The organism is Microcoleus asticus IPMA8 (assembly GCF_013179805.1).
GTDB lineage: Bacteria > Cyanobacteriota > Cyanobacteriia > Cyanobacteriales > Microcoleaceae > Microcoleus > Microcoleus asticus.
Map to the genome: position 1 here is coordinate 1 of NZ_SRRZ01000016.1, position 57,671 is coordinate 57,671.

The 57,671-nt window shown below is 47.0% G+C and carries 54 protein-coding genes (1 of these 54 running past the window's edge); 32 read left to right on the forward strand and 22 right to left on the reverse strand.

Annotation, left to right across the window (positions count from 1 at the left end; genetic code table 11):
* Nucleotides 1–150 precede the first annotated feature (150 nt).
* From E5S67_RS06130 to E5S67_RS06150, 5 genes are all read left to right on the forward strand, one after another.
* Nucleotides 151–480: a (R)-mandelonitrile lyase gene (locus E5S67_RS06130; protein WP_422614720.1), complete on the forward strand. Its 330-nt coding sequence runs from the start codon at nt 151–153 to the stop codon at nt 478–480.
* Entirely contained in the window at nt 480–1,010 is a 531-nt protein-coding gene (locus tag E5S67_RS06135) for a cyclophilin-like fold protein (RefSeq protein ID WP_172186187.1), read from the forward strand. Before E5S67_RS06130 ends, E5S67_RS06135 begins: the two co-directional genes overlap by 1 nt.
* A gap of 56 nt (nt 1,011–1,066) precedes the next feature.
* Entirely contained in the window at nt 1,067–1,843 is a 777-nt protein-coding gene (locus E5S67_RS06140; protein WP_172186188.1) for an SDR family oxidoreductase, read from the forward strand.
* 194 nt (nt 1,844–2,037) lie between these two features.
* Nucleotides 2,038–3,096: an NAD(P)-dependent alcohol dehydrogenase gene (locus tag E5S67_RS06145; RefSeq protein ID WP_172186189.1), complete on the forward strand. Its 1,059-nt coding sequence runs from the start codon at nt 2,038–2,040 to the stop codon at nt 3,094–3,096.
* Between the two features lie 27 nt (nt 3,097–3,123).
* A complete protein-coding gene (locus tag E5S67_RS06150; protein ID WP_172186190.1) occupies nt 3,124–4,131 on the forward strand; it encodes an aldo/keto reductase in 1,008 nt (335 codons plus the stop codon).
* A 250-nt stretch (nt 4,132–4,381) separates the two neighbouring features.
* Here E5S67_RS06150 and E5S67_RS06155 read toward each other — a convergent pair whose 3' ends face one another.
* From E5S67_RS06155 to gyrA, 3 genes are all read right to left on the reverse strand, one after another.
* Nucleotides 4,382–5,674 carry a ribonuclease D gene (locus tag E5S67_RS06155; protein ID WP_172186191.1) on the reverse strand — a complete coding sequence of 431 codons (1,293 nt, stop codon included), beginning with the start codon at nt 5,672–5,674 and terminating at the stop codon, nt 4,382–4,384.
* 219 nt (nt 5,675–5,893) lie between these two features.
* The gene (locus E5S67_RS06160) at nt 5,894–6,550 is read right to left on the reverse strand and encodes a Uma2 family endonuclease (protein ID WP_339382754.1); all 657 of its coding nucleotides are present in this window, start codon (nt 6,548–6,550) and stop codon (nt 5,894–5,896) included.
* A gap of 166 nt (nt 6,551–6,716) precedes the next feature.
* Nucleotides 6,717–9,428, reverse strand: a complete 2,712-nt coding sequence (gene gyrA, locus E5S67_RS06165) for a DNA gyrase subunit A (protein ID WP_172186192.1) — start codon at nt 9,426–9,428, stop codon at nt 6,717–6,719.
* 396 nt (nt 9,429–9,824) lie between these two features.
* Between gyrA and E5S67_RS06170 the strand changes: the two genes are divergently transcribed.
* From E5S67_RS06170 to E5S67_RS06195, 6 genes are all read left to right on the forward strand, one after another.
* Complete coding sequence (locus E5S67_RS06170; RefSeq protein WP_172186193.1) at nt 9,825–10,748, forward strand: histone deacetylase family protein; 924 nt, start codon at nt 9,825–9,827, stop codon at nt 10,746–10,748.
* Nucleotides 10,749–11,091: 343 nt separating this feature from the next.
* A complete protein-coding gene (locus tag E5S67_RS06175; protein ID WP_015175516.1) occupies nt 11,092–11,280 on the forward strand; it encodes a hypothetical protein in 189 nt (62 codons plus the stop codon).
* Nucleotides 11,281–11,774: 494 nt separating this feature from the next.
* Nucleotides 11,775–12,797, forward strand: coding sequence for an ABC transporter ATP-binding protein (locus tag E5S67_RS06180; protein ID WP_172186252.1), 1,023 nt, complete (start codon nt 11,775–11,777; stop codon nt 12,795–12,797).
* Between the two features lie 243 nt (nt 12,798–13,040).
* On the forward strand, nt 13,041–13,253 hold the full coding sequence (locus E5S67_RS06185; protein ID WP_172186194.1) for a hypothetical protein: 213 nt from the start codon (nt 13,041–13,043) through the stop codon (nt 13,251–13,253).
* A gap of 435 nt (nt 13,254–13,688) precedes the next feature.
* Nucleotides 13,689–14,579, forward strand: coding sequence for an ABC transporter permease (locus E5S67_RS06190; protein WP_172186195.1), 891 nt, complete (start codon nt 13,689–13,691; stop codon nt 14,577–14,579).
* Nucleotides 14,580–14,746: 167 nt separating this feature from the next.
* Nucleotides 14,747–15,130, forward strand: coding sequence for a hypothetical protein (locus tag E5S67_RS06195; RefSeq protein ID WP_172186196.1), 384 nt, complete (start codon nt 14,747–14,749; stop codon nt 15,128–15,130).
* Nucleotides 15,131–15,248: 118 nt separating this feature from the next.
* On the opposite strand, the gene E5S67_RS06200 is transcribed toward E5S67_RS06195, so the two are convergent.
* On the reverse strand, nt 15,249–16,424 hold the full coding sequence (locus E5S67_RS06200) for an FAD-binding oxidoreductase (protein ID WP_422614719.1): 1,176 nt from the start codon (nt 16,422–16,424) through the stop codon (nt 15,249–15,251).
* Between the two features lie 151 nt (nt 16,425–16,575).
* Complete coding sequence (locus E5S67_RS06205; RefSeq protein WP_172186197.1) at nt 16,576–17,325, reverse strand: methyltransferase domain-containing protein; 750 nt, start codon at nt 17,323–17,325, stop codon at nt 16,576–16,578.
* A 291-nt stretch (nt 17,326–17,616) separates the two neighbouring features.
* Here E5S67_RS06205 and E5S67_RS06210 point away from each other — a divergent pair, with 291 nt between their 5' ends.
* The 6 genes from E5S67_RS06210 to E5S67_RS06235 all read left to right on the forward strand — a co-directional run bounded on the left by E5S67_RS06210 (nt 17,617) and on the right by E5S67_RS06235 (nt 25,162).
* Entirely contained in the window at nt 17,617–19,086 is a 1,470-nt protein-coding gene (locus E5S67_RS06210; RefSeq protein ID WP_172186198.1) for an adenylate/guanylate cyclase domain-containing protein, read from the forward strand.
* A 384-nt stretch (nt 19,087–19,470) separates the two neighbouring features.
* Nucleotides 19,471–20,883 (forward strand): adenylate/guanylate cyclase domain-containing protein, encoded by a 1,413-nt coding sequence (locus E5S67_RS06215; protein WP_172186199.1) that lies wholly within the window; start codon nt 19,471–19,473, stop codon nt 20,881–20,883.
* A gap of 217 nt (nt 20,884–21,100) precedes the next feature.
* Nucleotides 21,101–22,405: an adenosylmethionine--8-amino-7-oxononanoate transaminase gene (bioA, locus tag E5S67_RS06220; protein WP_172186200.1), complete on the forward strand. Its 1,305-nt coding sequence runs from the start codon at nt 21,101–21,103 to the stop codon at nt 22,403–22,405.
* 17 nt (nt 22,406–22,422) lie between these two features.
* On the forward strand, nt 22,423–23,466 hold the full coding sequence (gene bioB, locus E5S67_RS06225; protein WP_172186201.1) for a biotin synthase BioB: 1,044 nt from the start codon (nt 22,423–22,425) through the stop codon (nt 23,464–23,466).
* A gap of 235 nt (nt 23,467–23,701) precedes the next feature.
* Complete coding sequence (locus E5S67_RS06230) at nt 23,702–24,313, forward strand: methyltransferase domain-containing protein (RefSeq protein WP_172186202.1); 612 nt, start codon at nt 23,702–23,704, stop codon at nt 24,311–24,313.
* Nucleotides 24,314–24,487: 174 nt separating this feature from the next.
* Entirely contained in the window at nt 24,488–25,162 is a 675-nt protein-coding gene (locus tag E5S67_RS06235; protein ID WP_172186203.1) for an SDR family oxidoreductase, read from the forward strand.
* Between the two features lie 141 nt (nt 25,163–25,303).
* On the opposite strand, the gene E5S67_RS06240 is transcribed toward E5S67_RS06235, so the two are convergent.
* The gene (locus E5S67_RS06240; protein WP_172186204.1) at nt 25,304–25,783 is read right to left on the reverse strand and encodes a hypothetical protein; all 480 of its coding nucleotides are present in this window, start codon (nt 25,781–25,783) and stop codon (nt 25,304–25,306) included.
* 82 nt (nt 25,784–25,865) lie between these two features.
* On the opposite strand from E5S67_RS06240, the gene petN reads away from it, so the two are divergent.
* The 4 genes from petN (at nt 25,866) to E5S67_RS06260 (ending at nt 27,160) form a co-directional block, all read left to right on the forward strand.
* Nucleotides 25,866–25,955 (forward strand): cytochrome b6-f complex subunit PetN, encoded by a 90-nt coding sequence (gene petN / locus E5S67_RS06245; RefSeq protein ID WP_071883976.1) that lies wholly within the window; start codon nt 25,866–25,868, stop codon nt 25,953–25,955.
* A gap of 92 nt (nt 25,956–26,047) precedes the next feature.
* Nucleotides 26,048–26,647 carry a DJ-1/PfpI family protein gene (locus E5S67_RS06250; RefSeq protein WP_172186205.1) on the forward strand — a complete coding sequence of 200 codons (600 nt, stop codon included), beginning with the start codon at nt 26,048–26,050 and terminating at the stop codon, nt 26,645–26,647.
* Nucleotides 26,644–26,886, forward strand: coding sequence for a DUF167 domain-containing protein (locus tag E5S67_RS06255; protein WP_172186206.1), 243 nt, complete (start codon nt 26,644–26,646; stop codon nt 26,884–26,886). Before E5S67_RS06250 ends, E5S67_RS06255 begins: the two co-directional genes overlap by 4 nt.
* A gap of 85 nt (nt 26,887–26,971) precedes the next feature.
* Entirely contained in the window at nt 26,972–27,160 is a 189-nt protein-coding gene (locus tag E5S67_RS06260; RefSeq protein ID WP_172186207.1) for a CsbD family protein, read from the forward strand.
* A gap of 290 nt (nt 27,161–27,450) precedes the next feature.
* Here the strand turns inward: E5S67_RS06260 and E5S67_RS06265 are convergent, their stop codons facing one another.
* Both E5S67_RS06265 and E5S67_RS06270 read right to left on the reverse strand, forming a co-directional pair.
* A complete protein-coding gene (locus E5S67_RS06265) occupies nt 27,451–29,409 on the reverse strand; it encodes a beta strand repeat-containing protein (protein ID WP_172186208.1) in 1,959 nt (652 codons plus the stop codon).
* A gap of 464 nt (nt 29,410–29,873) precedes the next feature.
* On the reverse strand, nt 29,874–31,007 hold the full coding sequence (locus E5S67_RS06270) for a cob(I)yrinic acid a,c-diamide adenosyltransferase (RefSeq protein WP_172186209.1): 1,134 nt from the start codon (nt 31,005–31,007) through the stop codon (nt 29,874–29,876).
* A gap of 227 nt (nt 31,008–31,234) precedes the next feature.
* On the opposite strand from E5S67_RS06270, the gene fraC reads away from it, so the two are divergent.
* The 5 genes from fraC to larE all read left to right on the forward strand — a co-directional run bounded on the left by fraC (nt 31,235) and on the right by larE (nt 35,695).
* Nucleotides 31,235–31,753, forward strand: coding sequence for a filament integrity protein FraC (gene fraC, locus E5S67_RS06275; RefSeq protein WP_172186210.1), 519 nt, complete (start codon nt 31,235–31,237; stop codon nt 31,751–31,753).
* Between the two features lie 5 nt (nt 31,754–31,758).
* Nucleotides 31,759–32,757, forward strand: a complete 999-nt coding sequence (locus tag E5S67_RS06280) for a DUF5357 family protein (protein ID WP_172186211.1) — start codon at nt 31,759–31,761, stop codon at nt 32,755–32,757.
* 250 nt (nt 32,758–33,007) lie between these two features.
* Complete coding sequence (locus E5S67_RS06285; RefSeq protein ID WP_172186212.1) at nt 33,008–33,781, forward strand: ABC transporter permease; 774 nt, start codon at nt 33,008–33,010, stop codon at nt 33,779–33,781.
* A 170-nt stretch (nt 33,782–33,951) separates the two neighbouring features.
* Nucleotides 33,952–34,731: a Uma2 family endonuclease gene (locus tag E5S67_RS06290; RefSeq protein WP_172186213.1), complete on the forward strand. Its 780-nt coding sequence runs from the start codon at nt 33,952–33,954 to the stop codon at nt 34,729–34,731.
* Nucleotides 34,732–34,867: 136 nt separating this feature from the next.
* Nucleotides 34,868–35,695 (forward strand): ATP-dependent sacrificial sulfur transferase LarE, encoded by an 828-nt coding sequence (gene larE / locus E5S67_RS06295; protein WP_172186214.1) that lies wholly within the window; start codon nt 34,868–34,870, stop codon nt 35,693–35,695.
* Here the strand turns inward: larE and E5S67_RS06300 are convergent, their stop codons facing one another.
* Both E5S67_RS06300 and E5S67_RS06305 read right to left on the reverse strand, forming a co-directional pair.
* A complete protein-coding gene (locus E5S67_RS06300) occupies nt 35,696–36,154 on the reverse strand; it encodes a hypothetical protein (RefSeq protein WP_172186215.1) in 459 nt (152 codons plus the stop codon).
* Between the two features lie 5 nt (nt 36,155–36,159).
* Nucleotides 36,160–36,483, reverse strand: coding sequence for a polymorphic toxin type 24 domain-containing protein (locus E5S67_RS06305; RefSeq protein WP_172186216.1), 324 nt, complete (start codon nt 36,481–36,483; stop codon nt 36,160–36,162).
* Nucleotides 36,484–36,638: 155 nt separating this feature from the next.
* Here E5S67_RS06305 and E5S67_RS06310 point away from each other — a divergent pair, with 155 nt between their 5' ends.
* Nucleotides 36,639–37,373 carry an SGNH/GDSL hydrolase family protein gene (locus E5S67_RS06310; RefSeq protein ID WP_172186217.1) on the forward strand — a complete coding sequence of 245 codons (735 nt, stop codon included), beginning with the start codon at nt 36,639–36,641 and terminating at the stop codon, nt 37,371–37,373.
* Nucleotides 37,374–37,507: 134 nt separating this feature from the next.
* On the opposite strand, the gene E5S67_RS06315 is transcribed toward E5S67_RS06310, so the two are convergent.
* Nucleotides 37,508–39,376, reverse strand: coding sequence for a polysaccharide biosynthesis/export family protein (locus E5S67_RS06315; protein WP_172186218.1), 1,869 nt, complete (start codon nt 39,374–39,376; stop codon nt 37,508–37,510).
* 334 nt (nt 39,377–39,710) lie between these two features.
* Between E5S67_RS06315 and E5S67_RS06320 the strand changes: the two genes are divergently transcribed.
* On the forward strand, nt 39,711–40,406 hold the full coding sequence (locus tag E5S67_RS06320) for an SAM-dependent methyltransferase (RefSeq protein ID WP_172186219.1): 696 nt from the start codon (nt 39,711–39,713) through the stop codon (nt 40,404–40,406).
* 17 nt (nt 40,407–40,423) lie between these two features.
* Here the strand turns inward: E5S67_RS06320 and E5S67_RS06325 are convergent, their stop codons facing one another.
* Nucleotides 40,424–40,777, reverse strand: coding sequence for a DUF4864 domain-containing protein (locus E5S67_RS06325; RefSeq protein WP_172186220.1), 354 nt, complete (start codon nt 40,775–40,777; stop codon nt 40,424–40,426).
* 181 nt (nt 40,778–40,958) lie between these two features.
* Between E5S67_RS06325 and E5S67_RS06330 the strand changes: the two genes are divergently transcribed.
* From E5S67_RS06330 to E5S67_RS06340, 3 genes are all read left to right on the forward strand, one after another.
* Nucleotides 40,959–42,089 (forward strand): endonuclease NucS domain-containing protein, encoded by a 1,131-nt coding sequence (locus E5S67_RS06330; RefSeq protein WP_172186221.1) that lies wholly within the window; start codon nt 40,959–40,961, stop codon nt 42,087–42,089.
* A 176-nt stretch (nt 42,090–42,265) separates the two neighbouring features.
* On the forward strand, nt 42,266–42,904 hold the full coding sequence (locus E5S67_RS06335) for a histidine phosphatase family protein (RefSeq protein WP_172186222.1): 639 nt from the start codon (nt 42,266–42,268) through the stop codon (nt 42,902–42,904).
* Between the two features lie 145 nt (nt 42,905–43,049).
* Entirely contained in the window at nt 43,050–43,817 is a 768-nt protein-coding gene (locus E5S67_RS06340) for a YebC/PmpR family DNA-binding transcriptional regulator (RefSeq protein ID WP_172186223.1), read from the forward strand.
* Between the two features lie 9 nt (nt 43,818–43,826).
* On the opposite strand, the gene E5S67_RS06345 is transcribed toward E5S67_RS06340, so the two are convergent.
* The 8 genes from E5S67_RS06345 to E5S67_RS06380 form a co-directional block, all read right to left on the reverse strand.
* Nucleotides 43,827–44,429, reverse strand: coding sequence for a Uma2 family endonuclease (locus E5S67_RS06345; protein ID WP_172186224.1), 603 nt, complete (start codon nt 44,427–44,429; stop codon nt 43,827–43,829).
* 120 nt (nt 44,430–44,549) lie between these two features.
* A complete protein-coding gene (locus tag E5S67_RS06350; protein WP_172186225.1) occupies nt 44,550–46,424 on the reverse strand; it encodes an adenylate/guanylate cyclase domain-containing protein in 1,875 nt (624 codons plus the stop codon).
* Between the two features lie 159 nt (nt 46,425–46,583).
* Nucleotides 46,584–49,892 carry a PAS domain-containing sensor histidine kinase gene (locus E5S67_RS06355; protein WP_172186226.1) on the reverse strand — a complete coding sequence of 1,103 codons (3,309 nt, stop codon included), beginning with the start codon at nt 49,890–49,892 and terminating at the stop codon, nt 46,584–46,586.
* A 376-nt stretch (nt 49,893–50,268) separates the two neighbouring features.
* The gene (locus E5S67_RS06360; protein ID WP_172186227.1) at nt 50,269–53,388 is read right to left on the reverse strand and encodes an AAA family ATPase; all 3,120 of its coding nucleotides are present in this window, start codon (nt 53,386–53,388) and stop codon (nt 50,269–50,271) included.
* Nucleotides 53,389–53,452: 64 nt separating this feature from the next.
* Nucleotides 53,453–53,794 (reverse strand): type II toxin-antitoxin system PemK/MazF family toxin, encoded by a 342-nt coding sequence (locus E5S67_RS06365; protein ID WP_172186228.1) that lies wholly within the window; start codon nt 53,792–53,794, stop codon nt 53,453–53,455.
* The gene (locus tag E5S67_RS06370; protein WP_339382756.1) at nt 53,787–54,122 is read right to left on the reverse strand and encodes a hypothetical protein; all 336 of its coding nucleotides are present in this window, start codon (nt 54,120–54,122) and stop codon (nt 53,787–53,789) included. Before E5S67_RS06370 ends, E5S67_RS06365 begins: the two co-directional genes overlap by 8 nt.
* A 273-nt stretch (nt 54,123–54,395) precedes the next feature.
* A complete protein-coding gene (locus tag E5S67_RS06375) occupies nt 54,396–55,508 on the reverse strand; it encodes a hypothetical protein (protein ID WP_172186229.1) in 1,113 nt (370 codons plus the stop codon).
* Between the two features lie 240 nt (nt 55,509–55,748).
* On the reverse strand, nt 55,749–56,015 hold the full coding sequence (locus tag E5S67_RS06380; protein WP_172186230.1) for a hypothetical protein: 267 nt from the start codon (nt 56,013–56,015) through the stop codon (nt 55,749–55,751).
* 148 nt (nt 56,016–56,163) lie between these two features.
* Here E5S67_RS06380 and E5S67_RS06385 point away from each other — a divergent pair, with 148 nt between their 5' ends.
* Nucleotides 56,164–56,709 carry a cyclic nucleotide-binding domain-containing protein gene (locus tag E5S67_RS06385; RefSeq protein WP_172186231.1) on the forward strand — a complete coding sequence of 182 codons (546 nt, stop codon included), beginning with the start codon at nt 56,164–56,166 and terminating at the stop codon, nt 56,707–56,709.
* A gap of 252 nt (nt 56,710–56,961) precedes the next feature.
* Here the strand turns inward: E5S67_RS06385 and E5S67_RS06390 are convergent, their stop codons facing one another.
* The gene (locus E5S67_RS06390; protein WP_172186232.1) at nt 56,962–57,375 is read right to left on the reverse strand and encodes a hypothetical protein; all 414 of its coding nucleotides are present in this window, start codon (nt 57,373–57,375) and stop codon (nt 56,962–56,964) included.
* Nucleotides 57,376–57,511: 136 nt separating this feature from the next.
* A protein-coding gene (locus E5S67_RS06395; protein ID WP_172186233.1) for an FAD-binding domain-containing protein crosses the window boundary here: on the reverse strand, nt 57,512–57,671 show its 3' end. 713 nt of this gene lie beyond the right edge of the window; the window shows 160 of its 873 coding nt (coding positions 714–873); its start codon lies off the right edge, out of view; its stop codon occupies nt 57,512–57,514.

A 57,671-nucleotide genomic window follows, 5' to 3' on the forward strand; every position in this document is an offset into this window, starting at 1 on the left:
GCATCGATATCGCTTTTAATGAAAGATTCTAATTGGGCTATTTCTTTTTCTCTATCTTTTTGTTGCAGTTGTAAGTTATTCATTTTTTATTGTCACAATCAAGTATTGCATATAATTGTATCATAGTCTTGATAATGATTTAGGATTGCTATAGACCCCCTGTTCGAGGCTCACGAACCAGCACGCACGTCTGGTGCCAGCGTCACGTTCGAGCCTGGTGCTCGGACAGCATGGCACACCCACCCGTTGGGACAGACCCTAATTGTCACGGCTGGCTGCGGTCTTGCACAGCGCTGGGGCGGCTCGATCGAGCAAATTCGTCCGGGGGATGCGATCTGGTTCGAGCCGGGTGAAAAACATTGGCATGGTGCCACGGCAACCACGGCAATGACGCACATCGCCATTCAGGAATGGCTCGACGGCAAACCCGTGGACTGGCTGGAACAGGTCAGCGACGAGCAGTACGAAGGAAGAGCTTAATGCTTTTGAAATGGTTTCCCGTCAAGGGGAAAAACTGCCAGAAGAGAATGCTGATTTTGGTTCTCGCCCTAACGATGTCCCTGAGTTACTCAGCCTGCCGTGCCGACAACAGGATGCCTAGCAGTGCCTCGTCGAAAATGCCGACTGAAATATCAACCCAGCAGGCAAACAGTATGAAGATAAACATCAAGGTCGGAGACAAAGCCGTTACAGCCACGTTGATCGACAGTAAAACCACTCGGGATTTTGTTTCCCTGCTGCCATTAACGCTGACGATGAACGATTTGTTTGGAAGAGAAAAGTTTGCCCGCCTGCCGAGAGCAATTTCGGAGGAGGGTGAGCGAACCAAAACGTATGAAGTTGGAGACATCATTTACTGGTCTCCCGGTCCTGATGTGGCTATTTATTATCGCCACGACGAACAACCAATCCCTGACCCCGGCATCATCGCGATCGGCAAGATCGATGCTGGCGTAGAAGCATTCAATGTACCTGGCTCTGTAAAAGCAACACTGGAGCCGATCGAGTAAGAAAAGGAAGTTCCAATAAAGACTTCCCTAATGGGCAACACGCAAAGGAGTAAAAAATGGCAACGAACGAGAATGGCAGCTACACAGGAAAGGTTGCATTTGTGACCGGAGGAGCGAGCGGCATCGGTCGAGCTGCGGCGCTGGCGTTTGCCCGTGAAGGTGCCAGCGTGGTGGTCGCTGACATCTCAGAACAGGGCAATCAAGAAACAGCTCACACGATCGAAGAACTCGGCGGTCGGGCGATCGCCGTCAGGTGCGATGTGACGCGAACCGAGGACGTGAAGGCGGCTCTGGACAAGACCGTTGAGGCTTTCGGGCGGCTGGACTTCGCCTTCAACAATGCGGGCATCGAGCCGAGGAAGGTAGCTCCGACCGCGGAGTACGACGAGGAGGAGTGGAACCGGATTATCGACATCAACCTCCGCGGCGTTTTCCTGTGCATGAAGCACGAGATTCCGCTGATCCTCAAGCAGGGAGGCGGCGCGATCGTCAACACGTCCTCGGGCGCAGGAATCATCGGCATCAAGGGCAGCCCCGCGTACACCGCCGCGAAACATGGCGTGATCGGACTGACCAAGGCAGCGGCCCTCGACTACGCCGCGCAGAACATCCGCGTCAACGCCGTCTGTCCCGGCTACATCGACACCCCGATGATCGCTCGCTCCATCGGCGCCACGGACGAAGGGCGCGCCAAGGTGATTGCCGAGGAGCCGGTCGGACGGATGGGCAAGCCCGAGGAGATCGCCGCGGCTGTCCTCTGGCTGTGCTCGGACGCGGCTGCCTTCGTCGTTGGACACGCCATGGTCATCGACGGCGGCCAAACAGTGCAGTGAGGTTCGCCGCCAACACGATCGAACCCTAAACGCACGACAACAAAGCATTGTCGCCCTCGCCACCTTCACCGCCAACGGCGATGACTCATATCGCCACTAAGGAACAGCTCGACGGCAAGACCGTGGACTGGATGGAAAAGGTCAGCGACGAACAATACCAGGCACCAAAAGTAAACAAATAGGAGCATCAATTCATGTACAACACGAAAGCTTATTCCGCAGCCAGTGCAACATCACCGCTCGCTTCCGACACGATCGCACGGCGCGATCCAACCGAACACGACGTACAGATCGAAATTCTCTTCTGCGGCATCTGTCACTCCGATGTCCATTCAGTGCGTAATGAGTGGAGCGACTTCATGTCTACTACCTACCCGATCGTTCCCGGTCATGAGATGGTGGGACGTATCACCCAGGTTGGCTCGGCAGTGACAAAGTACAAGCCTGGTGATCTGGCAGGAGTCGGCTGCATGGTTGATTCTGATGGAACCTGTCCCCAGTGCAAAGCTAACCTTGAACAGTTCTGCCCTTCCCTGACCCTCACCTACAACTCCCCAGACAAGCACTTGGGAGGCGTGACCTATGGGGGCTACTCCGATAGCATTGTCGTCGATGAACGCTTCGTTCTGCGCGTTCCAGATAACCTCGATCTCGCCGGGGTTGCGCCGCTCCTCTGCGCCGGTATCACCACCTACTCGCCCCTGCGCCACTGGGGCGTCACTAAGGACAAGAAGGTCGGCGTAGTCGGTCTTGGCGGCCTGGGTCACATGGGTGTGAAGTTCGCCCGTGCGTTCGGTGCCCACGTCGTCGTCTTCACCACCTCGCCCGGTAAGACGGAAGATGCGCTCCGCCTCGGTGCCCACGAAGTCGTGGTCTCCCGCAATGCCGACGAAATGCAAAAGCACGCTGGCAGCTTCGATTTCATCCTCGACACCGTTTCCGCCAAGCACGATATTAACGTCTATCTCAACCTGCTCCGCCTTGACGGCAACATCACCCTGGTTGGCGCACCGGAGAATCCCCTGGAGGTCGCGGCATTCAGCCTGATCATGGGCCGCCGCAGTCTCTCCGGCTCTAACATCGGCGGCATCGCCGAAACCCAGGAGATGCTCGACTTCTGCAGCGAACATAACATCACTGCCAATGTCGAAGTCATCCCCATCCAAAAAGTCAACGAAGCTTACGAAAGACTCCTCAAGTCCGATGTGAAATACCGCTTCTGTATCGATATGGCATCCCTTAAATCTGAATAACCGAGGTGGAACCTCGAAGGAGCAATCATGCAAACGCGCAAACTTGGCAACAGCAACCTAGAAGTTTCGGCGATCGGGCTCGGCTGCATGGGAATGAGCTTTGGCTACGGTTCGCCCAAAGACAAACAGGAGATGACTGCTCTTCTGGGGGCTGCCGTCGATCGCGGAATAACATTCTTTGACACCGCCGAAGTCTACGGTCCGTACTTAAACGAAGAGCTTGTGGGTGAAGCCCTCGGTCCCTTCCGCGGCCAAGTCGTCATTGCCACCAAATTTGGGTTCGACATCAGTCCGAATTCCGATCCCCGTGGCATGAAGGGTTCACCCGGACTCAACAGCCAACCGGAGCATATCAAGGAAGCCGTGGAGGGTTCGCTCAAGCGGCTGAAGGTGGAGGCGATCGACCTCCTCTATCAGCACCGGGTCGATCCGAACGTGCCAATTGAAGACGTGGCAGGAACGGTGAAGGAACTGATTCAGGAAGGTAAGGTGAAGCACTTCGGACTTTCTGAAGCGGGAGTGCAAACGATTCGGCGCGCCCATGCCGCCCAGCCAGTCACGGCACTCCAGAGCGAATACTCGCTTTGGTGGAGAAAGCCTGAAGCGGAAGTGATACCGACCCTTGAGGAACTCGGCATCGGACTTGTCCCGTACAGCCCGCTGGGCAAAGGCTTCCTCACGGGCAAGATCGACGAAAACACGACCTTTGACAGCTCCGACTTCCGCAGCACTCTGCCTCGCTTCACACCTGAGGCTCTCAAGGCGAATCAAGCCCTCATCGATCTGCTTGGCAGTATTGCAGAACAAAAGCAGGCAACGCCCGCTCAAATCGCACTTACCTGGCTGTTGGCTCAGAAGCCGTGGATTGTTCCAATTCCAGGCACCACGAAACTGCATCGCTTGGAGGAGAACATCGGGGCAGTCTCCGTCGAACTCACGCCTGCGGATCTGCGTGACATCGATGATGCCGCCGCCAAAATCACAGTACAAGGGGCGAGATACCCCGAAAAGTTAGAGCTTTTGACGGGTCGCTGAGTCCAGTTTTAGTCTCTGGGTCTGGCATAACCGCCCCTTAAACCAGACCCAACTCATCATGACAGGTTGCGATCGGATGGCACAGATCAACCCCGAACCATAACAGAGTTACTGACTGCCGATCGAAAATTGTGGGTGGAAACCCCGTGCTTTGAGCATCGGCTTTACATTTTTGTTCCTAGACCTTTTTGTCACCCTCCCAGCCCCCAGAAAACACAGAAAAATGAGAGGAAACGTGATATTTTAGTAGTTAAAACGGAATTTCTTCATCTTCATCTTCCACAGTCTTAGCCGTCATCCGCCAACTGGTAATATACTCAATTTGCACATCAATTTTGTTAATAGCTTCCCCTAACCGCTTTTGGATGTATTGAGTCAGCGTCACCATAAAATCTAACTCAACTCCCACAGATAGCGCAAGTTTTGCCAATCTAGCAAAATCTACCTTCAAAATCGAGGAACTGGATAACTTAAAATCGGGAGTATTTATCTTATTTTGCACCAACATTGCTTTTTTAATGCGCTCTTTCAGATGCTCAACTTCTGAATCCAGCAACTTCCATTCAGGCAAAATTTCTTGATACCTTTTCCCCAATGCTGTTAAATCCTCACTCTCCGGTTCCGGCGCAATTTTCTTAGTAGATTTTCGCCGCTGCTGTAGGTTGGAATTCAACCGCCAACTAGCAATCTCCTCAACTTCCAAAGATGGAGCGGCGATGAGTTCGCCTAACTGTTTTTGAATTTCTTTCGTCAGCGTTACCGGAAAATTTAACTCAATTCCCTCTGTTTGCGTCAGTTTGGCCAGCGTGAGAAAATCTACTTTCATCGTTATCGAACTGGAAAGCTCAAAATAAGAACTGTCTTTGAGCTTTTGGGCCAGCATCCCTGCTTTAATCCGTTCCTTAACTTCAGCGATTTCTGAATCTAGCGGCTTCCACTGAGATTCTATTTCCTGATATTTTTCGCCCAATGCTGCCAAGTTTTCCGTTGCAGGTTCGGGGTAACATTGGGCAAGGATTTCTAGCAGACGGCGATGCACTCCAGCTAAATAAACCGCGTCCATCTTGGCATATTCTAGCTGCTTCTGGGTCAGCGGACGCTTTGCCCAATCGCCGCTTTGTTCTGTTTTATCTACATAAGCAATGCCACAAAGTGTTTCTATTAAAGTTTTGAGTTGTCGATTAGGTAATGGCAGAATGTAAGTGGGAATCTTTCTCGCCATTTTCAATGTGCAAGTGACATTTTGAGCGTCGTCATTGCCTAGAAATCGGATGTCATAGCTGGCGTTGTGCAAGACTTTTTCAATATTTGGATTGACCATGATTTGGTTGATGAAATGTTTTGCCAATTCAGATTTATCCAAGACATCTAGTAGAAAAGTGGCATCTCCAGTCGAATCTGTGGAGTCAGCTAACACCTGAATCAGAGATAATCTGGGGTTGGATTTATAGTCTGCGATTTCTGTATCCACCCACAGGATTTTAGCTTGGGAAAATTTAGCGATGAGTGCTTTGATGTCGTTTGCTGCTGTTAAATAAGGCATTTTTACCGACTTTTGCTATTAACTTTTTGATTCTCTTATGCTATAGCAATTATCGGATCGATTGTCAACGATTCAAGCGCCGGACATGGCATTGCCGTGTCCTGGACACACGCAGATCTCAGAAACCCGGTTTCTTCCTATATTTCTCGTTCCTGTTCGCAAAACTCGTAGAAACCGGGTTTCTAGCCTCCAGTTAAAAAAAGAATGCAGTCGATCGCACTATTGAGGATTCCCGCGAACTTCCTCTAAAAACCAGTTCCCTACTTCTGTATTGTCTGTCTGGCGACTGCGGCGCAAACCTTCCTCTAATAAAGCAATTTTTAGCCCGGGCAAAACTTGAGATTCCGTCAGCCGTTCGCTTCCCCGGTTATCAATTATTTTGAAAGCAATAACTTGCGCTTTTTGTACGTCTACTACCCAATATTCAGACACTTCTAATTCTTCATAAATCATTCTTTTTGTACCCAAATCGTCAACGAGAGAACTGTCGGCAATTTCAATCGCTAAATCTGGGGAAACTAGGCTATCTAAATTCACTACAGAACTGCCGCGAGGTGCCGTTTGCACCCGGTTTCCGATGTAGTAAGAAGCATCAGGTTGAGCGCCTCTGACACCCGTTTTGGCGTAGCTACAGTTGACCAGCAGTCTCATTTTTATACCTTTAGCAATGCCAAATAAATTGATTAAGATGACGATAATTCCGTTGTCATCAGCATGATCTGGCCCTACTGCTGCCATTTCAATCCTCAACTGTCCGTTGTAATAGTAGCATTTTGCTCGATCGTACTCCGGCTGTTTAATAATTTCTATATATTCATCCCAAGTCGCTGTAACCCAGGTATCAGTTAGTAGTTTGGTTTGGAGTTGACTCATCATTACCTCACCGGAAAAAAGCTTTGACTTTTGAGGAAAAACTTCTGAGTAGGGGCGATCGCATTTTTACCATTCAGCAGTAACGTACCCACGGATCACCCTACAAACGATCGCATTTTTACCATTCAGCAGTAAGGTACGCAACGCGCACCTTACAAACTATTAACGACTATTCTGCCACTTCCTCAGATTCAGATTCTTCTGCCGATTCTTCACCAGCCGGCGGCACTAAAGCCACAGCTACGATCGAATCATCCTCATCTAACCGCTGCACCCGCACACCCGTTGCTGTGCGCGATTGAGTAGAAATTGCACTCACAGCCTGACGGATAATAATACCTCGGTTGGTAATGATCATCAACTCGTCATCTTCGTTGACAATTCGCAGCGCAGCTACCTGATCCTTACCCTTTTTCGACTTGAATTTAGTAGCCGTCAATCCCTTGCCCGCCCGTCTTTGCAGTCGGAATTGAGAAACTGGAACCCGCTTGCCGTAGCCGTTGGTGGTGATTACCAACACCGAAGGAACTTCGCTGCTAACAGTCGGAATTTCTTCGGCATCTTCGCCTTCAATTTCCTCGGCTTGCAGTTCTAATTCTTCGTCTTCCAATTCCGCATCTTCAGTTTCCAGTTCAGCAACTTCTGCTACTTCAAATTCCGAGTCTTCAGTTTCTAAGAGAGCAATTTCTGCCCCTTCAAATTCCGAGTCTTCAGTTTCCAATTCAGCAATTTCGGCAACTATTGAACTGGGCAAAATGTCCATGCTGATCAACTCATCGCCCGATCGCAATTTCATTGATTTTACACCCCGCGTCGCGCGGCCGACTGGGCGCAACTGTTCGTGATTGGTGCGGAAATGAATTGCCATGCCTTGGCGCGTACCGATGATGATGCTGTCGCCAACTTTTGCTCTCCGCACCCAGCGCAGTTGGTCGCCTTCTTCTAGAGAAATGGCGATTAATCCATTAGTGCGGATATTGCCAAAAGCTGAAAGTGCGGTTTTCTTAATGTAGCCGCCGCGAGTCAACATTACCAAGTATTCTTCGCTGGTGAATTCTGTGACTGACACCATAGAAGTGATTTTTTCTTCTATAGGAATCGGCAGCAGTTGCACCACGGGAGTGCCGCGGGCAGTCCGGGAACAGATGGGAATTTGATAAGCTTTGACAGAGTAAACTACGCCCCTGTCGCTGAAGAACAAAACGCTGTCATGATCGCAGCAGGAAAGGAAATGTTCTACTCCGTCGTCTTCTTTCATTTTCGCGCCTGCTTTGCCGCGAGTAGCGCGACTTTGGGCCTCGAAAGTGCTGACAGGCATCCGCTTGATGTAGCCTTGCTCTGTGATTAGAAGAATTGCTTGTTCGTTGGCAATTAAATCTCTTTCATCGATTTCTCCTTCGGCGTGTTCGATGACGCTGCGTCTAGGAGTGGCGATTTTGGTTTGGATTTCGACTGCTTCAAATTCGGCGATTTCTAAGATGCGTTCCCGCCGCGCTAAGATATCTTCCAAATCTTCGATTTTAGCTCGCAGTTCTTCGTGTTCTTGCTGAATTTTTTGCGCTTCTAATGCTGTCAAACGCCGGAGCTGCATTTGCAGAATTGCGTCGGATTGCTGTTCGGAAAGACCGTAATTATCCATCAATTCCTGTTTGGCTGCTGCGGTGTCGGCAGCGGCGCGAATTAGGTGAATAATTGCATCTAAGTTTTCTAAGGCAATTAATAAGCCTTGCAGAAGGTGGTCGCGTTCTTCTGCTTTGCGGAGTTCGTATTGAGTCCGGCGAGTAATTGTCTCAATGCGGAAGTCTAAGAAGACATTGAGGAATTGAGAGAGCGTAAGTAGTTGGGGTTCCCCATTTACTAGCGCTAACATATTGGCTCCAAAGTTGGCTTGGAGGGGTGTTTGTTTGTAGAGGTTGTTGAGGACGACGCGGGGATAGGCGTCGCGCTTTAGTTCGATCACGATGCGCATTCCGTCTCTGTCGCTTTCGTCGCGAATGTCGGAAATTCCATCTAATCTTTTGTCGTTAACAAGTTCGGCAATTTTCTCAATTAGCGCTGCCTTGTTTGTTTGGTAAGGCAATTCGGTGATAATAATTGCTTCTTTGTCGGGGCGACCGGGATGTTCGATGGTTTCAATGCCGGCGACTCCGCGCATTGTAATCGAACCGCGCCCGGTGGTGTAAGCATCGCGAATGCCGCCTCTGCCCAGAATTTGCCCTCCGGTGGGAAAGTCCGGGCCGGGGATGTACTGCATCAATTCCAGGTCGGTAATTGCTGGATTGTGAATTAGTGCTACTAAACCGTCAATTATTTCGCCTAAATTGTGCGGCGGAATGTTGGTTGCCATCCCTACAGCAATCCCGGAGGAACCGTTGAGCAAAATTTGGGGGATGCGTGCCGGGAGTACGAGGGGTTCTTGCTGTGAACCGTCGAAGTTGTCGCCGAAATCAACTGTTTCCGAGTCGATGTCGCGCAGCATGGAGTCGCTCGTCAGAGCTGTGAGGCGACACTCGGTGTACCGCATGGCAGCGGGCGGGTCGTTGTCAACGGAGCCGAAGTTGCCGTGGCCGTTGATCAGGCGTTCCCGCATGGAAAAATCCTGAGCCATCCGCACCAGGGCGTCATAAACCGCTGTATCTCCGTGCGGGTGATACTTGCCCAGCACCTCCCCCACGACGCGGGCGCATTTGCGGAAAGGTCGATCGGGAGTCAAGCCCAATTCGTTCATGGCGTAGAGAATGCGTCGGTGAACGGGCTTGAGACCGTCCCTGGCATCTGGTAGCGCCCGACCGACTATTACGCTCATGGCGTATTCCAAGTACGATCGGGACATCTCATTACCCAGATCCGTCGGGATTATCCGCGACTCAGAGGTGCTCATAGGTTGAAAAACTCCGTTATAAATTTAAATTTGACCGCTATAAATCTCAAAAATGCGATAAAATCGGTTTGGATTCAGTAGAGCTGCCAAATATTGCAAATTACTCCTAAAATTATATCACAATTTGCCTTTGACTTTATGGGAAACTTGCCAGAAAAATTAAGGGACGAAACAAGGACAATTGATAATTTGTCAGTTGGTGATTTGGTCAGCGGTTGGCAAAAGCTAGAAAGGTTTTTTTAGGCTGAAGGCTTTCATGGTTTCGTGAGTTTTTTTGACTGCCATATAAGAAATTAAAATGGTTACTCGATCGAAATTTTAATTTCACAAAACCGAAGGCATTATTAAAGCCAACTAAAAATCTAAAATCTAAAATCTAAAATCTAAAATCAGCCGATGCTACCCGTCATCTACTCCGAAGATTTCTTGCTGCACAAGACTGGAATGCTTCACCCCGAGCGACCAGAACGTTTAACGGCGATCGCCAACGCTCTGAAAGCTGCTCCCTGGGCGGATCAAATTCAGTGGCAACTGCCCACCCCAGTGGCGCAGCGCGAACAAGCACTGTTCTGGGCTCTCAAAAAAGTTCACGCGCAAAGATACATCAAAGAAGTCGAACATTTGGCTCATCGGGGAGGCGGCTACCTCGACGGCGATACGCCGATTTCTGCTGAAAGTTACGACGTAGCGCTGCTAGCGGTGAGTGCTTGGCTCGATGGGGTCGATCGAGTGGTGGCTGCGGGGGAACCGGCTTTTGTGCTGGCCAGGCCGCCGGGACACCACGCCGAAAACGCCCGCGCGATGGGTTTTTGCTTGTTTTCCAATGCTGCGATCGCCGCTCACTACGCCTTGGAACAGCCGGGAATCAAGCGCGTCGCCGTCCTCGACTGGGACGTGCACCACGGCAACGGCACTCAATCCTTGGTGGAAAACTGCCGGCAAATTGCCTACTGTTCCCTGCACCAATCTCCGTGCTATCCGGGAACGGGAGATGCCGAGGAGCGCGGCGCCTACGACAACGTGCTGAACATTCCCCTGTATCCGGGCGGCGGCATAGCTGAATACCTGGGCGCCTTTGAATCTCTTGTCGTACCTTTTTTGTCAAAATTTGAACCGGATTTGTTGATTGTCAGCGCCGGTTACGACGCTACTGCGTCCGATCCGCTGGCGAGCATGACTCTGGCTCCGTCAGATTACGGTACTTTCACCGGATACTGCCTGCAAATCACCCGCCGCATCGCCTTTGGTTTGGAGGGGGGTTACGCGCTCAAAGATTTGGCCGAGTCAGTTGTGGCGACTATTGACCGATGCCTAAATTAGTTGGAAAATTGGCATAGGGGAAAATGAGGTTGAGAAGCAATGAGGACGGGAGGGAAAGTTTTTGAAGGCGATAAGCGAAGCTTAGATTTGGCGATCGCGCTTGATGGCCTTTTTCCCTTTTCCTTCTGACTTCTTCCCTCTTCCTTCTGAGTTAAGTGACAAGGATCACAAATTTAAGAGATCCAAGTCACTGGCTATCAAAGTCTCCGTCACAGATTTTTCGCCCAAAAATCACACCGTGTCAATGTTTTCGATCGCCTTTGGAATCGCTCGCAGAGAGCATAATAAGATTACAATCAGCCTGTAAAAATTTTATTTGTCTCAATCAACTAGGAGGTTTATCATGTCAGTCTCCCAAATGACACTCGAAGAGTTATTTGGTCAGGTCATGTTCTCCAGCGTCGTGACTCGCCACGACCGGAGACAGCTCAGATCTGCACTCTTAGAAAGAACGCTGAATGAAGATGAGTATGCCATCATCAACCGACTGCTGTACAACGTGCGCCGCGGTTGGGTAAAAATTGTCGATTAAAGACGCCTCCGCCAACTTTCTTTAGGGGTGTTAAAAGTAGAACTTGCCACGTCGGGAAGTTTTCGCTGTTTAATATTGGGCTCGAAAGTTGGATGTGTTGGATAACGGTGTTAATTTTCAAAATCGCGCTACACATCAGCCTAGAGGTAGAGATAATTATAAAAAAACAGGTTTCGGGTGCATCTCTACTTGTTAAACAATTGTGAGTTTTGAGTTACTAACTGAGAAGTTATAATTAACTCAAAACTCATAATTTTGAGATTAAAGATTAGAGATTAGAGATTGGGAAATACTGATGAATATCAGGGTTAAGAATCTTTATAAAGTTGATATTTTTTAAACGGGTATTAAGAATCAAAACTATAACCAGTTTCCGGTTGAGGAGGATTGTGCGATCGTTACAAGCACAGCCAGTCGCATTGGTCGATCGACGATTCCGGCAATTTGAGCCCGGAAGTGTCAAAATATTAACAACCAGTTCATCCCCAAAATATATGGCTCCCGCCGTTTTAATTGAAAATCTTCAGAAACGCTACGGCACTGTAGAAGCCGTTAAAGATGTTTCCTTCAAGGTAGAACCGGGGGAAATATTTGGTTTGCTAGGCCCCAACGGTGCAGGCAAAACCACAACCCTGCGGGTACTTTGTACTTTGAGTGCGCCCGATAGCGGACGCATTGAAGTGTCTGGCATTTCTGCTGTCAGTCAGCCGAGAATTGCCAGACAAAAACTCGGCTACGTGGCCCAAGAAGTGGCTCTCGATAAGGTGCTGACTGGGCGGGAACTCCTGCAACTGCAAGCAGCGCTTTACCATTTGCCGCGCCCTAGGATTAAAGGGCGGATTGACGAAATGGTGAAACTCCTCGGTTTGGAGGAGTGGGAAAATAAAAAGACTGGCACTTATTCCGGCGGTATCCGCAAACGCCTCGACTTAGCTGCTGGATTGCTGCACCAGCCGGATGTTTTGGTGTTAGACGAACCGACTGTCGGGCTGGATATTGAAAGCCGGGTGGTAGTGTGGGATTTCCTGCGCCGGTTGCGGGAGGAAGGTACGACGGTTTTGATTACCAGCCATTATCTCGAAGAAGTTGACGCTTTGGCCGATCGCGTGGCGATTATTGACAAGGGTACAGTGATTGCTGAGGGCACGCCGGAGGAGTTGAAAAATCGGGTTGGGGGCGATCGGGTGACTCTGCGAATTCGGGAGTTTTCGCCGATGGAAGAAGCCGAAAAAGCTAAAACTCTGATGCAATCTTTGCCTTTTGTGCAGGAAGTAATTGTCAACGAGGCCCAAGGAAATTCTCTCAATTTAGTAGTAACACCGCAAAGCGATGCGCTGGTGACTATTCAGCAAGCTTTAAAAGATGCGGGATTGCCTACTTTTGGGATTGCTCAATCTCGGCCGAGTTTGGATGATGTGTATTTGGCTGCGACTGGTAAGACGCTGTTGGATGCGGAGTTGGCTGCTGCTAGCAACCGCGATTTGAAGGCGGAGCAAAAACAGGCGATGCGGTCTTAAATTATACCAACTGGTGGAAAGAGGCATCTGTAGGGACACGGCAGTGCCGTGTCCTTGTAATACGGTAAATTTTTATTATCACAGCAGCCCTTCACGAAGATCGCAACACTCTCATTCAGGACGACAATTATAGGACTTACGCAAAGCCTCTATATATACCGTTTTGTAGCGGCAATCCCTCGTGGTCGCCCCCGTCTGTGGTGATATTGCATCCAGGACTGTTTTATATAACATACTGCCCAAATGGCAGAAGAGTTTATTTTTCAATTATTATCGAGTTTCCTAGTTGTGACTCTCTTTCAGAATTTTTTTCACAACGAACTTCCCGGACAAGTTCACAAATTTCATCGATTGTCATCGGATGGGGATCGGGTGCTTATGAGTCTCTACGTCGCCGCAACTCCTCCCAATCAAAACCTGCTTTTAGCTTCTGAAAAACAGTGCTATCTGCTGTAACAGCAACTGTATATCTATCCACTGGCTTCAGTTAACTTTCAATCTCAGCCGGAATTTATAACTTACTGTTGGAATTCAAATAAACAGTAAGTAATATTAAATTTGCCAATGAATTATTGCAGGTGTTTAAAAATTATATTTTCCACAGTTTTCGGCAAAGAGTCCATGATTTTTACCAAAGTAGTGATCGCACTTGATGACATCAATTTATCCTCAAATATTGTTAAGAGTTCCCAAACTAAATTAATATGTAGCGTTTACTCATTTTACTACGATTTTCTCCTTTCATTCCAGCTACTCGATGAACAGCAATAGCAGCAGCTACCCCGCCCTCTCAACTCCAAATAGCCTATAATCAAAGCATCCTGCCAAAATCGCTTTCAACATATTTCCTGTAAACATAATCACAACAGTCAAAATCAACAACAAGCAATTATGAGCGGTACTGTTACATCCCCCAACAACCTCAACCAGCAGCGGCCAATCTCCACGGCATCCGCTGACACTTCCAGTTCCCTGCTGGGCGACTTCATCCAAGAAACACTCGCCTTAACCAAGCGCCTGTTTATTCAATTGCAGCGCCGCCCCTCGACGCTAGTTGCAGGCATTATTCAGCCGCTGATGTGGTTGGTTTTGTTCGGAGCTCTGTTTGAAAATGCACCCGCCGGCTTGTTCGGCGAAAGCCAGAATTACGGACAATTTCTCGGCGCTGGTGTAATCGTTTTTACAGCTTTTGCTGGGGCGCTTAATGCTGGTTTGCCGATTATGTTCGATCGCGAGTTCGGATTTCTCAACCGCTTGTTAGTCGCGCCGCTGGCTTCCAGATTTTCGATCGTCCTAGCTTCCGCTATTTTTATCGTCACCCTCAGCTTTATCCAAACCGGCACAATCGTTACAGCGGGCGCGTTTTTGGGCGCGGGATTCCCCGGAATTGCCGGACTAGGGGCGATCGCCATAATTGTCCTACTATTAGTTTTGGGCGTCACCGGCTTGAGTCTGGGTTTAGCCTTCGCTCTTCCCGGTCACGTAGAATTAATAGCGGTAATTTTTGTTACTAACTTGCCGCTGTTATTTGCCAGCACAGCCCTGGCGCCGCTGTCATTTATGCCAGACTGGCTGCAAGTTGTGGTGACTCTCAATCCTCTGAGTTACGCGATCGAACCCATCCGCTATTTGTACCTGCACAGCGATTGGTCGCTAGCCAGTGTCGTGATGTACGCTCCTTGGGGTAATGTTACCTTTGGAGGAGCGCTGTTAGTATTGCTAGCCTTTGATTTGGTGGCGCTGCTGAGCATTCAACCGCTGCTGCGACGCAGGTTTGCTTAGTTAGGGCGATCGCGGCAAATCTGCGGGCGATCGTTTAACCTGCACCGTCAATGGTAGGGACGCGGCAATGCCGTGTCCTTAGCCCCAGGCAAGCAATATAATATTTAGTCGCAAGTCAGAATATTGTTTAGATAGAATTGTTTTTTTGAAAGTTCAACTAATAAATTATGAACACCAAAACTTCCAAATCCGGCAAATTGATGATGGGGATTGCTGCAAGCGCGATCGCGTCCTGTGCTCTGTTCTCCCCTCAAGCAAGCTTCGCTCAAGCCAGCGGTTTAAATAATGCCCAACCGCTGCAAGACTTTCAAACTCAAGACAATACCGACCCATTTTCCGGCAGCAGCAGCGGCAGCGCAATATTTGATTTAATTCACAGATCCCAATTGGGAGGCGGCCGCAGCATGGAAGAATTTAATACCGAACAGCGCCAAAATTTGAACGATGCGGCCGCAGAATTTCGGAACAAACAGCGCCAACTACTGGAAAAGCAAGCTGTACCTTCTGAAGGAGCGATCGCACCAGCAGAAATTACCGCCCCTGTCCCTTAAATTTATCACTGCTGTTTGCTCATTTCTGAGTCCGCGTGGGCGAAGCCAGCGCTTAGGCGGACGAAAGTTTGTCTAGCAGCGATTTCAAGATCCGAATCTTATCTAAAAACCATCGCCCTTAATCCCGTTCCAACCACACCCGCATTTTACCCGGATTCAGCAAACCGTAAGGATCGACCAACTCTTTAAACTGCAACTGTTCCATATTAATACTTTTCATCCCTCCATCTTCCAATATATAAGTGTGAGGATTAGCAATTAGCGCGCCTTGGTGTTCGTGATAGCGAATAATTTCATTGAGCCGTGATTCCGTACTGTAGCGAACTATTTGCAAAGCTGCGGCGATCGCCCTGCCGTTCATCCGCAAAAACTCCAAGTGCATCATCACCTCATCCCCATAATAATTGTATAGTTCCTCAATCAATTTCAAACCTCGATCTGCGGGAAAAAGCGTCTGCAAATAAGTCAGAGACGGGTCAGCGCTGCGAGCGTGCAGAGTTGTATGATTCCAAGTAAATTCAGCAATTGCTGCACCTTTGCTCGCTGCTTGCGCGTTTTTTTGATAGCAAATTGTGCCGCCATATTCGCCCACCAAATCTTGCAGCGGTTCCAGACAAGATTCAGCTACCATTAACAAAGCGCAGTGCTTACCTTCAGGAATCTCCTCGCGGAAAGCAGCAAAATAAGCAGGAATCGGCCAAGCACAAACACAAATTAGTTTTTTGATAATTCCGTCAGCATCGCCCAAAGCTTGACCGAAGTTGGCCGATGTCATAAAATCGTCAAAAGCGACGATGATTTCCGCCCAAGCATAAGCAGGGGCGAGGGGAATTTCTAACTCAGTAATAATCCCATTTGTGCCGTAAGCGTGATTGACTTTTTGCACTTCATCGCCGCGCAATTCGATGACGCGGGGCTTGTCTTCCATTGTAACGACTCGAACGCCATGAAGATTTCCCCGATCGCGCAATTGCCCGTAAGTTATCGAACCAATTCCCCCGCTACCGCCGCCGATAAATCCCCAATCGTTGCGGTGCGATAGGTTGAGGGAACCATCCGCAATTCCCAAGCGGTTTCTCGCGCTTGTTTGTCGAAAACCGACATTTTTATCCCCGGTTCTACGCAAGCTAAACCCGGTTTTATCCAGCGGATAATGTTCATTTTGCTGGTCTCTAAAATGACGCCGCCGTTGAGATAGCTTGACAACTTGCGCGCGATCGCTAATTATTTCGATTCCCCATAGTTCCGAATAAAAAGCATCCCAGTCAATACTTTGAATCGCAGTTGCAGTCATTTTGTTTCCTAAATCCTGACAGTATTATATATTTTTTTAAGCAGAACTTAGTAACCTAAAACACTAACTGCAATCTTTCTTTAAGCAGTAAGGTGCGCCGGGCCGTGCACCCTACATATAAAAGTTCTGCCTGCCTCTAAGACTGCTTTTTTCAATTAACAAATCCCCCAAACACCGCCATACCGTAGTATTTCCAAGGAACTGCAACAGTCTCAAATCCCGATGATGCCAACATCTCTAAATGTGCCGAAAGTGTAGCTAGGCGATCGGGATTAGAATAGCCGTAAGAGACACTCTTCCCCACATTTGCGCGAATTTGTGCTAAGGTTTCCCCCTGATTTAGCGCCCAATCTTCTCGCGCCGCTTGATAAATATCTTTCATTGCTGCTGATTCTGCTAAAAGAGGATCGGCATTCCAAAAACAGCCACCAGCATTTAAACTTTCGCGAATGCGTTGAAACAATTTCAACTTCATCTCGTCCTCAAGATGGTGTATTGCCAGAGATGAAATGCAAGCATTGAATTTATCGCCCAAGCCGGATAAATTGGGATTGTTCGCCCATTCTCCAAAGTCCATTTCTATGCCAGTCCACCGGGCTGCGTATCCTGCCGACTCTATTTTGGCGCGGGCAAAATCAAGCATTCGCGGGGAGTAATCGACAGCAACTATTTCCGCAGACGGGTAGCGTTGGAGAACTTTTAAACTGAGTTCCCCCGTACCGCAGCCGAGTTCTAAAATGCGGTGGTTTGCACTAGCAATGCAGGCTGTTAATACATCCAGCATTTCGTCATATTTAGGTAAAAGTCGCCGAATGCCGGTATCAAAATCGGTAGTATTGACGAAAACTTCTCCCGGAAAAATTTCGTTGTTTGTAGGTGAGACAGTAGAGTCAGAATTCACGATCGCCAACCATAGACTACAATTGCTATCCTAACCGAGATAAAGCAATAAGTGCGTGAAGTAAGGACACGGCATTGCCGTGTTTTTACCTGATATGTCAACTGAAAACCGTTATAAAGTTATGCGTACTTTTACGGAGAAACCCAACACTCGCTGTAAATAACAATAAACAATCCCTTGCACTACGCCGTCTGGGTTTAGCCCGACGCCGACCAAGCGACCTGAAAAAGCAGTGTTATGTTAGTAGTGCGTAAAATCACTTAAAGATTCAACCTCACATTTGAGGATACCATGCGCCAGTTAATTTCTCGCAGTCGGGCTGCCATCAGCCAATTAATTTACAAGCGAATTCTCCTTGCGGTGACAATTTTATTTTGTGTAGGTGTAGGAGTAGCGATGGCACATATGTCTCGTCTTTCCTCCACCCTAATTGAATCGCAAGCCCTCCAAAATGCCACCCTCTATGCCCAAGCTATTAAAGAAGCCCGCACCCTTTACAGTTCGGATGTTGTCAATCCTCTTAACACCGCTAAAACAATTAACTTTACCCACGACTACAACCCGACAAAAGTAACAGTTCCCGTACCTGCCACCTTCTTAATAGAACTCGGCAACAATATCACCAAAAAAAATCCCGAAGTATCAGTTCGTCTCTACAGCGACTACCCGTTTCCCTGGCGGCGAAAAGAAGGCGGAGCTCGAGACGATTTTGAACGGCAAGCTATTACCTATTTGATGAAAAATCCGACAGAAAAATTTTTCCGACGTGAGGATTTTCGCAGCAAGCCAGCATTTCGATATGCCGAGGCAGATATTCTAACTCCTAGCTGCGTTAGCTGTCATAACACTAACTCCTTCAGTCCCAAAAAAGACTGGAAAGTGGGAGATGTACGGGGGATATTAGAAATTACTCAACCTCTCGATACCATCACGAAAAATACTCGCAGCGAACTGAAATACCTGTTTTTACTGTTAGCAGGACTTTCAGTTTTAGGAGTGACAGGATTAACTTTATCTATCAGCAGGTTGCGCCAAAATGCTAAACAATTAGAACAGCGCGTCAGGGAACGCACGGCACAATTGCAAGAAACTAATGTAGAATTGGTAAAAGAACAGGAAAAGTGCGATCGCCTGCTGCTCAATATTTTACCCGAATCCATTGCTGCTAAGCTAAAAGATGGTCAAAGCAGTATTGCTGACGGCTTCGCAGAAGTCACGATTTTGTTTGCGGATATCGTAGGCTTTACCGTGCTGTCAGCACAAATATCTCCCGAAGAATTGCTCGATTTTCTCAACGAAATTTTTTCAGCCTTCGATGGTTTGACGGAAAAGTACGGCTTGGAAAAAATCAAAACAATTGGAGATGCTTACATGGTAGTCGGAGGTTTGCCCAACCCCAGCACCAACCACGCCGAAAGCATTGCGGAAATGGCTTTAGATATGCAGGAGGAATTAGCAAAATTTAATGCCAAACATTATGCAGGAATTAACATTCGCATCGGCATCAATACCGGGCCTGCAATTGCGGGGGTTATTGGTACTAAAAAATTTATTTACGACCTCTGGGGCGATGCCGTTAATACAGCAGCCCGCATGGAATCCCACGGGATGGCCGGCGCGATTCAAGTCACACAATCAACTTACGATATCTTGCAAAATAAGTATCTGTTTGAAGACAGAGGAATTATCCAGGTCAAAGGCAAGGGCGATATGAATACTTATCTGCTTCTAGGCAGGTTAGTCAGCGCAGTTTCGGTTTAATTTGTTTATTATATTATTAAGGGGTCTGCTAGTTAGTCCGAAGTCAGTCAATTTTAGATTTTAGATTTTAGATTTTAGATTTACTGCACAGGTGAATCTGGGAGCTTGAACTTTGGTCTAAAATTTTTATATATCCACGAGTTAAGTCGGGGGCTGGTATCCGTTTTTGGGTGGGTCATCAGTCATTCGTTGTTAATCGTCAGCCAAGAACTAACAGTTAATAGCTGCTGGCTGTTGACTGCTGACAATTACAGGAATTACACAGAGGATGTGAGGAACCCGGTTTCGGCGCAGTTGATTTGTTGACAAACCCAAAATTTATTACGGAAAACCGGGTTTATTTTCCTATGTCCTAAATTAGCCCATTGCCAAATAGTAAATTTTATGTCATTGCGGATTTTATCTTTCTTGGGTTTTTTCCAATCTCGCTTGTCTAGGCAAATAGCTTTGTGGATATTTGCTAGCATTCTTGTCATAGAGGGAATTATTTTAGTTCCCTCTTATTTTCGGCGAGAAAATGAACTTTTAAGTCAATTAGAACAGGTATCTCGGGCGACTGTTGATTCCCTAGAGTTTTTGCTCCAACAAGATATTTCCGATCGCACTTTCTTGCAAGAAGAAGTAAAAAATATTATTAAGGATTCTCAAGTAGTGTTAGGACTGTCTATTTACCAAGCTAACGGTCAGCTAATATATACACTTGGCGAACGCCCAGAAATCACTTTAAAGCAACTAAAAAATGCTCGTATAGTTCACCATCACAATTTCGATGGCAAGCGCTACGATATTGCTTGGACGGAGCGACATTTGGGAGGCGATTACATCTTAATTGTTCGCCACGATGCTTCCACCGTTCAACCGGAACTCTACGCATTTATCGGGCGAATTGCGGTTCTAGTCATCATTATATCAGCCTTTGTCACTTCGGTGACTATGTTCTTTTTAGGGGTGACAGTAATTGCACCTCTCTTGAGATTGCGCGATGACTTGATCGCTGCCGGAGACGCTTTGAGCAAAGATCGAGAAAAACCTGATTTCTACTCTCTCTCTGTCAAGCGCGATGACGAGTTGGGAGAACTCATGGTCGCATTCAATCAAATGTTTCACCGAGTATACAAGGAAATCGCACAGCGGAAACAAGCTGAGGAAATATTGCGCGCCGAACAAGAAAAGTCGGAACGTTTATTACTAAATATCTTACCGGTAATGATTGCCGATCGCCTAAAACAAGGTCAGATAAATATTGCGGACGGATTTGCCGAGGTTACGGTTTTGTTTGCTGATATTGTGGGCTTTACCGAAATATCTTCCCGCACGTCTCCTGAAGAATTAGTCAAATTGCTTAACAAAATATTTTCAGCTTTCGATAGCTTGAGCGAAGAATACGGCTTAGAAAAAATTAAGACTATAGGCGACAATTATATGGTCGCAGGCGGTTTGCCGCTTCCCTGTACAAATCACGCCGAATCTATTGCCGAAATGGCCCTAGAAATGCAGCAAGAAATTATGAAATTCCGCGACGAATGCGGTGAACCTATAAATATCCGCATTGGCATTAATACTGGGCCTGTTGTAGCAGGTGTCATCGGCACTAAAAAGTTTATTTACGATTTGTGGGGAGATGCTGTGAATACAGCAAGCCGCATGGAATCTCAGGGACTTCCTGGTAAAATTCAAGTTAGCAGCTCAACTTATGAGTTGCTGTGCGATAAGTATTTGTTGGAAAAACGCGGTAAAATTAATGTTAAAGGCAAAGGAGCAATGACGACTTATTTGCTGAAAGGCAGAAAAATTTAACTGATAATTTTAACCATCACCCGGGAATACCTGATATGGCGGCAGATGTTGCAGCGCAGCCACTCCTAACACCAAAATTGATTTTTTTGAATGAACCGCGAAGACGCTAAGGACACGAAGGAAGAGAAGAGAAGAAAAGAGAAGAGAATATAAAGTTCGTAAGCGAGTAAAACTTGCTATATTAAAAGGCGACTTAATATTAGTTTGATTGGTAAAAATGACTGCGAATCAGGAACATAATTCTTCAAATTCACCGATTTGGCAGCCTTTCACGCAAATGAAAACGGCTGTCCCGGCGCTGAAGGTAATTCGCGGCAAAGGATCGGTGCTGGAATTGGCAGACGGGCGGCAAATTCTCGACTGTATTTCTAGTTGGTGGGTGACTGTTCACGGGCACAGCCATCCGGTTCTCGCCGAGGCTCTTTACGAGCAAGCCCAAAAGTTAGAACACGTAATCTTTGCGGGATTTACTCACGAACCGGCCCAGAAACTTGCGAGTAAATTGCTAACTCATACGCCTGCTTCTTTAACGCGGATTTTCTTTTCTGATAACGGATCGACTGCTATTGAAGTTGCTCTGAAAATGGCATTTCAATATTGGCGCAATCTCGGAGAAACTAACCGCACGAGCTTTATTAGTTTTGAGGGAGGTTATCACGGCGATACTGTGGGCGCGATGTCTGCTGGCAGAAGTTCGCTGTGGTGGGAATCTTTTGCACCTTTAATGTTTGCTGGGGATGTTGTTCCTTTTCCCGGGACTTTTGACGGCGATGAGGAGGTGGAAAGCAAAGAGGCGGCGAGTTTGGAGAAATTGGAGTTTTTGTTAAAGCAGGGCGGCTATGCTGGAATTTTTATCGAACCTTTGGTGCAAGGTGCCGGGGGAATGCGAATGTGCCGCCCTGAGTTTTTGCAGGCGATCGCACAACTTGCCCGTCAGTTTAATGTATTGTTGATTTACGATGAAGTAATGACTGGTTTTGGTCGCACGGGCGAACTGTTTGCCTCTGTTAAATCTGCAACTTCGCCAGATATCCTGTGTTTGTCTAAAGGATTGTCTGGCGGCTGTTTGCCAATTGCTGTCACAATGGCATCGGAGGATATTTATCAAGCTTTCTGGCGAGATGAACCGGACAAAGCTTTTTTTCACAGTCATTCTTACACTGGAAATCCTTTAGCTTGTGCGGTGAGTGTAGCATCGATGGAGCTTTTGGAGCAAAACCCAAGTGTGTATCAAGGGATGGAAAAACTGCACCGCAAATATCTGAATCAATGGCTGATAAATCATCCTAAACTCGAACGGATTCGGACTTGCGGCACCATCGCAGCAATGGATGTGAAAACCGAAAGCGTTTCCGGTTATTTTAATGACATCGGTTCTGTTTTGAAAGCCAGATTTCTCGAAGCGGGGTTTTTGCTCCGCCCCTTGGGAAATAGGCTTTACTTGATGCCTCCCTACTGCATTTCTCCTGATGAACTAGAATCGATTTATCGGGTAATTCGTCAGGTTTTGGATACTCTGTAAACCCTTTAATTTTAGTAATGAATTTACCCAATTGGAACGATTTGGCTGACGGCGCGCTGGCGGGCAAATGTCTCTCTCGCGAGCAATCTTTAGCCGTATTGCGCGCACCGGATGAGGTTTTGCTGGAACAACTAAACGCAGCTTATCGTGTGCGCCGCCACTACTGGGGAAACCGAGTCAGGCTGCACTATTTGTTAAATGCTCAAAGCGGCCTTTGTCCTGAAGATTGCCATTATTGTTCTCAGTCAAAAATTTCGACTGCGGAAATTGAGAAATATCCGCTTTTAGCTAAGGAGAAAATTCTCGATGCCGCCCAACGCGCAGCAGATTTAAAAGCAGGTACGTTTTGTTTGGTGATTTCGGGCCGTCAACCTAACGCATCTACTTTCGACCGCGTTTTGGATGCTGTCGAGACTGTGAAGGCAAATTATAACCTGAAAATTTGCGCTTGTTTGGGATTGTTGAGCGAGGAGCAAACTCATCGTTTGGCAAAGGCTGGAGTCGATCGCGTAAATCACAATCTCAATACTTCCGAATCATATCACTCGGACATTTGCACGACTCACACTTTTGGCGATCGGGTTGAAACCGTCGAACACGTAAAAGCAGCGGGAATCACAACTTGTTCCGGCGGAATTTTGGGGATGGGCGAATCGGATGATGATGCGATCGATTTAGCACTTTCGCTTCGCAAGTTGGGCGTTACTAGCGTGCCGGTCAACTTTTTCATTCCGATTCCCGGCACGCCATTTGCAGATGTGAACCGGTTAACTCCCCGCCAATGTTTACGAATTCTCTGTTTGTTCCGATTTTTGCTTCCCAGTCAAGAAATTCGGATTGCTGGGGGACGGGAGGTGCATTTGCGATCGCTGCAACCTCTTGGACTCTACCCCGCTAATTCTATCTTTGTTGGCGATTATCTGACAACTCCCGGACAAGCTGCACATCAAGATTGGGACATGATTCGAGATGCGGGATTTGCGATCGAATCCCCCGAAGGTTCTCTCTTAGAAATTGATTCAGCAGTTACCAAATCCGAACAAAAAACCCTGGTTGTGTAACTCTTATAGCAGTTTTCAATCAGATGAAATAGAGTAGGACACGGCTATGCCGTGTGCCTACCCGATATCTCTACTTCACGCTTACGCATGGGCGGATAGAAACCGGGTTTCTGAGGTAGCAAATGCGTCATCCGTAAGTTCTTAGATTGTAGCCAGAAACCCTTATTCTACCGTTGACATTCTTCAATCTAAAATCTAAAATCTAAAATCTAAAATAATACAAGAGGGGGAAATTGTGGACAAACGCGAAGAAATTACGATCGCAGAATACCAGCTAACTGCCGAATCTTTCCGAGAAGGAACTTGGCATCACGACGTATCCCAAAATCGTGACGCATTGACGGCTGCCATGCCCCGCAATCCCGGTAAAATTCTCGATATAGGATGCGGCCCGGGACGAGATTTAGTAGCCTTCAAGAGCCAAGGACACACAGTTGTAGGCTTAGATGCAACTCCAGCTTTTGTAGAAATAGCTAAGAAGTTATCGGGATGCGAAGTTTGGCAGCAATCTTTTCTGAATCTCGACTTGCCAAATGCAGAATTTGACGGTATTTTTGCCAATGCTTCCCTGATTCACGTTCCCAGCGACGAGATGGTGAAAGTGCTGCAAGATTTGCACAAAGCCTTAGTTGTTAGCGGTGCAATTGTCATGTCAATGTGCCGGGGAAATTGGGAGGGATACGACGAGCGGCCGACGGGAAAACGCTATACTGCCGGATGGGAATATCATACTTTAGCGCCTTGTTTAGAACAAGCGGGATTTGCCATTGTCGATCGCTACTATCGCCCCCCCGGCTTACCCCGCGAAGCTCAATCTTGGGTAGTAATGGTGGGCAGAAAAATCTAACGTAAATTAGAAATTGGGAATCGGGAATTGCCAATCCTTCCCCTCTCTTCCTCTGCGTACTCTGCGCCCTCTGCGGTTAAATAAAAAAAATAATCCACCAATTGACAGAGGATGGTTGTATAATAATCCACAGTCAAATAAACCAATTTATGCCGCAACTAAATCAAAATTGATATGACAGAGAAATTCCACATTTTTTTAGCGGGTGCTAGTCAAAACCTCGGCTTAGAAATCGCGAAATGTCTGGTAGAACAAAAGATGCAAGTAACTGCACTTTTGCGATCGCCCGCTACCAGTACCGAATTAGAAGCAATGGGCATCAAACTCGTGACTGGCGATGCTTTGGATGCAGCAGCTATGGAAGCTGCGATGGCGGGTGGTGAGCCAATTCATGCCGTAATCAGCACAATTGGCGGCTTGCCCAAAGAAGGAGAAAGAGCCGATTATTTGGGCAACAAAAACTTGATTGATGCGGCTGTCAAAGCAGGGGTGCAAAAATTTATTTTAGTTTCATCTATCGGTAGCGGTAACAGTGCCGCTGCTTTGCAACCGCAAGTTTTGGAAACTTTGGGCCCGGTTTTAATTGAGAAAGAAAAAGCCGAAAATCATTTGATAGCAAGCGGGATGATTTATACAGTGATTCGTCCGGGCGGACTCAAATCGGAACCTGCAACAGGCAACGGTATTTTAACAGAAGATTGTCTAGTTGCTGGAACTATTCACCGGGCGGATGTAGCGCAGCTAGTTTGTCAGTGTTTAGTTTCTGATGCTGCTAACAATAAAGTTTTGTCGGCTGTAGACAGGCAAATGCTTTACGGCAATCCAAAATTTGAGGTATTAAATCTTTAGGGGCGGGTTTAGCGCAAAATAAGCTGTCTCGCATCTAAATTGTATTTTTTGGGCGGGCTAGGAGCAACGCCCCACAGGAAAATTGAACTTTTGTGGAACAGGCATCTTGCCTGTTCATAAAAATGCTGCAAGATTTGGCACTCAAGAATCAAAGGGCTTAATCCACGATCGCCCGATCGCCCAATCCAAAACCAAACCCGCGATCGCAAACAATACCACACTCTCGGCACCGCGAACAGCAAACGGCAATAACTCCTGTAGGGCGGGCATCTTCCGGGGTTCAAAAAACAATCCAGCATCCAATTGTCCAAAAGCCCGCACCAACCCAAAAGCCAACACCGCACCAGATTTAAGCTGCAGGTTAACATCTCGGCGAATCGCATAGCGGTAAGTCACGCCGAACAAAAAACCGCCCAAAAGTGCGATCGCCCCTCTGAAGGCAAAATTTAGGTCAATTTCCCTTACCTGCAAACTCGCCAGAGAATCCAACCTATCCGCTAGAATTAAGCTATTACCAAGGGCGATCGCCCCAAAACCAAGCAAACAAGACAAAGCAGCAACACTCCCTGCTTTCAAAGATTCTACCCGTTCAGCGGCACTAAAATTTGACGAGTCCTTCACAGCGCCCTCATTTCAAAAATGGCTCAAATTGACTTATCATAAGGTTTGGAGTCACTTTGTACAGTTTGTTCAATAAATAGCTATGGATATTTTGTCACTCGGTTGGGTTTCGGTGCTAGTTCTGTTCTCCTTCTCAATTTCAATGGTCATTTGGGGACGCAACGGTTTCTAGATTCCACAATAGCTTGCGGGGCAAGCTTTTTCACTGCCCCGCATTTTTTTTTAATCCTATTTAACACACTCAAAATAACAGGAGTAGGAAACATGACAGCCAAAAAAATATTAATGCTAGTCGGCGACTTTGTAGAAGACTATGAAGTAATGGTTCCCTTCCAAGCACTGCAAATGGTAGGTCACACCGTCCACGCCGTCTGCCCGGAAAAAGCCGCAGGCCAAACAATTCGCACCGCAATTCACGACTTTGAAGGCGATCAAACCTACAGCGAAAAACCCGGCCACAACTTCACTTTAAATGCCACTTTTGACGAAATCAACCCGGCAGACTACGACGCTTTGGTTATCCCCGGAGGACGCGCCCCAGAATACATCCGCCTCAACGAACAAGTGCTGCAAATTACCCGCTACTTTGCCAACAGCAAAAAGCCGATCGCATCTATTTGTCACGGCTTGCAAGTCCTAACCGCCGCCGGCGTACTCGAAGGCAAACGCTGCACCGCATACCCCGCTTGCAGCCCCGACGTACTCCGGGCCGGTGGCAAATATACAGAAGTTCCCGTTACCGACGCCGTAGTCGATGGCAACTTAATTACTGCCCCCGCGTGGCCGGCTCATCCTAACTGGCTGGCTGAATTTCTGAAAGTTTTGGGGACAAAAATCGAACATTCAGAAAAAGTCGAAGCATGACTATTTTCACAGTCAAAGTTAAACCGAATTCCAAACAGCAAAGTATCGCAGAACAACCCGACGGCAGCCTCACAATACATCTCAAGTCGCCGCCAGTCGAGGGTAAAGCCAATCAAGAATTAATCATGCTGTTGGCGAAAAAGTTTAAAGTGCCGAAATCTGCGATCGGCATTAAATCCGGTTTTTTCTCCAGAAATAAACTTGTGGAAATTCCAATCAAACCTGTAACTGAGAAATAAAGGTAATAACAAATCTATCTAAAGAGGTATACAGACTCAACTTTAAAATCATATATTAGTAGTTGTAGAGTTACAATATAAAATTATGAGCATTGAAAATAGAGTCGAAGCAACAGCGAAGAATATTGAAGGCAAAATCCAAGAAGCTGTTAGCGAAGTTACAGGCAATCAGAAAGATAAATTAGAAGGTCAAGCCAAGCAAGACCAAGCATCAGCAATTCACCTGAAAGAAGACCTCAAAGATAAAGCAAAAGACATTGTAGACCGAGCTTAGTAACAGTATTTGCTACAAGTTTCCTGCCTACTCAATCCAGCAAACCTATCGTTTGCTGGCTTTTTTTGCGATCGCCCAAACTTGTAGGATCAGTGAGGGGGGCTATTAGTGCCAGGCAAACACCTCGCGATGCAAAGAAACTCAGGCTCCCTGACGCACCCTGTTCCATTAACAATCGCTGCAATAAAAAAGCCAGGGATTTATATCCCCAGCTCTAAACATACCAGAATTAGTTTTGAGAGTTGGTAGGGCGATCGTTTCAGAATCGACCCCACCCACTTTTACCCAAATTAAATCAGGGTAATGTCAGAAGCCGTAATTCCCGGTCTGCCATTCAGAATTGCCAGCGTAACGCCTGGGTTAGCACCAGCAGTACCGTCAGGGTCAAATCCTAGTCGTCCGGTTCCATTTTCATAAAAGAGGAACGCATCTGACGCGGCAGCCCCGGCTGGACCAAAACTGCTAGTGTAAGCGCCGCTCTCAAGCACCAAGAACGACCTCGAAGAAAGTCGATTCGTACCTTCGACTGCACTCACGCCCGGGAAGCTGTTGAACTGCAAGATAAACTTATCTTGACCGACAACAAAATCTCCGATTTGGTCTGGCCCACTACCCGACTCGCCCTCGCCGAAGTTGTTGTAGTAGAAGCTGTCATTACCCGAGCCACCAAGCAGCGTGTCAGCACCAGGCCCCCCACCGAGAGAGTCGTTACCGTCACCCCCGATCAAATAGTCCTTACCAAAGCCGCCCAGTATCGTGTCGTTCCCGCCACCGCCATCCAAGGTATCGTCCCCGAATGTTGTTGTTGCGTTGGATGAGTCGCCGAACAGTATGTCATCCCCGCTACCAGTAGTTATGACATCAGTGCCGTTGCCGCCAGTAATGAAGTTGCTGCCTAAAGTATCGGTAATGAAGTTGGCGACTGTGCCGCTAAAGGTGACGCCGGTGGCGTAGGAGATGATGTCGTTACCGGCAAAGTTGCCAATCACGCGATCGCGCTGGCTGCCAAAGATGAATGTGTCACTTCCCTCGCCACCGTTCATGAGGTTGGTGACGGTGAAGGTGCTGCCAGTAGGATTAGTGTAGCCAATTAGCAGATCGCCGCCCAGCCCGCCGTCGAGAGTAATCAAAGCAGTACCAGTACCAGCAAAAATAGCCTTGGTAGCATCGAGAGTATCGTTGCCATCTCCACCGGAGGCTTGAGTAAAGCTACCGCTCAGGCTGTCGTTGCCATCACCGCCGACCATGGTATCAGTCGAAAAAGCTGCAACGATCGTGTCGTTGCCCACTCCGCCGTCGAGCAAGCTCCGACCGGCGAAGCCTGGAAATGCACTGGAGGCGCCTACGCTCGAAACTGCAACTACCGTTGACGACACGATGAAGTCGTCGCCTCCACCTCCGAGGGCAGTATCCTGCGCTGCAAAAACCCTGATCGTGTCGTTGCCGTCCCCGCCGTCAAAGAAGTTTCTGCCAGCGCCAAACTCGCCGATCGCGCCGTAGAGAGAATCGTTGCCGCCACCACCAATCAAGGTGGTTCTCTCAATGCCGATCGTGATGACCTGCGAAGTAAATGGGCTGCTTTGCGTACTGTTGGTAATGACTAAGATGTCGTCGTCATTATCGCCGGACAGGTAGCTGCTGCTGGCGACACCTCTTAGGGTGTCGTTGCCTCTACCGCCAAAGAGAGTGTCTCTTACATTGATACCTACAACCAAGTCGTCGCCCAAATCACCCCGCAAATAGTTGCTGCCTTCATTCCCAGCGAAGCCAATACCCAAGCCACCCTGTAAAGAAAGGTTGTTGCCACCGCCTGCGATGAAGAAGCCGATCGCGTCATTGTCCTTACCGCCGTAGAGGGAATCTCCTCTCTGCGCCCCTCCCAGAATCGTATCTGCGCCCTGATTACCAAACATCAGGTTAGCTTCGACAGTACCTTGGAGGATGTCTTCTCCCAAACCGCCGGCCACAGTAGCGCGGGCTTCAGCGACTATGGTGTCCGAGCCTGCCTCGCCGAACAGGAAAGCCGGAGTGCGCTGGGATCTGATTGAGTCTTCATCCTCGCCGCCGTACAGGGTATCGTTCGGGCCAACTGAAACCAGAGTATCGTTATCGGCTTGGCCAAATATTAAGCTGCCGCCCAAGGTGGAAGTTCTCACGAAATCCGCCCCGGCTCCGGCGAATACTGTATCCGGGCCTAGTCCCGGAAGGTTTAAATCTAGTTGATTAGGATTGTCATCTAACGTTGTCATAAAGCTTCACTCCTCTACTTGTTGGTCATCGCTGGTGCGACTACAGACACTGCCTAGAACACCGAATGTTTGGATTCCGCTGTAGTTTAACCTGTTTGCCAGCCGCAAGTCTAGCCTACTGGCGTTAACCCTGTCTAGACTTTCTCCCTCGCGGATTTTTTGCTTGTAAGCTTTTATTTTCAAAGTCTTCACCCTTTAATAATCCTGGTGCACTGTCTCAGGTGCTCACGCTCAAGAAGACGCGGCTCATATTCTTAATGTTCCATTCTGGATTGGCGGTCGGGGATCGCGTCCGGGGGAGGAAATTAAAGATTAAAAAAGGCAGATCTGGGTGATCGGGAAGACAAGGGAAATTGGGAGATTTGTTACTTGGTAACAAGGCTTTGTGGCAATTTGCTGTTTTCCAGGCAGGGCCGTCATTTAATAATTCTGAGTCCGGATCGAACTCCGTACCGCTCCGGGCTTTAAAAGTCTACGCCCCGCTTTAGTTCTACGCCCCGATCGCCGTAGTGTTTGTGACAGTATACCTCGGAGTGTACGCTTGCCAAGTCAAAGTAAGCGTGGGGTTTGTGGCAGCGCCCGGTGATAATAATTTCTGTATCCCGCGGCTTGCGTAGCAGGGCTTCTACGATCGGCTCTACCGACAGCAGTTCTAAGTCTACTGTGGGATTGAGTTCGTCGAGAATAATCGTTTTGTACCAGCCGCTGGCGATCGCACATTTGGCGATTTCCCAGCCGCGTTCTGCTTCGATGCAGTCTAACTCTTGCTGTTGCCCCCGCCAAACTATAGCATCCCGGCCGCACCGCTGGTGGTCTACTAGCTGCGGGTAGCTTTGGCGCAAAGCTGCGATCGCCGCATCTTCTGTATAACCGGTGCCGCCTTTGAGCCACTGCACGATTAACACGCGGTGAGATTGGTCTTGACTGATACCCCTACCTATTGCCTGCAAAGCTTTGCCCAAAGCGCTCGTAGACTTGCCTTTGCCCGCTCCCGTGTATATTTCGATACCCGCAATCTGATGCTCTGCCGCTGCGGGGTGATAGTGGGGCTTCATTTCTGAGTGCAAGTCGGCAATATCCAGCAAAGCTTCGGGGGCCGCTCGACCTGTGGCGATTACTTCTAAATATTCTGGTTTGTTTTTGAGGGTTTGGACTACTTCGTCCACTGGCAGCAAACCCAAGTCCAATACAGGGTTTAGTTCGTCTAGTACCACCACGGAATAGAGCTCGCTGGCGATCGCTCCTTTGGCGATATCCCAGCCTCGCTGAGCTTCTGCGCGATCGAAGCGGGTGATTGCTTCGGCCCCAAAATATTCGGCTCTGCCGGTGCGCACTTGGTCGATCAAGTGCGGAAATGCCCGTTGCAAGGCTTCTATTGCCCCGTCTTCGTCGTAGGAGCGGCCGGGGCCTTTGAGAAAGCGCAGCAACAAAACTCGCGTGGGCGAGTCAGAATTAATACCCAGCCCGATCGAGCGCAACACTACTCCCAAAGCTGCCTGAGACTTGCCTTTACCAGCGCCGTCGTAGACGTGAATCTGACCCGCAACGCGTTCCGACCGGGATGAGGCTGTCCGAATACCAATGCCATTCCTTACCATAATCAGCAGTTATTTGAGTCTGTATCGGGGTGGGTATTCGATCGCGCGCCTTGAATGTTTAATTTTTCCATTCTGTTGGCGGATCTCAAAAGATTATACGATAAGTCCTAACCCCCAATCTTTTAAGCAGCGAGCAAACGCAATCAGGGGCTCAAATCTGCGGTTAAGATTATTCCGCTTGTGCTGTACAATTAAAACTTAACACGGGCTTATATACCTGAAAGCTTATGATTGCGAGTGTTTTCCCATTTCGGACTGTTTTGGTGCAAATTTTAATTATGTTTTTGGCGATCGCGATCGAATCGTGGTTTCTGCAAAAACTACTTAAACTCGGTCCCAAAACCAGCGTTGAATATACAGCCATCCTCAATCTATCTTGCACTTTCGTAGGCTGGTTAGTTTTCTTCGGCATTGAAAGCGTTCTTCCCAAAGATTTGCGGGAACAGCTTATCGGTTATATTTTATTAGGTCGAGGGCAGGATGTTTACGCTCGAATAACTATGATAGCAGTCTCAGTATTGGCAGTAACTTTTATAGCTAAATGGCAGGGATTAGGAATCATAGAAAACATAGTTTTAGGCAATAAAAAAGCTTCCAAAACTCAGTTTTTAGGACCGCCCACCCTCACCCGCCGTCCTCCCAAAAAAACTTTTCAAGTAACTACCCAGTTGGGGGGAATTTTAATCGCCCACACGGTTAGCAATTTCGTTATTTTAACCGTGTTGTTTTTGCAAAGCGTCAATTGAAATATATGATGAAGCAATTTTTGGATGCCACTCAGCAACTCACTAAGCTGACGAACAACCTTTGGGAAACCAATAAAAAAATCCAAAAGGCGATGATTCCGCCTAAAGTGGTCCACTGGAAGACGCCTTTACTGCTCAGCATCTTTTTAGCTTTGCTGACAGTGGCGGCAGTCACTGACTGGCGGACGAGAACTCTGCTTTTTGATATGAGCTGGTTATTTTTTACACTTTCAATGGGTTTGCTGACCAGCCAGCAACCTTTTGTGATTAAAGGAGTAAGTCTGAGTCCGTGGGTGACAAGCATTTTAATTGGCTTGTGGTTGCTTGTAAGATTGCCGGCGGATAGGAAGGAAATAGCATGGATATCCGGCCCACTTATAGCAGTAGTAATTCTTGCTACAATAGAGGTTTGGAATAGCGAGTCAAAACGGGAAAGTATCAAGTCGTTGGTGCGCCCTCAGTTTTTGATAATTACCCTAGTTCACCTGCTGTTTTCCTGTTGGTTTGCATTTCACTTTTTAATTCAAGGTTGGATAAAACAGTATCCAAGCGTTTTATCGCAGGATTTGAGGAAAAGCGATTATGTGGTGACATTTCAACAGCCAACTATTAATCGCTCCCGAGGAGTTGTCATCCTCAATGCAATGGAGCGATACCTGCAAAATGAAGCCCGCACAAAACCGTGGGCGCAGGTAGAGCAAATGTTAATAGATATTGACAACGAGCGATTTTTTCTGCGGAATCAAGCTTTAAAAACAACTGGGATAGTCCCAGAAGATGCGAGCTGGGATGTCAAAACTTCGATCGTCCAAGGAGACTCCCGCTATCAGTTAGAGATGCAGGCAACTTGGCTGGGGCTGGTTTTTAGACCGGAAATATATTCGTTTACAAAATCTTGCGAGGTTTTCGAGATAGGCAATAGGGCTACTGTAAGGTGCGATGCGATCAAACGCTCTCAACCCGGACAGAAAAAAGATGGAACTGCGGGAGACAGTCAAGTTTAAGCCTGTCTCAGGCAGTTAGGAGAGTGTCCCAGAAGAAAGGGGAAGAGGGGGAGATGAGGAGAGTGTGCGAGCCAGAGAGGGGGAGATGGGGAGAGTGGGAGATAGGCGAGAATCTTCTGTCGAACCTCGGACTTCTTCGCTCAACATCCAATCCGTTAAATCCGTTAAATCCCGATTCACTGCGCGTTGCCGAACTTCATTCTTCCTTATATTAAAGTATGGCGAAAGTTTCCAGCGGGTTAATAACTAGATGAATTTGAGAAGAATCTTGACAGTCGCGACCAATGTATTTTGGGAAGTAATTCGCGATCGCATCCTTTACTTAATTATTATTTTTGCTCTGTTGATGGGAGCCTCAGTACGGTTGATACCGGAATTGGCGGCGACAACCGAGAAGAAAATTATCTTAGATGTCGGTTTGGCTGCTATGAGCATTCTCGGTATAATTGCCACAGTCTTTGTGGCTACCGGACTGGTCAACAAAGAAATTGAAAAGCGGACTGTTTACCTGTTAGTTGCTAAGCCGATAAGTAGGGCTGAGTTAATTGTGGGCAAGCACTTAGGGCTGTCGGCCGTGCTGGCGGTGCTTGTAGCAGCAATGACTGTTATCTATCTGGCTATTCTGAGTTTGAGCCGGATTCCTTACCCTTTGGAAAGCATTTTAATCGCCTCGTTGTTTGTCTGGTTTGAGCTGTGTCTCATGGCCGGTGTCGGGATTTTATTTGGGGTGTTCAGCAGTTCGCTGCTGGCAGCTTTACTGACATTTGGCGTTTATTTGATGGGACATTCGACGCGGGATTTAGTGGCTTTGGGCAAGTTAACTAACAATCCTGGCATTGAACAATTGATGATGGGACTTTATCTGGTTTTGCCGGATTTAGCCAGATTCAATTTGAGAAACGATGCTGTTTACGGACAAGTTCCTTACTTGGCAGGTTTGATTACAGATGCTGGCTACGGTTTGCTGTATGTAGTGCTGCTGCTGTCAATTGCGATCGCCATATTTTCCCGTAGAGAATTTTAAAACGCGCATTCGGCAGCTTCAGGGGTAATTGGTAATTGTTTGTAGTGAGGACTAAAATTTTCACTACAAAAAAATTTTATTATCGAATTAGCACGCTAAGATATAGAAATGGTTGTCGATAAGCAATCTCGACTAAAACTTAAATTTTTATTGGTAAAATGAGGTGGCTTATGACTACTATAATACACAAACCACTCTCAAAGCTAACCATTACCTGGCCGCTGTTACCTGATGATTTCATCCTACCGGACGACCCTGTAGAGGATACAGACCCTCCGTTGCTAGCTAACGGTTTGCGCCAGTCTTTAGTTGGTTCGCCGGAACTAATGCAAGACGCACTAATAGTTTCTAATTTTGCTTTGTGCGCTGCTGTGGACGATCGCACTATTTGCAAAGCCCCAGACTGGATGTACGTGCAGCCGGTTCAACCTTGGCCTCACAACTATCCCCGCCGCAGTTACACGCCTCATACCGAAGGAACTGTCCCTTTTGTAGTGATGGAATTTCTATCAGCTACTTACGGCGATGAATACTCTGTCGAACACACAGAAGAAATCGGCAAGTGGTTTTTTTACGAACAAGTAATCAAAGTTCCTCGCTATGTCATTTTTTGGCCACATACAGGCAGAATAGAAGTTTATGCGCTAGAATCGGGGCGTTACGAGAATCAAAACCCTGATGAAAACGGGCGTTATTTAATACCTGGATTAAATCTATTTTTGGGAGTTTGGCAGGGAACTCGTGAAGGTAGAACGGGATATTGGCTGCGCTGGTTGAATGCAGCCTGTGAGTTGCTGTTGTGGCCGGAAGAATGGGCTAAAAATGAACGACAGCGCGCCGATGGCCAACAGCAAGACAAAGAGTTAGCCGAGAGGCTGCTGGAACAGGAAAGACAGCGAAATCAAGAACTTTTGGCTCGATTGGCAGCCCTCGGTATCGATCCTGAATAGCATTAGAAGTCCGATGGAAGTCGGAAGAAGGAAGAGGTTCGAGGGAGAAAGGGAACCCGATCGAGATATGCTTTCTTCATCCTTCTTTCTTGAGTTTGCTTTCTTACTTCACTGTTTGTAACAAAAAATTGAAATTATGTTAGTAGAAAAACTCGAACAATTAAAAGATATTTTCGCACAGATGGAACGGGCTTTGATTGCCTACTCCGGCGGAATTGACAGCACTTTGGTGGCTAAAATCGCTTTTGATGTGTTGGGCGATCGCGCTTTGGCAGTGACGGCAGTTTCCCCGTCTTTACTGCCAGAAGATTTAGAAGATGCGCGCATTCAAGCAGCAGAAATAGGGATTGCCCACCAGGAAGTACAAACTCAGGAAATGGCAAATCCCAATTACACTTCTAACCCGGTTAACCGCTGTTATTTCTGCAAAAGCGAACTGCACGATACTTTGAAACCGCTAGCACTAGCAAAGGGTTATCCTTATGTGGTGGATGGGGTGAATGCTGACGATTTAAAGGATTACCGTCCCGGAATTCAGGCGGCAAAGGAACGCGGCGCGCGATCGCCTTTAGCAGAAGTAGGAATTACTAAGTTTGAAGTGCGGCAATTGGCAAAAGAATTGGGTTTGCCTTGGTGGGACAAACCGGCTCAACCTTGTCTGAGTTCGCGCTTTCCTTACGGCGAAGAAATCACCGTTGGAAAGTTGCAAAGAGTGGGGCGCGCGGAACGGTATTTGCGGCAGTTGGGACTGAAAAATTTGCGAGTGCGATCGGACGGAGATACGGCGCGCATTGAGTTACCAGCAGAGGAAATTAAGGAATTTGTGTTAAAGACAGATTTGCCTGCATTGGTGGCGGTGTTTCAAGAGTTTGGTTTTGTGTACGCGACTTTGGATTTGGAGGGATTTCGCAGCGGCAAATTAAATCAGGTTTTGAAACCGGAATTGTTGGGGGTGAAAGCTTGATTAATTATCCTGAAAAAACGTCACTACAACAGTGTGTTCGTCCCGATCGCATTTAACTTGAAAACGTCGCTGAGGATATAGTAATTTTAGGCGACTTTCCCACATCTGAGCTAATGCTTGTCCCAAATACAATAAATTCTCAGTGCTAGCGTTTTCCGCACCGGGGAGAATATCATCAATGTGCTGGTGGTTCATCACCTGCTCAATTGCAGCGACATCATTCCCCAGTTCGATTTTCCACTGTTCGTATATTTGACTGTTAAAGGCTTCGGACAAAAAGATACCGCCTTCATGTTCGACAAAATCTGGCCAGAATAGTTTTGTGAAAGCTATAGCAATTTCAATGTTAGCAGCTCCAAAAAGATAGTCCCAAAGTGAAAAATCATCGCCGTTGGCTTTTTTCCACTGCTGGAAATCGATTAGTTTATCTGCATTCAAAGATATTTGTTTGATGAACATAATTTCTAGGGTATTTCATCCAATCTAGCTGGCCTAACTGTTTTCTCAGCTTGCACGAAAATGTCTCCTGCTGAGTTTTGGTTGTATTTGTATTCAACGGCGTGAGGTGTCGGCACATTTGCATGAGCCTTTCCTGTCAAGTCTACTCGCTTAATTGCCCGTCCGCTGTCATCGTAGACGATATAGCTGGTAATGTTTTTGCCCTCCATGCGGTAGAGTAAGTTTCTGGCACTTGCTCCATCTAGAGGAAATCTCCCGCTGACCTGGGTTCCGACGGCTATCAGGGTGCTAGCGGGGATGCCAACTGTCCAGTCAACTGGTTTAGACATAATATTAGTCCTAAATTATTTTACCACCTCAGTTTGATATATGTAGCGGTATTTGGATATGTACAAATTACTAATTTATAGAAATTTGCATCAATCCTGACTGCTCGTTAAAGCAAGAGCATAAACTAAAGTAGCAGCCAACTCAAGCAAGTTTTATGAACGCTAAATTTAGGTTAATTTCCGTCGTGTTGGCTTTGTTATTATGCGCGTACATCCCGTTTCGGGTGTTAGCTAACCCGCAACCTTCGGGAGATACAGTTAGTTCGGCCCTGTGGTGGCAACTTATTGTGTACAATCAGGTACAACAAATTAAAGACAAGCAATATCAAGGGTGCGTTTGGGGCGATTCTATTTCTTCGGCCCTCGGCGATTCTTTAGGTGAAGAAAATTTTAATTTTGCCATCGGCGGAATGAGTTCTGTTTCGCTGCTAGAACAGCTTAAACTGTTAGTACCACAGCGGTTTACCTGCGAAAAAGCGATTTTGGCGATCGGCACAAATGATGCTATGTATGGCATTAGCGACGAGGCGTTTGTCAGCAATTTGAAACAGGCGATCGCCGTGATGCGATCGCTAGGAACAAAACAGATTATTCTGATCCCTGCTTTTTACTCCACTCTTGCCGCCAGCTACAATCCTAAATTAGCAGGAACAATTGCTAGAGTTGACGAAATCAATGTTCTGATCGATCGAGTAGCAGCCACCGAAAATTTGGCTGTTGAATTTCGCGGCATACAAGCATTGTTTAAGGAACAAGCTCTCAATGCAGATTTAACAATTGACGGTGTTCACCTCAATGCTAAAGGTTTAGACATATACAGAAAAGTTTTGTTAAATATTTTGAATTATCCTTTAACAACGTGCATTATTTGCGAAATAATCTTTGTTTAAGTTATTAGTTTAAATCCCGTAGACGGGGAATTGATGCGTGTATTTTGAGCTTAACGAGCGCAATCAAATTGTTTTGTAGGGAGGACTGAAGCCCTCACTACAAAATTATAAAGGTTATTTTACATGACTAGATATCAAGGAGTAGTTGGCTGAATTTGCTGTGGCTGCATTTGCTGCTGCTGATTTTGGAGCAGAAGTTGCTGCTCCTGGATTTGGAGTTGCCGATTCTCAAGATCTATTTGCCGCTGTCTGTCTTCAAGTTGCAGCCTTCTGTCTTCAAGTTGCAGTCTTCTGTCTTCTGCTTGCTGCAATCTATCTTCACGTTGTATCTGTCTTTCTAGCTGTCTGTCTTCACGTTGCTCTTGTCTGTCTTGACGTTGTTCGCGAAGCTGTCTGATCTGAATTCGCCGATCGAAATCTCCTCCCAAAAATAAGTTTTGAAAAGTTCTGATCGTTGTATCAAACCCACTAAGAACGCCGCTAACAGCGCTGATCCCAGTTGCAACTCCTGCGATCGGCTGCAAGAAACTGTTGATATTGTCTGCTACCCTAGTGTAGCCCGATCGCGCTACCAGAATCACATCGTTGTTGCGAAGAGTTGGGTTATTATTAGGATTCAACCCTTGAGCAAAATCCACCTCGATCGTGCGGCGAGAAACAGTACCGTTGGGGTTCAAACGCAATAGTTCTACCTTGTCTTTTTTAGCCCGCAATTGATTGAAACTGCCTGCGGTCAGCAAAGCTTGGTGCAGGGATGTACTGGGCCGCACCTGCAAAGCCCCTGGCCTAATTACTTCTCCTACAATATTGATGCTAATCGCGTTCGGAGAAAAACTGCTATTTGCGACTTGAGAAACTTCAGCTAAGTCTACAGTAGCTGCCGTCGGGATAATTACGCTATCTCCTTCTTGCAGCAAAACATCTTGAGTCGCGTCGCCTCTTTGCAGCAAATCCCACAGATTTACCATGATAGTTTGTTCGTTGCCACCTCTGATTCGGCGGCGGATTTGCACGCGGCGAATGTCAGCTTCTGTAGTGATACCGCCAGCAATTTTGAGCGCTCTAGTTATCGTTGGTAAACCGACAACTGCTCCTTGCTGTTGCTCGATGCTGACAAAACTCAGTTCTGTTTGTTGGTTGGTCGATCGCAAATCAGCAGCAGATATAGTATAAGGCCCAGGCCTGTTTACCTCGCCGACAATTACCACGCCAATTGGTTTAGTAATATCAGCGGAAAAATTAGCACTAGCTCTTTGACGAACTTCTTGAGTATTCAGGGCACTTGCTGTCGGTACAAAAATTGTATCTCCATCTCGAATCGTGACATCTTGACGCAAATTTCCCGTGTCTAAAAAATTCTGCAAATCTACCGTAGTAACTTGCTCCGATCCGCCTCTGCGGGCAGGACGGCGAATTTGGACATTTCGCATATCTCCTGCTGATGTCACCCCTTGTGCAAGTTGCAGCATTTCCATCAAAGTCGGGAATTTTACTCCTCCTCCTTCTCTAGTGGGATTAATCTTGTAGGAACCCGGGCGAGTAACTTCACCCGCAAGACCTATATTTAGGGGGCGAGCGACGATCACAGTCACAGTAACAACGGGAACATTGATGAAGGGTTCGTATCGTTGGGTAATCACGTTAGCGGCTTGTTGCAGCGTCAACCCTTGAATTGAGACGCTGCGAATGATTGGCAAATTGAGCGTCCCGTCAACTAACACTTGATATTCTTTGCTGAATTCAGGGACGCCGAAGATATCTAAAGCAATGCGATCGCCCGGGCCTAAAGTATAAGCTGCTTCTGGTGTCAGCGGACCAGAATTGCCGATCGGTGGCAAACTTACACCCCGAGGCGGCGGCGGCGGTACTATCGGTTGGTTTGAGTTAGGAGTAGCGGCAGGATTTCTGATGGCAGGCAACTGAGCTATACTGGGCAGCGAACTCAATAGCACCAGGAGTGCTGACAAACTCAGACTTTTAGCGGTTTGAACGTTATGTTTCATCTTTCTTCCCTGGTTGCAGCCTGCCAATGAACGAGAGCAATTTAGCTAGTTGATTTTAGTTTATTTTCCCTGCTGTCCAGTGTAGCCTCGCTTCGCTGCAAAATCCACAGGTGGAATGATAAAAATAGTGCGATCGCACTTAACTATTTTGTACCTTGTTTGTAAAGAAACTGTAAAGCCCGCCAACTGTTCTCAGGATTAGGATCTTGTTTGAGCAAAATTATTCATACATAAGTCGGGATACAAATCAACCCGCCACAGAAAGGAGATAGGAAAAAACCGCCCTGATTTGAGGTAAAATATTAGATAATTCTATCTGCGGGACAAAGACATAGTGTCACTAAAATTGGATAAAGTAATTCCCTGGGGACGCTGCTTGGATGAATACATAGGAATGTTTAGCTTGACATCAAGTGACCTCAAGCTAGCAATTCTTGATTGTGCCGGCGGCCCGGCGAGTTTCAATGCCGAAATGACTCGCCAAGGTAAAAAGGTAATTTCTTGCGATCCAGTTTATCAGTTTACTGCGGTGGAAATTGGCGATCGCATCCAAGAAACATATCAAACTGTGATTGACGGTGTTAAAGCCAATTTAGACGGCTATCTGTGGAATAATTTTGAATCGCCGTACCAGCTAGGCGAAGTGCGAATGAAGGCGATGCAGGAATTTTTAGAAGATTTTCCATCAGGCTTGCAGCAAGGCCGCTACATGAATGCTGAGCTGCCAGTTTTGCCTTTCAAGAACAGTCAATTCGATTTAGCTTTGTGCAGCCATTTCTTGTTTACTTATTCTCACCTGCTTTCCGAAGAATTTCATCTGGAAGCAATTACAGAAATGTGTCGGGTTGCGAAGGAAGTCCGGGTATTCCCTTTATTGCAAAGTTTTAGCGGGGAGGAATCAGATCGCTTAAATCCGACGATCGCAGAATTGAAAAAGAGAAGTTTTAGTGTAGAAATTCAAGAGGCTCCCTACGAGTTTCAAAAAGGCGGGAATAAGATGCTGCGAGTTAGCAAAAAAAGCTCAGCCTAAAAGCAAGCATAACTTATTTATGCTGTTATGGAAACTAAATAACAGCCATTAATTCGCCAACTATTATCAAACTGTTTTTCCATGAGATAAATGGCTCTGATTGGGATGCCTTCCGAGTCCAGCAACAGCACCGACTGAGCGGGAATTCCTTCTACAGTGGTGAGATTTTCAAATAATACCGAGCGCGGACGGTAGACAGCTTCATAGGCAATTTTTACCATGTGCATAAAGTTTTCTGCTGTGCGAAACTGCTGCTGAATTCCGGGAGTGGCGAAGGCAAAAGCCCCAGCAGCATCGTCTTTTTGAAATGCTTGTAGTTGCTGTTCTAGGACTGAGCGAATGGTAGCGCGATCGCTTTCACTGATGAACATATTTTTGATAATTTGTCAAGAGATGGGAGTGTCGAATAGTTACTATTATAGCGCTCCCACTTAAAGGCGATTTTGTGGCGGGATGGCTGGGAAGCTGTCAGGGCGATCGAGCTTTATTTAAACCCCGGCGCACTACAGACATTAGTGGTAAAATTGGTTAAAAACTTTAAGAATTGTCAAAATGCTCAGCAGCGCCGCATTGAGGAAAACAGGGTCTGGGTGGGAATTTGCAAATGAAGAAGCGTTAGAGGATTTTGTCGAAGTTCACTTGCAAAGTTTGCTCGGTTTGACAGTCATCAAGCGGCAATTCACTGTCAACGAGCAAAGATGCGATATTATAGCGGTGGACGAGAATAAACGGTTAGTTGTGCTGGAGTTGAAAAACGGCGAAGATAGATATGTAGTTCAGCAGTTAACCCGTTATTACGATGCTTTGTTGGAACACAAACCTTTTGGCGATCGCGTGGATTACGCTCAGCCCGTTCGCTTAATAGCAATTGCGCCAAAATTTCACAGAGATAATTTTACAGACAGGAAGTATCACGGGCTTTTTTTTCAGTTTTTGCAATTTGCGATCGTTGTTGACGGGGAAAAATTATATTTACACTTTAAAGATGTAGATGCCGAACATATTGCACGAGTAGAGATTACATATCGAGAACAATACAGCAACGAAACTCTATCTGAACCGCCAAGGTTGCTTTTAAAATTTATCCAAGAATGTAATGAAACTGAACGCGAAGGAGTTTTGAGCGTTCGCAGACAGATTCTAGGCTGTGATAGACGGGTCAAAGAACTTACTGACTCTAGTAGTATTAAGTATGGTCTAGGCAAAAATAAATTGATTGCTGAATTTAGATTTGATGCCAGACGAAATAGCCCTGCAATGTTTTTATGGCTTCCACTTCCCAGAGGATACAACAATAATAAAATTCAAGCTAGAATGAGAATTTGGACGAATTGGGAAATAGTCACAGATACAGGTTATATTCGGAAGGGAATTGGCATAATGGTTAATGAGGATGAGTACAAACTAGGTAGGGTTTCTCCTTCAGCTAAGTTAATGCCTGATACCTCCTATAGGGCATTAGGTGCCAGGGAGAAATTTTTGAACGATCCAGCATACAGAAAGAATTATGTTATGAATAATTTGGCATTTTATGTGAGCAAGTATGGACGAAACTACCGTCACGGCTCGCCATTAGCGATGTCCATAACATACTATTTCAAGATAATTGAAAAAAGTGACGAATCCACTTCTTTAGAAAGAATAGTTAATTTAGCTTTAGAATCAAGAATGGTAAAACTCTAAGTTGGAAGAATTAACAAATCCGATCGCACCCATCACCCCTTACCCAATCCACTATCCATCTGCGTCTATCTGCGTGCATCTGCGGTTAAAAAAAATCTCATCAATAGCTTCGCAACAAATCAAATTAACAAACTTTGATATAATATTACACCTAGAAGCCACACTAAAACCAACTCATGCCGCAAACAGTCTGGATCGCACGACACGGAAACCGCATCGACTTCGTTAACCCCGACTGGTTTCTCACCGCAGAACACCGCTACGATCCCCACCTTTCCGAAGACGGTCACGTTCAAGCCAAACAACTCGCCAATCGCCTCAAAGGTGAAGGAATTTCTCATATTTTTGCTTCGCCTTTTCTGCGAACTGTCCAAACAGCAAATCACGCGGCCGAAGCTCTCGATTTGTCAATTAAACTAGAGTGGGGACTGTGCGAATGGCTGAATCCGGAATGGATGACAGAAATGCCGGAAACTGAGTCCGTCGAAGCTTTGTGCAGGCGTTTTCCCAGGATTGATGCTTCCTACAAAGGCGGTATTGCTAATTATCCCGAAACTGGGGAAGCTTGTCTCAAAAGGGCGGGGGAAACTGCTAAACGCCTCGCGGCTGAGTTTCCCGAGGATATGTTATTAGTAGGTCACGGTGCGTCGGTTTTAGGAACTGCGATCGGGCTAGCGGGCGGTGCAGAAACGGAAATTAACGCTTCTCTGTGTTGTTTAGTGAAAGTGGTGCGGGATGATGGAGAATGGTCGATCGCACTTAATGGCGATACTTCTCACCTGACTGACTCTGAAGCCGTGATCCGTTTTAATTAAAGTTAAGATTCGTGCGAAAAATCCTATTCTATGCTATGTCTGTAAAGTGCGCCGAGGCTGACCCTATGTTAATCTGATTTGTCAGAATCTGGGTGTTATTGTTTAATGTCGATCGCACATTTTAAATGGAAAATCTTAAATCGGTATGGCAGGACACAGTAAGTGGGCGAATATTAAACGCCAAAAAGCTAGAGTTGATGCGGTTAAAGGCAAAGTTTTTGCGAGAATATCTCGCGAAATTATTGTCGCGGCCCGCAGCGGAGTTCCCGATCCCGCTGGCAATTTTCAACTGCGGACGGCTATAGAAAAAGCCAAGGCGGCGGATATTCCTAACGAAAACATAGAAAGGGCGATCGCCAAAGGTGCAGGCTTGGCGGGGGGGAATTCGGATTTAGAAGCTATTCGCTACGAAGGTTACGGCGTTGGCGGAGTTGCTATTCTGATTGAAGCGCTGACAGACAACCGCAACCGCACGGCGGCTGACTTGCGAGAAGCTTTTACTAAAAATGGCGGCAACCTGGGCGAAACTGGTTGTGTGGGCTGGATGTTTGACCACAAAGGAGTTTGTACGGTACGCGGCCCGATTGATGAGGAACAATTGTTTGAAGCGTCGCTAGAGGCGGCTGCGGAATCTTATGATTTGATATTAATTGATGAGGATACTGAAGGTGCAGAGGTATTTACAAGTGTGGCTAATTTGGAACAGTTGGCTGATGTTTTGAAACAAAAAAAGTTTGCTGTTTTGCAGTCGGAAACTCGCTGGATTCCGAGCAATACAGTGGAAATAGACACTCCTGAAAAAGCTCGATCGCTCCTTAAGTTAATGGATGCACTGGAAGATTTGGACGACGTGCAAAGTGTGACGGCGAATTTTGAAATGACAGATGAATTGATGTCTTCGGTTATGGTGTAACGATCTCAATCACCAGATTTTTGCCATCCGCAAGACAAATCCCGGTAACTCTGGATCGCCGCTGACGGTTTCAGGATTATCTAAGATTTCAGGTTCGCGATCGGGACGGTAGATGTAGACTTTTCTGTTTTTGCGATCGATCAAAAAGCCGAGCGATACACCGTTCTCAATATATTCTTGCATCTTGTTTTGCAATCCCTTGAGAGTGTCACTAGCAGACCGCAATTCAATCACAAAGTCGGGACAAATGGGTGCGAATGAGGCTTTTTGTTCTTCAGTTAAGGCATTCCAGCGCTCTAGTTTAATCCATGAGGCATCGGGGGAGCGGGTTGCTCCATTCGGCAAGGTAAAGCCTGCACTGGAGTCAAACGTTTCACCTGTGCCATCTTGTTCTGCCCAGTTCCCCAATTGTAGGGCAATCTTGAAGTTGCGGTTCCCTGTATCTGAAAAGGCTGGTGACATAACGATCACTTCCCCACTGGCAGTACGCTCAATTCTCAAATCGCGATTAACTAGACAAAATTCATAGAACTGTTCAACAGTCATCGATTCGATTGCAGGGAAATAGACTGTCAGTGGGACGCTTTCGGTTTGAATTAGCAGCGTCGTCATGGTTTTTCCTCAGTTGGTGCAGGGGTGATAAAATACCTTGAGCTTACACTATTTTAGCTTGGCGATCAAAAGTCTTAGTCGATCGGGGAGTCGGAGGCTTGTATCCATTTTTGCGCGGTGTTAATAATCTTTTTTCCCAGTCAGCAAATAAGTAACCATGTATCCCTTGCCCTTAACTTGAATGGCGCCGCGCTTCTGAAAAGTATATTTATCTTTTAATATCTCGTAGGTTTCGGCGGTGACTTGAATGCAGCCGGTAATCCCGTGGGATTCCATTCGCGAAGCAATATTTACTGTGTTGCCCCAGAGGTCGTAAATAAACTTTTTTAAGCCGATGACGCCGGCAACGACAGGGCCACTGCTAATCCCGATCCGAATGCTGAAAGGTTCCGAATGTTCTAAACTGAGGAGCCTAATTTCGTGCAGCATATCGATCGCCATGTTCGCAACCGCCTCGGCATGATCCTCTCTGGCCGTAGGCAAACCGCCGACAACCATGTAAGCGTCACCAATAGTCTTAATTTTCTCCAAACCGTGGCGATCGGCCAAGTGGTCAAAAGCCGAAAAAATATCGTTGAGCACTTCCACTACTGCAGTCGCGGAAATTCTCGACGAAAGCTCTGTAAACCCCACAATGTCGGCAAACATCACAGTTACTTCCGCAAAACTTTCGGCGATATTGTGTTCGTTGTCCTTCAAGCGCAGGGCGATCGCTGCCGGCAAAACGTTCAGCAGCAGTTGCTCGGATTTAGCTTGTTCGAGTTCCAACTGTAGGTAAGCAGCCTGCAACTGTTCGGCTTGGCGAATTCTTTCTTGAGCTAGCTTTTCGATTTGGGCGGTGCGGCTCAAAGCTGTCAGTATATATGTCACCGGAATCAGAGTCCACAGCATCCCCATCGTCAGAGTTCCCCAAGAGCGCCAGTGCTTGCGAATCTTGCGAATTTCCGGCGTTGCCGACACGTACATAGACCACTGGCGGCCGCTAATTTTCAGTCGCCTTCTGCAAGCTGTATAGTTCGGGCCTGGATTGTCAAGAATCGGGCAGTTTAGCCTGAGGGCTGGTTCCGCAGCGGCTGATGCTGGAAGCACTTGTTGGCTCGCGGATTGGAACTGCACCGCAAATTGCTGAATTTTGCCGTCAGCAGGGAGATTTTTGAGAACCGGGTTGCCCCTTTGCGGTAACAGCGGCGCTGCTTGTTGCTTGTCTGGAGCATCGCTAACGAGATAAATATTGAGGTAGTCGGTATTGCGTCCTTTTAAAGAGGTTTGGAAAATATCTTTGCCTCGAAATACGCCCAGAACAAATCCTTGTAGCAGTTGGCGGCGGGATTCCAGCGCAGTCGGTTTACTGCTGTTTTCGTAAATCGGAACTATGGCCAAAAGACCTAGTTCCGGGGAATTGCTCTGAGTTAGGCCGACGTAGTTGGTGACAATCATTTCTCCAGTATCTCGCCCTCGATCGAGCGCGGTGCGGATTTCTGGGTGGGAGGCGAGGTCAAAGCCCAATGCAGTCTCGTTTCCGGCTGGTGGTTCGACGTAGAAAGCCGGGAAGTATTCCGAACGCTGGAGGGCCTTGCGCAGTTCTCCTCGGGGGCCGCGCTCTGTAATCTCGAAGCTGGGGTCAGTTTCGGTTTTGGCTTTGGCTTCGTAGTTGGCTCGCTGGGAATTGGGGACGCGGGGAGTCCAAGCCAGGAGTTGCAGGCTGGGGTGGACGGCTAGGGGACGGGCGACAAACCGGGCAAAAGAGGAACGCTCGACGGCGCTGAAGGCTTTCATGTAGTCGCTGAGGGCGAGAACACTATCTAAGTCGGAGTTGAGCTGGCGTTCGATGCCGATCGCAATATCGTCGATGCGGCGCTGCATTTCGTAGTCGCGGCGCTTGTCTTCCCAGTCCCAAACCAAGGCGAATGCTAGGATCGACAGTCCGACACCCAAAGCCAGCGTCAACCCGGCTGGCTTGTAGCGAGACCAGGATAAAGGTAGTTTTTTCAGCATAATTGCCTAGCGAATAAGGGCAGCAGATTAGCACACCGCTGAGTGCGATTTATTTCGGCCTCTGAGTGCGGTTAATTCAAAACGCTGATAACTCAAGCACCGACGGCAATTGGGAATTAAAAGTTAGATATTGAAACTTTTAGGTTAATGGACGATCGCTCAGCAGGGGATTTCAATCCAGAATTCCGCTCCCTGTCCGGGCGCACTGATGCACCGCAGGCTTCCCCTATGTTTTTCTACCACAATTTGATGGCTGATGGATAATCCCAAGCCGGTTCCAGACCCTACGGGTTTGGTGGTAAAAAAGGGGTCAAACAGCCGCTTGCGAACGTCTTCGGTCATTCCTGGGCCGCTGTCGGCGATGCAAATGACGATGCGATCGCAATGACTGAGCTGGCTTTTACTGTGGCTTTTCAACCCGGCTTTTTTCATTTCTGTGCGAATCACGATCGTCCGAGGTTGCGGTTGGTTTTCTACAGCGTCGATCGCATTGGTGATAATGTTGAGAAATACCTGGTTTAACTGCCCCGCAGAACAGCAAATTTTCGATATTTTTCCGTATTCTTTAATAATTTCAATCCGGCTTTTTCTATTTTCCTGATGCAATCTGTGCTGCACAATTAATAGTGTACTGTCAATTCCTTCGTGAAGGTCTACCAACTTCATCTCTGATTCATCCAGCCGCGAAAAATTTCGCAGCGACAACACAATTTTACCAATTCTTTCTATTCCTACTCTCATAGAATTTAGCATTCGGGGCAAGTCTTCCTTCAGAAAATCTAAGTCTAAGTCTTTAACTTTTTTCGCAATCTGAGGAGCTGGGGACGGGTAGCATTGCTGGTAGAGATTCAATAGTTCTATTAAATCGTGAAAATAGTTGTATGTGTGAGAAATATTGCCGTTAATAAAAGTTGCGGGATTGTTGATTTCGTGGGCGATTCCAGCCACCATCTGACCGAGGCTCGACATTTTTTCTGATTGAACTAATTGGATTTGAGCGTGTTGAAGCTGTTCGTAGGCTTCTTGCAATTGGGCTGCTTGTTTTCTCAATTGAGATTGGGAAGCTTGGAGTGCTGCTGCGGAAATTTTGCGGTTGGTAATATTTTCAATCATCCCTAATTTGTAAATAGGTTTTCCTTCGCCGTCTCGAATCAAAGTAGCTGTCACGTTTACCCAAACAATCTTACCTGTCGCCGAAATCTGGCGAATTTCGATTTGATAGCTCGTAATTTCTCCCCGGTAAAGAGCATCAGCAACTTCGAGATTTTTGGGATTATCTTCGGGATGCCCAATTTCTATAAATGTTTTGGCGAGCAATTCGGCTGCGGTATATCCCAGCATTTCGCAGTAAGTTTTATTGACTCGCACGAACTTGTTATCGTCTAAATTGGCTAAGTAGATAGCAATGGGTGCATCTTCAAAAATTGTACGAAATAGTTCCTCGCTGGCCCGGACTTTAGCTTCGAGGGAAAGCCGTTCGGTGATGTCTTCAAAAGTACACAAAATGCCGACTACATTGCCGTTATTGTCGTGTAAAGGTATTTTATTTGTATCCAGCCAGCGCTGGGTGCCGTCGGCTTGCAGTTGGGGTTCTATAATGTGATATTCTGGGGTGTTGGTTGCCATGATGTGGCGGTCGCAGGCTCGAAAAAATTCTGTTTCTTCTGGCTTCCAGGGCATATCGTAGTCCGTGAGACCGACGATTTCACTGGGGTGATTGAAACCTGCGACGTTGGCCAAGTTTTTGTTGCCTCCCAAGTAAACTGAATCTCGATCTTTCCAGACAATTAACTGAGGGATGTTGTTGATTACCAACCACAGCATTTTTTGGGATGTTTGCAAGGCTTCCGTGCGTTCTAGGACGCGCTTTTCAAGTTCTTGATTGGCTTGTTGCAGGGCGCTTTTTGACTCGCTGAGGGCGATTTCTGCTAGCTTGCGATCGCTGATGTCGATTGTCACCCCCTCCCACAGTATATCGCCGCCCTGTTGCAGTTCGGGCCGGGCGATGCCGCGAATCCATTTCAGTTTTCCCGATCGCGTTACGATCCGCCCTTCATATATCCAAGGTTTTAAAGTTTTGCCAGAAACTGCGACTGATTCTAACAGGGGTTTTAGGTCTTCTGGATGCACCGTTGACCACATTAAATCGGAGTTTTTTTGAAGTTTTTCTGGTTCTAATTCGTAGAGTTCCCAACAGCCAGAACTGACATAAATGAATTCATCGGAACCGTCTGGATGCAGCAAGTATTGATAAATCATTCCCGGCAAATTGGCAGCCATTTTTTGGAATCTGGCTTCGCTTTGCTGAAGTGCTGATTCTGCAAGTTTGCGATCGCTAATGTCAATCAACAAGCCGTCCCAAATAATGTCATCTTTTTCGCCCGGTTCGGGTCGGGAAGCCCCGCTAATCCACTTAATCCCGTCGCCGGGAAAAACTAATCTGCCTTCCCACCGCCAAGGTTCTAAAGTTTTAGCTGAGATAGCAACAGATTCATGGAAGCTTGGCGTATCGTCGGGATGAATCATTTCGATTGCGGGAATAGCTGAGTTTTGGAGTACCTCTGGTTCTAATTCCCAGAGTTCGCGGCAGCCCGAACTGAGGTAGGGGAATGACATAGTGCCGTCTGCTGCTAATTGAAATTGATAAATCATTCCGGGAACGTTGGCGGCTAGTTTTTGAAACCTCGCTTCGCTTTGGCGTAGTGCTGTTTCTGCTTCTACGCGATCGGTAATATCGTAAAATGCAGATAAAATTGCGGCTTCTCCATTAAAATTAATCGCTCGCATCGACATTTTTACCCAAAAAAAACTGCCGTTTGCTTTCCTGAGACAGATTTGTTCGCTGTCGCTAAAGCCGTTTTGTTTGACTAATTCTAGCAATTGACGGCGGTCGTTGATATTGGCATAAAATTCATTTTTTTTGCAGCCGATAAGTTGTTCGTAACTCAAACCCAAAGTTTTGCATAAGGCAGGATTTGCGTACAAAATAACGCTGTCTTCCAGGCGCGTAATTAACATGGGAACGGGAGTCGCAGTGGCGATCGCCCGCAATCTTTCTTCACTTTCTTGCAGGGCTGTTTCGGCTGCTACTCTTTTGCTAATATCGTTCTGAACTCCGATAAAATGAGTTAATTTTCCCTCATTGTCTAAAATGGGGGAAACCATTAATTCGTTCCAAAAAGGAGTTTTGTCTTTGCGATAATTTTTGAGAACTACCTGAATTTCCGTTCCCGATCGTAAACTGCTGCGGAGTTTGTCTAATTCGGCGCTATCGGTATCGGGGCCCTGCAAAAACCGGCAGTTGCGTCCAATAACTTCTTCGGCACTGTAACCGGTCAGTTTCTCAAAAGCAGGATTGCAGTAGATAATAGGTATGTCAGGCTTGCGAGCATCCGCGATCAGGATGCTGTTGCTCGACGCTGCGATCGCCCGCTCTAGGAGAGACAGGTTGAAAGAGTCTGTGGTCATCGGTGGCAATATCCAAATTCCCAAGGAGGGGACAGAACAATAAAAATTTATAAACAGCTTGAGCCATTCTTATTGTATTATCTTATTTTTTATTTAGCTTTGTTAACAAAGTCAGCAGCGAAAAAAAGCCTGCGGGGGAGACGAGTAATACCATTTTAGATTTGAGATTTTAGATTGGCAATGACTGATTCCATCATGGTTTGGAGTACGGGCCTACAATTGCCTTCTTTTGGAAAATTAGTATAACCGAAGGCATTCGGCACTTATCCAGAAAACAGAAGGTGAAAATACCGAAGGCGAAAAGAAAACAGAAGGTGAAAATACTTATATTTTCTACTTGTTTTTTATCCTCCTTCCATCCGGCTCGCCAACCCTTTTAAATTGACAAGTTGATGCAAGAACCCTGAGCAGTTTTGCTTACTTCAATCCTGGCTTGAAAAGCTTCTTTCAGGTGGGGCATATGGGTAACGGTGAGGATGCAGGCGAAGTCGGAGGCGATCGCATTAATTGCAGCAATCAGCCGATCGCACCCTTCAGCATCCTGAGTCCCGAACCCCTCATCAATAATCAACATTTGCAAAGCCGTACCCGCCCGCTGAGACAGCAGTCTCGCCAGCGCCAGCCGAATCGCAAAATTAATCCGAAAAGCTTCACCGCCCGAGTAAGTTTCGTAGGCGCGAGTACCGCGAGCATCAGCAATTAAAATGTCTAAAGTGTCAATCAATTTAGTTGCTTTTTTAGAAGCAGCAGCCCGCTGAGTAATAAATTGAACGTGCAATTGATTCGCGCTCAATCTGGACAATATCTGATTGGTTTCAGCTTCGAGTTGAGGCAAAACATTTTCAATCATTAAAGCTTGAATGCCGTTTTTACCAAATGCTTGACCCAACTCTTGATAAACTCGCTGCTGGCGTTTGGCAACTTGCATTTGCTCTTTTTGAGCTACTAGCTGAACTTGCATAGTTTCCAGATTTTGCTGCTGCTGCTGGAGGCGTCCGAGGCTTCCCAAATGTTGGTCTAGCTGCTGGCGGCGGCGACTGATTTGCTGCTCGATCGCACTTATGCGGGCTGTGGGATCGGGATGTTCTTGCAATTGCTGGTTCATCGCGGAAGTTTGAGCGCTGACAGCTTGCAAATCTCGATCGCGCACAGCTATGGAATTTGCTATTTCATTAACGCGCTGCTGCACTTGCGGGTACTGCACAGTTGCCGATCGCAGTTTTTCGGCGCGGGCGATCCAAAACTGCGATCGGCGCATTTCGCTCCGCACGTGTTCGTGCTGTTCCAAATTATAGCCAATTTCCGCAATGTATCTATCTAAAGACAGAATTTGCTGCTGTATTTCCGAGCTATTTTTTTGCTGTTCTAACTGTTGCTGTACGGTGGCTAATTGAGTTTGCAAATCGGGGCGACGGGCATTAATTTTATTCAGTTTCTGCTGAGCGTCTTTGATTTGAGCTTGCTTAATTTCCGCCCACCGCAAGCGCTTTTCATCGCTGCGGGCGAGAGAGTGGCTGCTATCGCTGTAATTGAGCTGTTGCAGTTGCTGTTCGATTTGCTGGAGTTCGCCCAAATCATCGGCTGCATACTCGCCGGTGCGCAGCAACCGCTCGATTTCCGCAGCGTCTTGACGCATACTTTGCAGTCGGTTTTCATCTTGGCCCAGGCTATCTAATTGTGCTTGCAAATGACTGCGGCGTTCCCGCAATTCTTGGTAGGGCGCTAATTCCTCTTCTAGTTCGCGGTATTCATGTCTGAGGACTTGAATTTCGCGCTCGGAGACGGCCAACTGTTCGCGGACAACCCACAGTTGGTTCCAGATTTCCTGCTGTTGGGAGTGGTGTTTTGTGACTACCAAATTCCAGTAGTGTTCGTCTAAAGGTCGATCGCACAAAGGACAATTGCCAAAATTTGTATCCCGCACCATTAAAGGCGAATTCGAGGGTTCGTTTTCCTCAAAATTCGAGGCTTTACCTTCGCCTGCGCTGGTTTCTCCTTCATGTTTCCGCAGCAGTTGCAGTTTTTGGTCTATCTCGGCGAGTCTGGTTTGATAGTCCCGGCTTTTGGCTTGGAGGTTTCCTAGAAAGTCGTGCCTTTCTTGACCTTTTTCGCGGACTCGCTGCTGATAAACTCGCTTGTTTTCCAACTGCAAAATTTGATTGCCGATAGCCGAGATTTCCTGCTGTAATTGCGGCTGTCGCTGCTGCTGCTGAACTTGCACCTGTCGCTTGATTTCGTCTAAGCGGGCGGTTAAACCGGCGCGGGCGCGATCGAGCTTTTGTTGCTTTTGCTGCTGCTGTTGTAACAGCGGCGAAACTTGCAGTTGCAGTTGCTCTAGTTCGTTGAGGCGCGATCGAACTGCTTGCAACTGTGCGAGTCCTTTGTCAACCTCCGGCTGCTGTTTGAGAATTTCCAGAACATCTTTTTCATCTTGTTCTAAAACCTCTAATTGAGCTTGCAATTGCTGAATTTTGCTTTGCAAAAAGCTCAGTTCTTGCCGCTGCTGTTCTTGCAATTGCTGGCGCTGGTTTTGGGCTTGTTGGTTAGCTTTGAATTTGCCAGCCAGAGTCTCTTCTGTGGCTTGCAAGCTGTGGAAATACGTGATGCCTTCTGTTATTTCCTTTTCTTGCCCTAGGAGGGCTTGCAGCTCATTTTGCTGCTGTTTTGCTGCGCTGAGTTCTTGCAGCAAGCGGCGGCATTCTTGAGAGATATTGTAGTGCTGTTGCTGGTGGCCGGCGAGGAGTTTTTGCCAGGTTTGGCGGTTGTGGTGCTGGAGTTGCAGTTGCTGTAACTCGGTTGTGTCGGCTTGCTGCTGTGAAGAGAGCAAATCGGTGGCTTGCTGCAATTGAGTTTGTTCGGAGGCGATCGCCTCTTTTTGTTGCAGTTGCTCTTGTACGGTTTGCAAACTCTGTTTGAGCACTTCGACTTGAGCTTTAAATTGTTTGGACGTATCTTTGGCTTGTTCGGATAAAGTATCGTAGGAGTCGAGTTTGAGCAGGTTGGCTAAAACTTGTTTGCGTTCGATCGGCTTTTTGAGCATAAATTCATCAGCTCGCCCCTGCCGCAAATACGCCGAGTTGATGAAAGTATCGTAATCTAGTTTGATGTGTTCGAGGATTTTTTGCTGAGTTGTTCTCAGACCTTTGTCTGTGAGCGTGCGAAAATTAAGTTTTTCCTGACTCTCGGCAGAATTCAAGCTGACTTGAAATTCCAAACTTCCCGATTGTCCGCGCCGGCGGTTGCGAATCACCCGGTAGATTTGGCCGCCGGTGGAGAAAGTGAAATCAACGCGCACATCAGTTTCGCCGATATGGATGATATCGTCTTCCGTATCGCTGCGACAACAGCCCCAAAGTGCCCAGGATATGGCTTCTAAGAGGGAGGATTTGCCAGCACCGTTAGGCCCGCAAATGCAAGCGGTGTGCAGGCCGCGAAAGTCTAAACCGGCTTCGCGATAGCTGAGAAAATTTTTGAGTGTAAGTTGTATAGGAATCATTTTGGCCATCGCGCCATACAATCTATCTATAAATAACACTATTTGTGCGCTGTTGCCTAGTTATTCAATCTAGATCCAGAACAATTGTCAGTGCTTCTGCAATTTCTTCCATAATTGTCTCGGACAGGGTTCCAAGTTGCCGGACAAATCTTTGTTGGGAAACGGAACGGACTTGAAAAGTGTCGGCGGCGGAGAGTTTCGCCAAGCCATTTTTTAAGGTCGGTTCGAGCTGCACCATCCAATCAAGTGGGGAAAAAAGATCGTTCCATGCTGTAATTGGAACAATTACTTTGAGCCGCAAAATTCCCACTTCATCATCGCTGACAACCACAACAGGTCGAGTTTTGCCGATTTCATCTCCCACCGTTGGATCTAGTCTGACAAGCCAAATTTCGCCCTTACGCATTACTTTCTACCCCTGCGCTGAGGTATTCTTCCTCTGAATCGAAATACGGTTCGCTGTCGGGCGACCACAAATCGTGAAGTGGCCCTCCTGGTTCATACAAGGGGACTGCTGCTTCTGCTGCGGCTCTGAGTTTCCGTTTTCTCTCAGCTTTGCGCTGGGCTTTTTCTTCTATTTCTTCGCGCATCATCCGCGAAGCTGTTTCGATGATTTCTAGGCGTTCTTCTGCTGTCAGATTTTTGAGTGCTGCTAAGATTTCTGTTTTGGTCACGGTTTTTTCGGGTGGTTGGTGAGAAAGTGCGATCGATCCCACCATGATTGTATCTTTCACAAAAATCTATCTCGGCGATCGCAGTTAATTTTTCACCTCATCCCCGGAGTCAGGACACGGCACTGCCGTGTCCCTACAATGATTAATCGGCTACCTCTAGGTAGGGAAACGGCATTGCCGTCTCCTCCGAATTGCCGTGTCCTCCGATGGTAGGGAAACGGCATTGCCGTTTCCTCGATTGCTTTTGTTTCCACCATCAAAAAAGGGTTGACTGTATTCCTACAGCCAACCCCGCGCCTATTTATTTGTCCTGCGTTTGCTCAAACAGCCACACTACCTGACAATATTCGGGAACGTATAGCCGACACCGACTAACAATCCCACTTCAGCTCCATCGACAAAACCAATGTTCAGTCCCGCTGTTGCTGTAAAATTGCTCGACAGCGGCACATCTACACCCCCCGAAATCAGGAAGCCAAAATTACCGTCATCCCCGGTAGAAATTAGCACGCCAGCACCTGCATAAGGAGCAGCAGTAATCACAAAATCCTCGCTGACTTCGACGGTCTCTTGAGATACAAAATCGTAGGTAACAGGAATTAGAAAAGCTAAGTTGTCGCGGAACAAAACAGTCGGTCTCACCGAGAAATTGTTCGTCAAACCGATTTTGCTAATAATGGCAAAGGAACCGTCGCCTAAGGCTGAATCTCCGCCAAAACCTAGATTGCCGCCAATCCCGACGTAGCTGGGCCCAGAACGGGTAGCTCGCCCTGGTCTGATTGGAGTTCCTTGAGCCACTTTTTTAGTTGGTTCTGAGGCAGTTGCCGGTTTTTCAGCAACTTTCGGTTGGTTTGTCAAAGCTGAGGCGGAAGTGCTGACAGGATTGCTCAACAATTCTTGTGCTGTTTTGACTTCTTTTTCTTCCTTCGTTGCTGTTACTTCAAGATTATTGCTCTCGGCAACAATTGAGGTAGGTCGATCGTTCTTTTTGGCATTCTCGACCGTTGACTCCACTTTTTTGACGCTATTGTCAGCAATTTTAGCGGTTTCTTCCGACTTTTCAGTCTCAGCAGCAATGGAGGTACTTGGCGCAGTTTCTGTTCCAGCAATTTCAGATGTTGCTGCTTCCGATTTTTCTGGTGTTGCAATAGATACTTGCAAGTTGGCTGCCGGTTCAGAGGCTGCTGGCTCTGCCGCTTCTGTTAGTTCGCTCCAACTGATAGAATCAATTTTTTTATTACTAGCCGTTGTTTCTGCGTCGGGTTTAACTGCTGAAGTTGCCACAGGCTCAGAAGTTTGGTCAATATTTTGAGCTGCGATTGTTGCAGTTGTACCGATATCGGGCAAGTTGCCAGTTTCAGCTTTCGCTGACAGGGTACTGCAACAAACAGCTAAAGCAGCAAGATTTATTAACGCGAAAGTAGACTTGGAAAATAGACTATTCATAGAAACTCCTCAATGAACCGTGTGTTAAAAGTGTAAGTGTTTGAGGGCGACCGTCGAGAGCTTTGCTAAAAAAGACACAAATATGAGTTGTGTTGTTCCTAGATTGGCACTCAACCGTTGAATAGTCAACTCTCAAGCTGATTAGATTTAAGAACTGACGGCCGGTTTAGAGGCTAATTTAAATTTACCTATCGATCGGCTAAAAATCAATCCTAGGGATGATTTCACCCTCGATCCTGTTTAATATGAGCGGTCGATCGCGCTTCTGGCTTGCATTATACAATTCTGTACTTGGGGGCGCTGCACTCGCAGCAGCGCCGGAACAATCCGGTTTTTGAGGGCGCACCGCCTCGAAACCAAGAGAAAGCGAGCTTTCAAAACAGTTTTGGCAGCCCCGCCGTCCAAAGCAAGTGCAGTTAAAACAACGCGATCGGCTGCTGCACAGTTCTTGACAAGTAATGTAGAATAGCACTGATCCGACAAACATTTGTAGCTCGATAGTGTCAAATTTACTAAATATTATTAGAATTGTGTAAAATTTAGTGTTTTATTTGTAAAGTTTAGCCTTCGCTTTCGCTCAAGGTCTGACCATCTCACAACAGCACGCAACTAAACAAGTAAAAAAACACAAATTATCTCATCTCAACCTGACTTTATGAGCAAAGTTCTAGTGATATTAGGCGAATTGAGCGATCGCGACATCGATTGGATGCTCGCCAACGGCACCCGCACCCAAGTCCTCCCCGGCACCACCCTCATCACCGAAGGTCAGCCCTTAGACGCCCTCTACATAGTTCTGGAGGGAACTTTGAGCGTTGCTGTATCATCTTTGGCCGACAAAGAAATTGGAAAAATTATTTCCGGGGAAGTCTTGGGCGAAATGTCTTTTGTAGACGGGAGGCTTCCTTCTGCTAGCGTCACGGCAATTGAAGAGTGCCTCATCCTGTCAATTCCGAGGCGGCTGCTAACTGAAAAACTCGAGCAAGATGTGCTTTTTTCCCTGCGGTTTTATCGGGCGATTACCAAATTTTTGTCGTCGAGACTGCGTGGTACAGTCAAACGCTTCGGCGAAGAGACTGATTATTTATCATATAAAGACCCCGACGACGAGGGCGCCATCCCGCCGCAAGATGTTGAAAATCCTGAAGATTTGGCTGAATCTAGATTTCAATGGCTGTTGCAGCGTTTGAAGGGGAGTTGAAATTCGGCAACGGATGAGTGTACGGGATTTAAGGGATGTTGAGGGGAGTTCGGCAACGGATGCGCTTTCTTCGCATTTAACGGATGGATGTTGAAGTTTGAGGGAAGAGGTTCGAGGGAAGAAGGAAAAAATAATGTTATCCGCTTTGCCTATTTCTTGTTTTTCTACCAATGCCCCATTACCAATTGACAATTCCCAATTTCCCGTTAGCAATACTTCGGCTACGCGAGCGTACAAGTTCTCAATTCCCAATTAGAAAACATATTTTTCAGCGACGCGCCAATAGCGGGAAAAACGCTTCAAATCAATGTAACCATCGTAGCGGACAAAGGGTTCTGGCGGCAAAACTTCTACAGGGATCGATCGCTTAATTTCGCTGCAAATATCCTGAAACCGAGGACTGGGACTTTCCGCAGTCACCACTTGATTCGCGCCGGATTCGATCGCAAAAGCGATAACTTCCGCAGCCACATCGCCCCGCCGAATAACTACCGGCAACTCCAGCAAACATTCGTAAATAAACACCATTCGTTTGAGACTCAACTGCCATTCATCAATGAGCGCATCATCCCAAACCCAGATTGCCGGTGCCTCTGGGTGCGCTTGAAAAGCGGGGCCTTCAGGACTCAAACAGTCGCCGTGCAGCCAAATAATCGGATTGTTCATAAATTAGTAATTGTTGACTGTTGACTGTTGACTGTTGACTGTTAACTAATGACGGTTGACTGTTGACGGTTGACTGTTGACTGTTAACTGTTAACTGTTAACTAATGACTAATGACTAATGACTAATGACTACTGACTACTGACTTTTATAATTTCTGCGACCTTTTTGATTGTCTTGCCAACTTTTAGAACCGCCGCTGCGATCGACCTTTTCTCCTAAAGGAAACAACTTCCCTTCCAAATATTCGTAAGTTCCCTCAAAATCGCATTGCCCGTACATAGGACAATCGCGACAA

Coding starts and splice junctions, on each gene's coding strand:
- E5S67_RS06135 (WP_172186187.1), top strand. CDS start 480: ATGCTTTTGAAATGGTTTCCCGTCAAGGGGAAAAACTGCCAGAAGAGA.
- E5S67_RS06140 (WP_172186188.1), top strand. CDS start 1,067: ATGGCAACGAACGAGAATGGCAGCTACACAGGAAAGGTTGCATTTGTG.
- E5S67_RS06145 (WP_172186189.1), top strand. CDS start 2,038: ATGTACAACACGAAAGCTTATTCCGCAGCCAGTGCAACATCACCGCTC.
- E5S67_RS06150 (WP_172186190.1), top strand. CDS start 3,124: ATGCAAACGCGCAAACTTGGCAACAGCAACCTAGAAGTTTCGGCGATC.
- E5S67_RS06155 (WP_172186191.1), bottom strand. CDS start 5,674: ATGCCTTATTTAACAGCAGCAAACGACATCAAAGCACTCATCGCTAAA.
- E5S67_RS06160 (WP_339382754.1), bottom strand. CDS start 6,550: ATGATGAGTCAACTCCAAACCAAACTACTAACTGATACCTGGGTTACA.
- gyrA (WP_172186192.1), bottom strand. CDS start 9,428: ATGAGCACCTCTGAGTCGCGGATAATCCCGACGGATCTGGGTAATGAG.
- E5S67_RS06170 (WP_172186193.1), top strand. CDS start 9,825: ATGCTACCCGTCATCTACTCCGAAGATTTCTTGCTGCACAAGACTGGA.
- E5S67_RS06175 (WP_015175516.1), top strand. CDS start 11,092: ATGTCAGTCTCCCAAATGACACTCGAAGAGTTATTTGGTCAGGTCATG.
- E5S67_RS06180 (WP_172186252.1), top strand. CDS start 11,775: ATGGCTCCCGCCGTTTTAATTGAAAATCTTCAGAAACGCTACGGCACT.
- E5S67_RS06185 (WP_172186194.1), top strand. CDS start 13,041: ATGGCAGAAGAGTTTATTTTTCAATTATTATCGAGTTTCCTAGTTGTG.
- E5S67_RS06190 (WP_172186195.1), top strand. CDS start 13,689: ATGAGCGGTACTGTTACATCCCCCAACAACCTCAACCAGCAGCGGCCA.
- E5S67_RS06195 (WP_172186196.1), top strand. CDS start 14,747: ATGAACACCAAAACTTCCAAATCCGGCAAATTGATGATGGGGATTGCT.
- E5S67_RS06200 (WP_422614719.1), bottom strand. CDS start 16,424: ATGACTGCAACTGCGATTCAAAGTATTGACTGGGATGCTTTTTATTCG.
- E5S67_RS06210 (WP_172186198.1), top strand. CDS start 17,617: ATGCGCCAGTTAATTTCTCGCAGTCGGGCTGCCATCAGCCAATTAATT.
- E5S67_RS06215 (WP_172186199.1), top strand. CDS start 19,471: ATGTCATTGCGGATTTTATCTTTCTTGGGTTTTTTCCAATCTCGCTTG.
- bioA (WP_172186200.1), top strand. CDS start 21,101: ATGACTGCGAATCAGGAACATAATTCTTCAAATTCACCGATTTGGCAG.
- bioB (WP_172186201.1), top strand. CDS start 22,423: ATGAATTTACCCAATTGGAACGATTTGGCTGACGGCGCGCTGGCGGGC.
- E5S67_RS06235 (WP_172186203.1), top strand. CDS start 24,488: ATGACAGAGAAATTCCACATTTTTTTAGCGGGTGCTAGTCAAAACCTC.
- petN (WP_071883976.1), top strand. CDS start 25,866: ATGGATATTTTGTCACTCGGTTGGGTTTCGGTGCTAGTTCTGTTCTCC.
- E5S67_RS06250 (WP_172186205.1), top strand. CDS start 26,048: ATGACAGCCAAAAAAATATTAATGCTAGTCGGCGACTTTGTAGAAGAC.
- E5S67_RS06255 (WP_172186206.1), top strand. CDS start 26,644: ATGACTATTTTCACAGTCAAAGTTAAACCGAATTCCAAACAGCAAAGT.
- E5S67_RS06260 (WP_172186207.1), top strand. CDS start 26,972: ATGAGCATTGAAAATAGAGTCGAAGCAACAGCGAAGAATATTGAAGGC.
- E5S67_RS06265 (WP_172186208.1), bottom strand. CDS start 29,409: ATGACAACGTTAGATGACAATCCTAATCAACTAGATTTAAACCTTCCG.
- E5S67_RS06270 (WP_172186209.1), bottom strand. CDS start 31,007: ATGGTAAGGAATGGCATTGGTATTCGGACAGCCTCATCCCGGTCGGAA.
- fraC (WP_172186210.1), top strand. CDS start 31,235: ATGATTGCGAGTGTTTTCCCATTTCGGACTGTTTTGGTGCAAATTTTA.
- E5S67_RS06280 (WP_172186211.1), top strand. CDS start 31,759: ATGATGAAGCAATTTTTGGATGCCACTCAGCAACTCACTAAGCTGACG.
- E5S67_RS06285 (WP_172186212.1), top strand. CDS start 33,008: ATGAATTTGAGAAGAATCTTGACAGTCGCGACCAATGTATTTTGGGAA.
- E5S67_RS06290 (WP_172186213.1), top strand. CDS start 33,952: ATGACTACTATAATACACAAACCACTCTCAAAGCTAACCATTACCTGG.
- larE (WP_172186214.1), top strand. CDS start 34,868: ATGTTAGTAGAAAAACTCGAACAATTAAAAGATATTTTCGCACAGATG.
- E5S67_RS06300 (WP_172186215.1), bottom strand. CDS start 36,154: ATGTTCATCAAACAAATATCTTTGAATGCAGATAAACTAATCGATTTC.
- E5S67_RS06305 (WP_172186216.1), bottom strand. CDS start 36,483: ATGTCTAAACCAGTTGACTGGACAGTTGGCATCCCCGCTAGCACCCTG.
- E5S67_RS06310 (WP_172186217.1), top strand. CDS start 36,639: ATGAACGCTAAATTTAGGTTAATTTCCGTCGTGTTGGCTTTGTTATTA.
- E5S67_RS06315 (WP_172186218.1), bottom strand. CDS start 39,376: ATGAAACATAACGTTCAAACCGCTAAAAGTCTGAGTTTGTCAGCACTC.
- E5S67_RS06325 (WP_172186220.1), bottom strand. CDS start 40,777: ATGTTCATCAGTGAAAGCGATCGCGCTACCATTCGCTCAGTCCTAGAA.
- E5S67_RS06330 (WP_172186221.1), top strand. CDS start 40,959: ATGCTCAGCAGCGCCGCATTGAGGAAAACAGGGTCTGGGTGGGAATTT.
- E5S67_RS06335 (WP_172186222.1), top strand. CDS start 42,266: ATGCCGCAAACAGTCTGGATCGCACGACACGGAAACCGCATCGACTTC.
- E5S67_RS06340 (WP_172186223.1), top strand. CDS start 43,050: ATGGCAGGACACAGTAAGTGGGCGAATATTAAACGCCAAAAAGCTAGA.
- E5S67_RS06345 (WP_172186224.1), bottom strand. CDS start 44,429: ATGACGACGCTGCTAATTCAAACCGAAAGCGTCCCACTGACAGTCTAT.
- E5S67_RS06350 (WP_172186225.1), bottom strand. CDS start 46,424: ATGCTGAAAAAACTACCTTTATCCTGGTCTCGCTACAAGCCAGCCGGG.
- E5S67_RS06355 (WP_172186226.1), bottom strand. CDS start 49,892: ATGACCACAGACTCTTTCAACCTGTCTCTCCTAGAGCGGGCGATCGCA.
- E5S67_RS06360 (WP_172186227.1), bottom strand. CDS start 53,388: ATGATTCCTATACAACTTACACTCAAAAATTTTCTCAGCTATCGCGAA.
- E5S67_RS06365 (WP_172186228.1), bottom strand. CDS start 53,794: ATGCGTAAGGGCGAAATTTGGCTTGTCAGACTAGATCCAACGGTGGGA.
- E5S67_RS06375 (WP_172186229.1), bottom strand. CDS start 55,508: ATGAATAGTCTATTTTCCAAGTCTACTTTCGCGTTAATAAATCTTGCT.
- E5S67_RS06385 (WP_172186231.1), top strand. CDS start 56,164: ATGAGCAAAGTTCTAGTGATATTAGGCGAATTGAGCGATCGCGACATC.
- E5S67_RS06390 (WP_172186232.1), bottom strand. CDS start 57,375: ATGAACAATCCGATTATTTGGCTGCACGGCGACTGTTTGAGTCCTGAA.